Consider the following 57,671-nt stretch of genomic DNA (forward strand, 5'->3'; position numbering starts at 1 on the left):
TGAGATTTTTTAGCTGACTAAACTTTAGGAGTAGTGTTCGTTTTTGTTAGCGAGCGGCAATGCGAGGTCAACTATGAGTAATCACATCCTTGGACTGATATTGCATCCGGGTAAAGAGTGGCAACAGATCAACTCGGAGCACGAAACCGTGTCCCACCTTTATATGCACCATATTCTATGGCTTGCAGCAATACCGGTGGTGGCATCATTTATAGGTACAACGCAGTTTGGTTGGACCTTTGGCGGAGAAGAATCCTACAAAGTGTCCATTGAAAATGGCATAGCATTAGGTGTGGCATTTTATGCCTTGATGTTAGGTGCGGTATGGATTGTCGGCAGTTTAATTCACTGGTTAGCCAGAAAATACCCTGAGCGTCCACCACGCTCAGAATGTGTAGTATTTGCCGGGTACATTGCGACCCCCATGTTTTTAAGCGGTGTTGTCGCCATTTATCCTATTTTTTGGGTTTGCTTGTTAGCGCTAGGAGCCGGAGTTTGTTATACCGCCTACCTGCTGTACAAAGGTACCCCCAGATTCCTTGGGATCAGCCACGAAAAGGGCTTCATTATTTCGGGGATGACACTCGGCTGGGGCATTTTACTGCTAGAAGTATTACTTACTGTCGTCGTGATGTTGTGGAGCATGGGCTCAGAGCACAGCATCATGTGGAGCGTATTCAAGTAGCCTGCCATTTGATACCCGCCATGGATGGCCGGTCTGCTTCAGACCAATCCTAAATTCCCTTCCTGTAAATTCCTCAATGCTTAAACCGAACGTCCTTGTTCTTTATCTTATCGCTGAGTGCTAAAACGTTATGGTCGCAACAACAGGTCGATGATCCGGACGTTGCTCATCATCATGACAATATTCCTCCTCTGGGAACAGAATATTGGACGTCGCAGATTGATAACTGCCGTGAACAAAGACGAAATCGAGGATGCTATTGTAGTTGGCATCACAGTTAGATTTGATCAGTTTGCTAGGCTTAATCCAATGCCACTCGCCACTGTCCATGAAAAGATTAAAGGCCTGATTCCCTTTGGCGGTGGGTAAGTCATAATCAAAGTTATAATCCCCTAGCGCAATAACCGTATCAGCTTGTTGTTTTACCCATTGCACCAACATGCGTGCCTGTTGCTGACGTTGTTCTGCCGCACCGCGCATTAAGTGATTGCCCACAATCGTGACCGTTTTCCCGGTTGTCCTATCCTTCAAAGTTGCAATTAACGCAGGACGCTCATACTTATTGACACCAAATACCAACTCGCTCTGATCCACCAAGCTAAAACGCTGTGGATTAAAGAAAATACCCAATGCATCAGTGGTTTCAATCGCATTCTTTGATGCAACAAATTGATAATCACCCATAGTTTTCGCCAGTGGTTTGGCCCATGAGATGGTCAACTCACTCAACATATAGACATCAGCTTTTGGTGCTTGTTGAATATAACCCGCCACTGTGGGTTCGGTAGCATCAGGCTTATAGCCGCCTTCAACGTTATAGCCCATCACAGTGATTGGCGCAGCCACTGCAACACCAGTCACCACGGAAAAACACAAGGCGGCCAGCGCCAGCGTTCGAGAAAAATATGCTTGCATCATCGACAATATCCACAAAAAAGATGGAGGGCTATCTTACTTAAAATTGGCCGACAGCGTTACTGCAATTGTGGCGCTAAAGCGGCAAACCCGCGCTTTTTTGTTCAACAAAATGTGTCTGATGGCAGCGCTGATTTCCTCAATTAAATCAATAGACAACAAGTATTCCTTTAGAACCTTATTAAGCAAATTTAATTTTATTTTAAGTTTTCTTTAGGCCACAATGATGCTTATAGGCACTTTTGGCATCGTCTTGTTATATGTCGCGGGGATCATGCAGCATGGCGGCATCGTCAGTGGTGATTTCATTGGGCTGTCGTATTTCTTGTTAACCATTTCAGAGTTATTCATCAGCGCGATTGGGCTGTCGATGATTTCGCTTTATTGCGATATACAGATGATGGGCTTTGCGATGGGCGTGTTCTACTTAGTTGTTTCGTTAGCGCAGCTCGTCTCTGGGCGTTTAAGTGAAATGCTTGCTCTCCCTAAAGCCACGCTGTTACCGAGCGAAACTTTGCCGATTTATACCCACTTCTATCTCTATCTGGCAGCCGCCGCTTTTATCATGGGCGTGATGTTTTTGGTGAGTTCGCGCATTGCCAATGATTACTTTCATAAACAAGGGATTGCACTGCCCTAACCCGCTTCCCACTTGGAGTATTTTGGCCGAGAATCTCGGCCTTCTTTTTTCTATCACTGCACCTGAGTCATCGCACCAGCTGCACGTTGGCGTAGTTCTTCACCACGTTGTTCTCTTAGTTAGCCATATCAACGCCTGATGTATCTGCACCACAATCGTGAAAAGCTACACGATGAAAAAACTAATTTGCGTAATGACGTTTCATGCGTAACGCCACGTTCACTAGACCGATTAACACTGGCACTTCAACCAGTGGGCCAATTACTCCGGCGAACGCTTGTGGCGAGCTTAAACCAAAAACGGCCACAGCAACGGCAATGGCCAATTCAAAGTTGTTACCAGTGGCGGTGAAAGCAATCGACGCATTTTTGTCGTACGCAATACCTAAACGTTTACCAATAAAGAAGCTGGCAAAAAACATCACCAAAAAGTAGATCACTAAAGGCACGGCAACCCGCAACACATCAAATGGCAACTCGATGATCATTTCGCCCTTTAAGCTGAACATCAACACAATGGTAGCCAGCAGCGCGATCAGGGTAATGGGAGAAATGCGTGGCAGGTAAACATGGGTATACCATGCCTCACCTTTGATACTGACGAGTAGCTTACGGCCCACAAAACCCGCCACAAACGGCACACCAAGATAAAGCGCAACCGTTTTAGCAATATCGCCCATGGTGATATCGACGTCTAAGCTTTGCAGACCAAAATACGGCGGCAGCACAGTAATGAACAACCACGCCAACACACTGTAGGTAAGAATTTGAAACAGGCTGTTCAGCGCCACTAGCATAGCGCCATACTCTTTATTGCCATCACCAATGTCGTTCCACACCAACACCATAGCAATGCAGCGCGCCAAGCCAATCAAAATCACGCCCACCATATAACCGGGATGGTCGTGCAAAAAAATCAGCGCAAGCGCAAACATCAAAATTGGCCCGACAATCCAGTTCATCACTAGCGATAAACCGATGGCCTTTTTATCGCGGCTCACTTCACCGAGCAGCCCGTAATTTACTTTGGCAAGTGGCGGATACATCATCAGAATCAGCCCAATCGCCAGCGGGATATTGGTAGTACCCACCGATAAACTATCGGTCCATGCCGCAGCTTGCGGAAAACACACGCCAATCCCGACGCCTAATGCCATGGCTAGAAAAATCCACAGCGTTAAATAACGATCAATAAAACTCATTTTTTGGATGGCAGGCGTTTTTTCTTCCACAGCACATTGACGCATTTTTACCTCAACCTTCAGAGCCACAACCTTGTAGCCAGCCCCACACGCAATAGGGCGATGTGGCGCTATTCTATCTCAACCACTTGTTCTTATCATTGATTTTAATAGCATTAATAGTGATATGAATACATGCAGTGAAAAATGGAATGTAGCTGTAAATGCCAACATTCATAAGCTAACTATCAACATTTTGTTGTTAATTATTCCCTTTTTACTGTCTTAATAAGTTTCTAAGTCGCATATAAACTGCAGACAACGATGACAAACAAAATAAGGGAACATAATGGCGAAGCACGTCGTTATTTTGCTACACGGGGTTGGCAGCAATGGCGCCAACATGGCAGCACTCGCCCAGCAATGGCAACAGGCATTACCAGATGTTCTGTGGGTGGCACCCAATGCGCCATTTACCTCAGATTTTGGCAATGGTTACCAATGGTTTAGCTTGCAAAACATTAGCGATGCAGAGCGCCCAAGCAGAATCGCCGCAGCACGTTCTTCACTTGATCAACTGCTACAAAATCTATTTAGCCAGCACGACATTGACCCCAGCGTTGACCAGATTATCTTGGTCGGATTCTCACAAGGTTCAATGATGTCCCTCGATATGCTGGTGAGTGCGCGTACGCCGCTCGCTGGGGTTGTAGCATTCTCTGGTCGGCTCGCCTCACCAACACCGTATCAGTTTGAACGTGCGCTACCGGTACTGTTAGTCCATGGCCTAAGCGATAATGCCATCGCTTACACTGAGTCCGAAAAAGCTGCCGCTGCGCTAACAACTTTAGGGCATCAGGTACAAACGCAGTTTGAGCCTAGTCTGACACATGCAATATCGCCGCAAGGCGCTGCCACTGCACTTAAATTTATCCAACATTGTTTTGAGTAGCCGCTGCGCCTCGCTAGCCACAATGAAAAAGCCCATGGCGGATGATGTTCTGCCACGGGCTTTTTATATTGCCAACCTTACTGAATCGCGGCGCTGACTTGTTGCTTAAATTCAGCTAAACGCGCAGGTTCAACGTCCATTGAATTGAACAATACCAACGGCTCGGCATAGTGCATACCAACATACAATGCGTTGGCTTTCATCGGCGTTAGCACTTCATCCATAGTGCTTTGCACCAGCCCATCGGCTGAGTACATCTGTTCGCCGGCCCCCGCACTGGTGACTGCTAGCAGTGTTTTGCCTTTCAGCGCTTCACCACCTGGGCCAAATGCCCAGCCATAGCTCCACACCTGATTGAAATAGGCTTTTAACATTGGCGTGATATTGAACCAATGCGTGGGATACAGGTACACAATACGATCTTTACCTGCATAAGCTTGCTGCTCTGCAGCAACATCAAAGCCATTAATATCGCTGCCATATAAACTTTCAAGATTGCGCACTTCAACGTCTGGTAATGTCGCCAGATGCTGCTCTACCGCCTTGATAACCTTGGATTGTTCCGGATAAGGATGAGACACAATCACCAATGTTTTCATACATACTCCTACAACTTATATTGTATTCAATCCTCACACCTCACTGGCGTTGGATTGAACAAAAGCGTTTACGCACTATGCTGGGTAGTCGCCGTCAGCGGCCGCTTTTGTAGCGACGTCAGCGTTAAAATAAAGGTCAACGCCATTACTGTGGCGGTTAATGGCATATTGGCGCTGATGCCCATTTGGTCGATAGCAGTACCACTTAGCGACGCGCCAATAATGGCGGCAAGTTGTAATGCTGCAGAATAGAGCCCCCCAGCGCTATCAGCCGCATCGGGCAGCGCGCGAGTTATCCATGTAGACCAGATAATGGGCAACACCGCGCCAAAGAATCCCCAAGATGCGATTAATACAAACGCCAGTAAGTGCAGTTGCGGCCCGGCCAACAAGGCCAAGGCAACCAGCACCATGGCAATCGGCATACCGATAAGAATTTGTTTGAGTAGTCGCTGAACCAGCACACCGGCAAAGGTTACACCAACAAAACTTGCCACCCCAAAGCACACCCAAGACAGCGAAATCTGTTCGATATTAAAATGCAGGTAACTCTCCATATAGGGGCGCATATAGATATACAGCATTTGATTACCGGTAAAACTGAGCAACATAGCAGTAAATGCCAACATCACCCCCGGACGACGCAGTAACTTTCCCATACCATCGCTGTGATGCACGCTCGCAGCAGTAACACTTGGCACACTAAACCACTGCAATAGCAGCACCCCAACAGACAATATGCCAACGGTGGTAAAGACCGCTCGCCAGCCAAAGATATCCCCCAAGTAGCTACCTAAAGGCGCCGCAACAACCAGCGCTAACGACACGCCGGAGAAGATAATGGAAAATGCTGATGCTACCCGTTCAGCCGGTACCAACTGCATCGTCACGGGTGTCAAAATGGCCCAAAAGCCGCCGATGGCAATGCCAAGCACAACACGAGCAACGAGTAACAGCCAGAGATTACTGGCCACTGATGTCATCACACAGGACAACACTAACAGTAATGAAAAACTCAAAATGAGTTTACGACGGTCGACCCGTTTAAAGAGTGCAGGCAGCACTAAACCACTGAGCATGGCGAGCGTGGCCGTTGTCGAAATCATCTGTCCTGCGACGCCGGTTGAAACATCCAACGCCTTAGCCATCTCGGTTAACAAACTGACCGGCAGCAACTCTGCCGAGATCAAAACCGCGACGCCCAGCATCAGTGAAATAATGGCCGCCCACTTAGATTGAGGTTTTATCGAGGGTTCTGCTTTTACGTGCATTATCGAACGGCTCATAGACGTGTTACTGCTCCACGATATTTCGGATAACGGCCCATAACGGAGGCATTACCCAAGGATTTAGGGACAATATTGTAAAAGCCGAGCCATGATTTCGTTTGCCTATCCCTCGTAGTTACTTGCCTATTATTACAAACAGCAAGTACGCATCAGTATATGTTAGGCCTAGTTATTGGCCGTTATTCTAGATAGGATTGCCCAATATTTGGCTGTTAACGTCTTTTCGATAACCTGCTTGAGAATGAGCTGATTAGGGATTTTAGCAACCTAGACGACTGGTCTAATTGCTGTTAGGATCGGCGCCATGAACGGAAAAACACACGACACTCGACAGCACATTCTTGATGTGGGTTATCAACTGGTATTGCAAAAAGGCTTTACCGGGATGGGCTTGTCAGAACTACTTAAAACCGCAGACGTCCCCAAAGGCTCGTTCTATCATTACTTTGCCTCTAAAGAGCAACTCGGCGTGGTCTTAGTGGAACAATATTTTCAGCGGCATCTGAGTTTTATGCTGCAAATTTTTCAGCAAAGTAACCTCAGCCAATTTGAAAAGCTGATGCAGTATTGGCAAGCATGGGTGGAGCATAACAGTCCACAATGTGCCAATGGCAAATGTCTGGTGGTCAAGCTTGCTGGTGAAGTCTCAGACTTCTCGGAACCGATGCGCATGGCGTTGTTAACGGGCACAGAACAGGTGATCACTCACCTAACTACTGCACTTAGTGAAGGTTGCCAGCAAGGTGAATTCCATTTAAGCGATAGCCGTCAAACCGCTGAACTGCTGTATAACATGTGGTTGGGTGCCAGTTTATTGGTCAAAATCCGTCTCGATGATTCCACTTTACAACATGCACTGCAAACCACTGAGCAACTGCTCACCCAACCTCAGCGTTGATCATTTAGCTAACTGAGCCCGCTTATTGAGTAAGCGGTTTTTTACCTCAACAACTAGACGACTGGTCTAATTTAACAGGACAATATGATGACTGATAAAACCAACCAACGCATAGTACTCGCTTCGCGCCCAGTCGGTGCTCCAACTGCGGCCAACTTTCGCATAGAGCAAGTGGCAAAACCTGTTCCAGCTGAGGGCGAAGTGCTACTGCGTAATATCTACCTATCACTAGATCCCTATATGCGTGGCCGTATGAGTGATGCCGCCTCCTATGCTGATCCAGTCGCCATCGACGATGTCATGGTCGGCGGCGCCGTCTGCCAAGTTGAAGCATCTAATCATCCTGATTATGAAGTGGGAGAATGGGTGCTCACCTACCAAGCAGGCTGGCAGCAATATGCGCTCGCCGACGCTCAGGATTTCGTTAAATTGGGTAAACACCCAGAGCATCCGTCCTATGCACTAGGCATTATGGGAATGCCGGGCTTTACCGCCTATGTTGGGCTGCTCGACATTGGCGAACCTAAGCCGGGTGAAACCGTAGTGGTCGCGGCAGCCACTGGTCCAGTAGGCGCGACTGTCGGTCAAATTGCCAAAATTAAAGGATGCCGCGCGGTCGGTATCGCGGGTAGCGCAGAGAAATGCCGCCATGCGGTCGAAGTACTCGGCTTTGATGCCTGTATCGACCACCGTGCTCCCGATTTTGCAGCACAGTTAGCGGCAGCATGTAATGATGGTATTGACGTCTATTTTGAAAATGTCGGTGGCAAAGTATTTGATAGCGTCATTCCACTGCTCAATGCGCATGCGCGTATTCCGCTGTGTGGCTTGGTATCACAATATAACGCCACAGAATTACCCCAAGGCCCGGATCGTCTGGGTCTGCTGATGGTGCAACTGCTGGTTAAGCGTATTAAGGTGCAAGGCTTTATTATCTTTGATGGCAACCAACACCGCTATCCGGCCTTTGCCAAAGATATGCAGCAATGGCTGAGTGAAGGCAAAATTCACTATCGTGAGCAACTGGAGCAAGGATTAGCTAACGCGCCGCAACAATTGATCAACCTACTGGAGGGTAAAAACTTCGGCAAAGTGGTGATTCAAGTCAACCCACCGCTGTAATCACTTGCCGACGAAAAGGCCGCAGCCAATTCGGCAGCGGTCTTTGCCAACTTGAGCAACGGCAGCTTTCGCCCGCTTAGGCATTGCGGGTATTAGCCTATCTAGCGATTATTCAAGAGCGAGTTTTCGCACTCGAAACAGTACATTACGCCAGGCCTAATCCAAAAAAATCCCTCAGTACGTGATGTTACTGCGGGATTTTTTGTAAGTTCAGCGTCGCTTACAGCAAGCGCTTACGCAGCATATTGCCCAGCACACCGCCAGTAATCATCACCAGCAAAAACACCCAACCAGAGAGTGAGAAGTTTGCAATTGGGGTAAACAGCGCACCAACATTACAACCATTTGCAAAGCGTGTTCCGAATCCCATCGACAACCCGGCAACCGCCAGCAATGCGACTTCCATTGCCGATAATGGCAGCCGAGAAAAACCACTGGCAAATCGACCCGCCAGCAGCAACGACACCAAAGCACCGATAATAATACCGATGTTTTGTACGGTTACCGCATGGCTAAAAAACGGCATAGTGAACGCCTGTACCGACTTATGACTAAACGCTGCAACATCGGCGGCATCAACACCGCACAAAATCAGCAAGCGGCCAAACCACAGTCCGAATGGCGTAGAAGCTCCCCAGCCAGAACCGGTAACGCCCATCAACAACATAAACATCAGCACGATCACTGCAATCCCTGTAATGGGCGACCAGCGCGCAATAAACAGTGCATGGTAGGTTTCACGACTAAAAAAGCGCTGCTGTGTCAGCTCAATACCACTGCCTTGCTGCTGTTCAACTTCACTGTGCACCCCAATAAAGCTGCCCTGCTCGCGGCGGCTGCGCTCATAGCGAATGGCAAACCAACTCACGATGCTGGCGAATAACGCAGTCAACAGCATTGCACCGAGATACCCACCAAGTGGATCGGTACTAAATAGATCCGGTAAAAAGACCCCTTTATTTGGGAAACTCGCCGATGACACCCAAGTGTCGCGGATCCAGCTTTGAGTTGCTTGCAAAGGAAAACCTAAAAATACGCCCATCCCAAAAAACAACAGTGCTATCGCCGGACGCAACACATTACTAGAAAAGTAGGTCAACACACCTGACGCGCAGCAGCCGGCAATCGCCATACCAAAACCGAACATCAAACCACCGACCAGTAACCCGACATTAAGCGGCTTCACCCATAACTTCACCGCGCTGACATCTTGCTGGATCAGTAAGGCACAGGTCGCAAGCGCCGTGAGTACAAACAACAACATCAGATGCCGCAATAAACGAGTCGACCCGGCGCGATAAGCGCGATTTACACTACCAGCAAAGCCAAGAGAGGCTCGGCTCAGCGCGTAACCCAATCCCAAGCCAACTAACAAACGAAAGAAAATACTGCCATCGAGCCACAAAGCTCCAGCAATGACGGTTAACGCTAACAACACGGCGCCACTGATATGTTCTTTAAGATTCACCTTTACGCTCCACAACTACACGGCGCTTCTTATTGACCGCAAAATAAGCGGCATAATTTACCTAAGAATCCGGTTCTTTAAAACCGGACAGTTAGACTAAAGTTGAATAATAAAGAGCTCGTCTCAGCTACGGACGCCAAGTCTTGAGGCGTCGCGTAAGCCGTCGACACAAGGTGATGTTTGCCAGCATTAACCGCACAACAAACATCACCCAAAGATTAAAGGTATTTTACCCACGCCAATTGAGTACGCCGTTTGAACGCGGCAAAGCGTTTGGTGGGCCAGTAAAGTAAGGCTATCACGAACACCGTTAGCAACCAGATGTAGCCAATACTACTGACGCCAAATAGCTGACCATAGTTAGGGCCCCACAGACCGATGGCAACTTGATACATGATAAGCAGCAAATAGAGGTGTACCAGATAGAAAAACATCGGTGCGCCGCCAAAATGTGCCAGTACCTTCGCGATGGCTTGCCCCCATGGATGCTGAATCCGCTCCATTTGCCACAAGCCGATAAACATCACTCCCAGTGTTAACAACAGAAATGCCAATGATGGCGGATACTTAGTGAGATTCAGTAGCGACATCACACTGAGGAGCAAAGATTCACTATGCTGCCAAGGCAGGGTTTCGCCATAAATATTAGCGCCACGCAGTAACGCAAATAAGGCCAAGCACGCCACGGCTAAACCAAGCAGCCAGCGTTGCCGCACTCCAGCATTAGTGGCTTTGCTATATAGAGGCCCGGCCACATAACCGAAGAGGATAACCCCAATCCATGGCAACACCGGATAACTCACTTTGACATTGATAATACTATCGCTGAGCAGATAACCGCGATCATGCAAGATAGTCCATGCACTGTAACCCCATTCGTTCGGCGCAAACTGAATTGAGGTTAGCCCGTTATGACCAAAGACCAGCACTGCCGCCAGCATCAACAAGCCCCAGCGAGGTAATCGATGCAGCACAGCTAAGGCCAACATACTCAAGCCTATTGCCCACATCACCTGTAAATAGAGCGTGTGGTAACTACCCATCCAGCTAAAGCTAATCAGCGTAACTTCCAATAAGATTAAAAATAGGCCGCGTTGGACGAGAAAACGAGTTACTGGTCGCTGACCAGTCGTGCCGCTATGCTGATACAACCATGCTGACAAGCCGGTTAAAAACACAAACGTCGGCGCACACAAATGCGCAGCTAAGCGACTGAAATATAACGCTGGCGGCGTAGTATTGAGCTCCATAGGATCTGTCACCTGCAGATGCAGGAAAAAACGCTCGCGCACATGATCAAGCACCATAATCAGCATCACTAAGCCACGCATCATGTCGATACTGTTAATCCGCTGTTTGAGATCAGAAGCCATAACTTACTCCCAATTTAACGTTACGCGGTGCACCGGGATAAGCCCATAAGGCGTTGTAGCTACTGTCGATATATGCCTTATCAAACAGGTTATTCGCATTCAACGACAAGGTTAACTGCTCTGTCATCTGCCAACGTATGAAAGCCCCATAAACCTGATAAGCGGGTAAACGGAAACTCAAGTCCGCCGCATCACCTAAGCGGTCGTCCACAAAGCGAAAACTCATTCCCGCGCGTAAGTAAGCGCTATTGAGATAAAAGTCGCGACTCAACACCAATGCCAGAGTGTGTTTTGGCACATTCACCAAAGGACTTCCCTTAGGGATCGGTACGCCCCAATCCGCATTGAGGCTATCGCTATCGGTTTGGGTATTGAGCAGGCCGTAAGACAGTTGTGTATCAAACCAAGGCGCTTGATAACTGATATCAAGTTCAGCGCCGCGGCTACGTGCACTGCCGAGTGGTGCCGAGAAGCCAACATTCACAGGATCGGATACCAGAATATTGCTCTTGTGCGCATCAAACAGGGCTAAGGTCGCCTGAAGACTATGGGTTTGCAGTTTCGCCCCCACTTCTAACGAGTGACTTTGCTCTGAGCCAAAAGGTAACCCCTGCGCATCGGTACCGCTAAGCGGCAAAAAACCTTCTGAATAACTGCTGTAAAGACTAATGGCATCACTCAATAAATACACCAAGCCTAAGCGGGGACTAACACGCTGATCGTGCCGCGACGAATCTGTCGCGCTGGCAATTTCGAGGATCTCCTGACTGATCACATCCATACGAACGCCAAGTAATGCCTGCCAATGTTCGCTAAGATCCAGTTGATCTTGCAGATAAATCCCCACGGCGCGTTGATGTTCGCGGTTATCGTATAACAAACCGATTTCTGGCAGTGGTTGGCTGCCATACTCTGGCGCAAAAATATCGATATCGTAGCTGCCTTTGCCACCTCGATAACGATAGAGTCCGGTTTTGAGTTCATAGCGATACGCATCCGCCCCGATTAGCAGATGATGCGTTACGCCAAAAGTGCTGAGTTCGCCATTAAGCTCAAACCGCAGCGAACTATCTTCAGAGGCATAATCTCGATAGCGGCGTTGACGCGTTAACGTATGTCCATCGTCATATAAGGATTGTCGCGACACCGAGAGTTCTGTATCGGATGAGAAGCCACGTAAGGTCGAATGTCGATGATTAAAGCCGCCAGTAAGCTGCCAATCATCGTTGATAAAATGTTCGAAAGTAATTTGATGTCCGGCCGCATATATTTTTGTTGGCCCATCGCCAGGCTCACCTAAGTAGCGTGAATGCGGTACGGTATTAAGGTCGCTGTTTAACACCACAATACCGCGATCAAACAACTGTTCACGTTTAAGCCATTCAAACTCATATAACACTGAGGTGTTATTCGATAATTGCCAGCGTAACGACGGAGTCAAGCTGGTCGCACGTTTCGTCACGAAATCGCGATAGCTATCACTGTCGCTATAACTGCCGACAAACCGCGCCGCCAGTTCATCGGTCAAACCACCCGTGATATCTCCTTCCAAACGTTGGTGGTCAAAACTCCCCCACTCAGTTTTCAGATAGCCTTGCGCCACATTCTGTGGTTTCTTGGTAATGATATTGACTGCACCGCCCGGCTCTGAGCGCCCATAAAGCGCAGAACCAGGCCCTTTTAGCACTTCAATATAATCTATCGATGCCGCATCGCGCGGCCCACTAAAACCACGACCACCACTAAAGCCATTAATCAAATAGCCCGCGGGCATATTCTCATTGCCGGGAAAACCACGCAGCGAAAAACTGTCCCACATACCGCCACTATTGTTCTGACGCGCAGCCGACGCGGTAAAATCCATCGCATCTTGCAGAGAACCCACCCCAACATCCTGCAACAGTTGTTGATCTAACGTAGTGATCGCCTGTGGCAACGCCGAGGCAGGAACATCACCTCGATATGCTTGACGATATTCAATGGTAATTCGTTCGAGATCTTGCTTGTCTAATGCTGTATCTGTGTTAGCCGTTGTTGCTATTGCCACAGGTGTAAATTGCGCGCAGCCGAGTAGCAGCGCGGTCGAGAAAAAACCGTACTTCATGGAGCCTGTCCTGATGATAAGCTAAAAATAAATAGATTTAATTAACAGTGAGTTATCAACAGAAAGGCGGAGCGCGCGCGTGATGTTGACGCGCTAAAAGCAGCAAAGGAACCGGCGGCAAAGGTGCGCTGACCGTGAGCGTACGTGATGCTACGACATGCAGTGCTGGAATATGGTGAGCAGTAGCGCCAGTCAGATGCCCGGCATGACACAGTAAACAGTCACCGTGCTGATGAGCAACGATTCCCTCTTCAATGGAATGGGCAGCAACAGTCGTCTGGAACAGGGTCAGCCACAGGCCGAGTACCATCCAGAGCCAACGCTGGCGACTGTGTTTCAAATGCTGCATAGAGAGAAAATCAACGTCAGAATGCGATAAACTTCAGCACCCTACTTGGCAATTAGGGATTAGTCCAGTGAAAGTTAAATGAAAATCTTTCTTAATTGAGTTTTGCAATTTTTTGCTGAATTTTTATCAGCTGCCACCTTGAAATTGCGCAAATCTCCCCCACATTGAGTAATAGACAAGCCAGATAGCTTGTCTGATGTTGAATGAAGTGAGGATAACGACACAAAGGAGGTCATTATGAAATTACGTCCTTGGAATCCTGCCGATGAATTCGACAGTCTTTTCAATCGCTTTGGTTCACTGATGGACTGGTCTAGCCCCATGTTTTCTGGTCAGCGTAGTTGGCTGCCGGCAACAGACATCAGCGAAGACAAAGAGAATTATTTGCTAAAAGTTGAATTGCCTGAAATCAGCAAAGACGATATTACACTCAATATTGAGAACGGTTATCTGGTACTGACTGGCGAACGTAAACACGAACACACCGATGACAAGCAGCATATGTCGGAACGATTCTATGGCACCTTTGTCCGCCGTTTTGCACTGCCAGACAATGTCAAAGAAGACGCCATCGACGCTAAATTTGATAACGGTATGCTGTATTTAACCCTGCCTAAATCAGCAGAAATACATGACAATCGCCAAAAAATTGAGATTCATTAATGCGGTTGAGTTAAACGAGTTCCAACCATTGCGCCACCTGGCAACAGGTGGCTTTTTTTATCCGTAAACCCGTCAATTGTTATCAAGTAGTATCAATAACTTGCACAACTTACTTAACAAATTCACTACCTAGCTGAACGAATACGGACGAATTAAAAAGTTATTTCGCTCACATCTTTTATAAACGCTAAAATGTGATAGATTTCTCAGCATATTCAATCGCCGCGATGCCACTAATCACCATCGTCGGTCGCCAGTCAGAGTTTCTTGGCTGTCTTTCACCCAGTTTGCGTGATAGGTCGTTAACATGGCGAATATTTATCACTCGAACCAGAACTTCAGAGTACGCCTATGCCATTAAATACATTGAAGTATCACAGTGTAACTGCTGTTCAACCTCAATCAGGATTGAGAATATCACTGATGACATTAGCGGCTGCCGGGATGTTATTCGCCAGCCAGCTCGCGCATGCAGCGGGGATTCAAGTCGCACCGCCTGATGGCGAGAAATTCAGCTATGCCTGGCTCAAAGGTTACGCCAGTAATATGGCAAAAACGCCTTATCAAGATCACAAAGGGGAACTACCAGCCAGCCTGAAAAATCTTGACTGGGATGAATACCAACAGATCCATTTCCGCAAAGACAAAGCCTTATGGAAAGATACAGATGGTGATTTCCGTGCTGAACTGTTCCACTTAGGCTTATATTTCGATACCCCCATCCAGCTGTACCAGTTGCAAGATGGTGAAGTATCGCCAATCAAATACAACGCCAAAATGTTTGATTACGGCAAATCTAAGCTGAAAAACAAGAAATTGCCGCAGGACTTAGGCTTTGCGGGTTTCCGCATGCAGTTCCACACCGACTGGGAGCGAGATGTTATTGCGTTCTTAGGCGCGAGTTATTTCCGCGCGGTCGGCAAAGAGATGCAATATGGCTTATCCGCTCGCGGGCTGGCTATCGATACCGCCATGCCTAAGCCAGAAGAATTCCCAGTGTTTACCGACTTCTGGATGGAAGCACCGAAAAAAGACGATGGTACCACCACGATATACGCGCTGATGGATTCCCCTAGTGTTACCGGCGCTTATCGGTTCGATATTACGCCGGGTGAACGCTTGAAAATGCATGTTGATGCAGCCGTCTACCCACGTAAAGCCGTAGAACGTTTAGGGGTGGCACCGCTTACCAGTATGTACATGGTAGGCGAGAATGATCGCCGCACCAGTTATGACTGGCGTCCAGAAATACACGACTCAGACGGTCTCGCAATGCATACCGGCAACGGCGAATGGATTTGGCGCCCACTCGGTAACCCTGAAAATCTGCGTTTTAATGCCTACAGCGATGACAATCCCAAAGGCTTTGGGTTAATGCAGCGTGATCGCAACTTCGATCATTATCAGGATGATGGTGTGTTCTATGAAAAACGCCCTAACCTGTGGATTGAACCAACCAGTGACTGGGGTAAAGGCTCTGTGCAATTGGTGGAAATTCCGACCTTAGATGAGACCTTTGACAACATCGTCGCATTCTGGAACCCCGCTCAGCCAGTTGAAGCAGGCCAAGAATTACTGTTCAGTTACAACATGTTCTGGGGCGGCACCGTACCATTTGATACGCAGCGCGCCGAAGTAGTGAACACCTTTACTGGCCTTGGCGGTGTCATTGGTAAAAAACGCCCTTATTACAGCAAACGCTTTGTGGTGGATTTTAAAGGCGGCTTATTAGATAGCTTGGGCAAAGACGTTAAAGTGAAGCCAGTGATTACCACCTCTGCAGGCCGTGTTGAAATCACTTCTGCGCGCCCACTGGCTTCAATTGATGGTTATCGTGCCATGTTTGACTTGGTGCCAGCAGATGACAGTTCGACAGATCCAATCAACTTACGCTTGTACCTAGAAGCCAATGGCCAACCGCTGACCGAAACGTGGATTTACCAATGGAATCCGCCAGCAAAAGAAGACCGGGAACTACATAATGCCGGTCATCTAAAGTGATGGAATATTAACTCGCACAAAAACGCCGCATGATTAGCGGCGTTTTTTATGTGCAAACCACCGCAAGGCTTTCATTGCTATCGGCGATTCTTTGGATACGCCAGCCAAGATTATCGTCATCGCAACCCCCTTCGCCCCAGATGAGTTCTTAACCCAGTAACCTAACCACTACATTTCACTTACTTAGGTCTTGTTAATCTTTATCTTGTTTTAAACCTTCGCAACATTAGCAGCCAAGTATATAAGAACATTATGAATAAAAAGCAGTCGATGTGATTCAGATCAATTAAATTCCTAATGATAATCATTACCATTCATGTTAACTTTTAAATCAACGCGAAACCTCCTTCCGTTCTTAAGTGGTAACGAAAGCAATGAAAAATTTCCCTTACTCTTCTTTGGGCTTGGCAATTGCCACCGCCGTCATTGCAACACCTGCGTTAGCAGAAGCACCAAAAACTAAAGTTGATGAAGTCATCGTCGTCACCGCCAGCGGCATGGAACAAAAAGTTGTCGATGCCCCTGCTTCCATATCGGTGATCAGTAACGAAGAACTCGCCCAAAAGAATTATCACGACCTGGCTGAAGCATTAAGTGGGGTTGAAGGTGTCGATATTCGTAGCGGCACAGGTAAAACCGGTGGACTCGATATCAGTATTCGCGGTATGCCGAGTAACTACACTTTGGTGTTAGTCGATGGCGTGCGCCAATCCGCCAGCTCAGATGCCACGCCTAACGGCTTTGGCAGCATGAATACTGGCTTCATGCCACCGCTGAACGCCATTGAACATATTGAAGTGATCCGTGGCCCAATGTCGACACTGTACGGTTCAGATGCCATTGGCGGCGTGGTAAACATCATCACCAAAAAGTATGCCGAACAATGGGCTGGCAGCCTTAATATCGGCCACTCAGTGCAAGAAGATGATAAGTGGGGCGACAGTTCGACGGTTGGCTTTTATGCCGCGGGTCCACTGATTAAAGACAAGCTGAATCTGACACTACGCGGAAATATGAAGCATCGTCAGGGCACCAGTATGGAATCACTCAGTGACACCAGTGCAACGCGGACGCCCTTCCCGACCGAAAGTGACAACTACACCGTCGGTGGCCGCATCAACTATAAGCTTAGTGATAAGCATCATCTGTGGCTGGACGCTGAAGTTGCCCAGCAAAAATTTGACAACACTAACAGTCAGTTAGGCCCTGTAGGTACGTCGGGTGGTGGTTATCAAGATCAATTAAAATATCAGCAAAGCAAAATTGTTGTTGGCTATGATGCCGATCTCAGCTTTGCCACCTGGAAATCTGATCTGCTTTACGCGACCACAGAAAACAAAGGCCGCTTACTGACAGCGCGTAGCTTACCTGCTGATTTGGCTGACTTAGATGGTGCTGAACGTGAGTTAAAAAACCGCAATATCATTTTCAATAGCAAGTTGATTGCGCCACTGGGTGACAACCATCAACTGACCGCGGGTATTGAATATTGGAATGCCCAGATGAAAGACGGCATCGTGTTGGCCGCCACAGGTGATAGTTTTGAGCAAGATAGCTATTCGGCCTATGCCGAAGATCAGTGGCAGCCACTACAACCGCTGACGATTACCCTTGGCGCGCGCTACGAGAAACACGATAACTTCAATGGTCACGCCAGCCCACGTCTCTATGCCGTATACAACCTAGCAGACGATTGGACGGTGAAAGGCGGCGTAAGCACGGGCTACAACACACCATCACTAAGCCAACTGCACGATGGCGTCAGCGGTATCACAGGGAATGGCACTATCAATACGGTAGGTAATCCTGAGTTGGATCCAGAAAAATCGACCAACTATGAAGCCGGTGTCTATTACGAAAATATTGATGATTTCAATGCCAACATCACAGTGTTTTACAACAAATATGAAGACGCGATTGAGTCTTATGCGATCACTGACGATACCAACTCATATCGCAACGTAGGTGAAGCGCGGGTTGAAGGGGTTGAATTTGCCACATCCTTCCCGCTATTGGTTGATGAGTTAACCTTCAATCTCAACTACACCTACAACAACAGTAAACAGCAAGGTGGCGAAAATGATGGTGCGCCGTTTAATGCAACGGCCAAGCATATGGTGAACGCCCGCGTTCAATGGCAGATCAATGATGACCTGAGTGCTAGAGTGTCCGCGGAGTACCACGGCAAACTGCCGCGTTACACCAGCGTTTATGACAACTTAACCGCAGTCCAGCAAGAGGTCGCAGATGCGTTGGGCAGCGAGATGAAAGCATGGACCGTCATTGATTTAGGCGCATCGTACAAAGCCACCGACAGCATCACGGTTAACGCGAATATCAATAACCTGTTTGATAAAGATTTCTCTGAAGTGCAACTCTTTGGCTCGGGCCGTAACACCGAATATGCCGGTGACTACTTCAGCACTTCACGCTCAACCACTGGCTATGTAAATCCAGGTCGTAACTACTGGGTGTCGATGACATTCAGTTTTTAATAGACCACGTTGAGTATCGAAAAAGGCGGGAATACCCCGCCTTTTTTATTGCACTCACACGGCCTAATCACCATCAATCATGCGCCCAATGCCACCGAGTACAGAGCCTTCTCCTCGGTCACTACCACCAGCCGATGGTGCATGCGCGATGATACGATCGGCCATGCGCGAGAACGGCAAACTTTGCAACCACACAGTGCCATGCCCCTGTAATGTTGCAAGGAACAAACCTTCGCCGCCAAATAACATAGACTTGAGCGAACCCGCCCGCTGAATGTCGTAATCAATACCAGCAGTAAAGCCCACCAAACAGCCAGTATCCACGCGCAGCTGTTCACCGCGCAGCTCTTTACGGATCAGAGTGCCGCCAGCGTGAATAAACGCCATGCCATCGCCTTGTAAACTCTGCAGAATAAAGCCTTCACCACCAAAGAAACCAGCACCAAGTCGCTTATTAAACTTCATACTCACCCGAGTACCCAGTGCGGCCGCTAAAAAGCTGTCTTTTTGCAGGATCAACTCTCCGCCCACTTCATCTAAGTCAATCGCCAAAATGGTTCCAGGATAAGGTGCGGCAAAGGCCACACGTTGTTTACCATAGCCCTCGTTACTGAAATGGGTCATAAATAAACTTTCGCCAGTCAACATGCGTTTACCCGCACCCATCAACTTACCAAAAAAGCCAGATTCCACTTCAGAACCATCGCCCATACGCGCTTCAAACGAGATCCCCTGCTCCATATAGGTCATAGCACCCGCCTCAGCGATAACCGTTTCCCCGGGATCGAGCTCAACTTCCACCAGTTGCATGCTTTCACCGATAATTTCAAAGTCTACTTCATGGCACTTTCTATTCATGGCAATTCCTCTGCATGTTGAACACTGTTTGGTCACTCTGCTGGCTCACCAATAACAGCGTCATTAGATTTTTCCTTTGTCGACATCGACGGTTCCCCCCGCCAACTAAGACATATTATGTCTCACGCTTTATGACATATTATGTCTTTTATCGCAATAGTCTAGTTCACCGCCTTTCGCTTAACTCTTATGTTAGTCGAGCCAGCGCGCCTTGAGTTCAATTGATTTACCTTTGTTCGCCGCCAAAATCTCAGCCAAGGCAATACATTCAGCTATTGCTGTTGTCTATTGCTTTTGTTTATGCTGACGCTCTTCAATGTTGTCGCTTGTTCACACTTAATGCATAACTACTCTTTGCTGGCCGCCTTTATTCCAACCTTTTTATTAGTGTCGGCAACCCCCGGCATGTGCATGACCTTAGCCATGACGCTTGGGATGCAGGTGGGGGTTCGTCGGACTACCTGGATGATGATGGGCGAAGTAGTCGGTGTCGCTATCGTCGCTATTGCGGCTGCGCTGGGTGTCGCCGCCGTCATGGTGCAACATCCGGCTATTTTTCAGCTATTGAAATGGCTTGGTGGTGCTTATCTTATCTGGGTGGGTGTAGGCATGTGGCGCGCACCAGCAATAATAAAATCTACAGCACAACGTGTTGATGTACGCAGATGGTCGCTGATCTCCCAAGGCTTTATCACCGCAATTGCCAATCCCAAAGGCTGGGCATTTATGATTTCACTGCTACCGCCTTTTATTGATGCCTCCAAGCCAGTGGCACCGCAACTCAGCGCTTTGATCGCCATCATTATGCTGTCAGAGCTAGTCTGTATGATGGCTTATGCTACTGGCGGTAAAGGCCTGCGTACGGCACTGCTGCAAGGCAACAAAGTACGTTGGTTAAATCGTTGCTCAGGCGTATTGATGATGCTGGTAGGTGTGTGGTTAGCGGTTGATTAGATGAAAATGTCAGGGAGATAAGTCGTATGCAACAACAAATAATCTACCAAGCTATTGGCGTAGTCCGTAGTCCCTTTACCCAGCAAGCAGGCACTCCCGTTCAGCCCTCTCACGATAAAGCAACTCGCGGCTTCATTGAGCTCGATGAACAATTCTTACCAGCGCTGCAAGACTTAGCGGGGTTCTCACATATTTGGGTCTTGTGTCATATGCATCAAGCCAAGCCTCCCAAGCTGACAGTAACCCCATACCTTGATGACAAACCACATGGCTTATTCGCGACGCGCGCCCCAAGTCGCCCCAATCCTATTGGTATGTCGCTATTGCGCTTAGCCAAGATTGACGGCAATCAACTACATGTTATCGATTTAGATCTGCTGGATGGCACGCCAGTGCTGGATATCAAACCTTTTGTGCAACAGTTTGATAGCCGCGAGGAGACTCGCTGTGGTTGGTTTGACACCGCGCAAAAGCAGGTCTCACAGGCCGACGATCGCTTTGCCAATTCGACACCGCGTATCCCGTAGTTTTGAGATGGCGGCCCGCCATGAGCCAAGCTCACGGCATACCACCTGCCTTTATGAATCACCACTAGCTAATTTTCTGATTATTGGCGGTCACTGACACAGCACCCGAGGCAGAAAACAGAATCTTAGCTGCTGCACTGCCATTTGTACTCGCGTCAGGTGCAGTTGCAGTCGCCGCAGCCGAGTTTCCACCGCCGACAACATTGGCCAACGCATCAAGCGTACGCAGCTCTTTGACCATCGCCGGATCATTATTCAGCGCATCGGTAAGCTGCTGTTTATATGGGTAGTCTTCTGGTACTTGCAGATTGCCTTCTGCATCAAACGAGATTGCACTAGGACCAGCGGTTATCTTATTGTTCTGCAGTAAATCACTCATGCCCGCAGCAACATGCGAAGACAGCGACTTCACGTTTGCTAACGAAGGCAACAAGCTGACTGGCGCGCTGTAAGTATCTTGGCTACTTTGATTGTCGGTTGCGAAATACTGGTCAAGATTAACGGCTTTGTTGCCGGCACTGGTATCCATTTTATAAATTGCACTTGCATGCTGCACCGCTGGCGTTTGCGCCAATTTTTTCGCGGCGTTCGAAATAGATACTGCACTCTCTTGGCCGCTAGCATGTGTTGCGGTCGCATGCTGGTTACCAGTCGTCGTTTTTGCCGCGGCGGCATATTGACTGCTGACCGTTGCCGCCTTTGGGTTTGCCGTTGCCGCTTTAGTATTTGCAATGGTGGCAGATGGTGACTGCGCAGCACTCTGCTGTTGGCTATTGGCCTGCGCTTGTAGAAAGGGATTGGTAGAAGATACCTGCATCTTGTGTCCTTTTGCGTTACGTCTTCAAGTTGACGGGAACACAACAAGCAGCAAAGCACAGGCCAAAAGCTTCATCTTTAGAGTAAAATATTGTCAATATTCAATAACATACAATTAAATTTTGTATATTTTTGTATCACACAAGTTCGGTACCTTCGCCTTCATTTCAATCCAATAGTAATCACCTAAGCCCACCCGCGTCAGTGTGTTATCTGCCTAACCAATGGCGTAAACTAGCCCAATATTATTCTTAACGCTTGCTGGCATGATAAATATTGATCGTCGTACTGCCACCGCATTACTTGTGGCGGGGGCAATGTTTATGCAAATTTTAGATGCAACCGTCATCACCACCGCTTTGCCCGCCATTGCCGCAGATTTCCACACGCCACCCCCCCATCTGTCGTTAGGCGTATCGGCTTATCTGATCGCTATGACCGTTTTTGTGCCATTGAGCGGTTGGGCGACTGAACGCTATGGCGCCAGAACGATATTTAGCGGATCAATTGTGGTGTTTGCCCTAGCATCGGCCTTATGCGCACTCTGCCAAGATCTGACCCAGTTTACGCTGGCGCGGATCCTACAAGGTATAGGCGGTGCCATGATGGTGCCCGTCGGCCGTTTAGTTGTGCTACGAGATACACCAAAATCAGAGATGGTACATGCCATTGCCATCCTGACGTGGCCCGCGTTAGTCGCGCCACTGATTGGACCGGTAATGGGCGGCTGGATTGCAACGCATTGGAGCTGGCATTGGATTTTCCTACTCAATCTGCCGCTCAGCGCCATCGCAATTATGGCGGCACTGCGACTCATCCCTCACACAGAACGGAGCGAGCATAGCTTTGATGTGAAGGGATTTATTCTGAGTGGCTTAGGGGTAGGCTTGACCATGACCGGGATCGAATTTAGCAGCCGCGATGATATTGCGCTGTGGTTTTCGATAGCACTGCTTATCGCTGGCTTGCTGATGATCTGGCAAACCGTACTGCATCTAAAGCAAACACCGAAGCCGCTGTTTAATCTGGCACCAATTGCCATTCGCACGTTTCGCGTGTCTATTGTCGGCGGCTCGTTATTCCGCATTGCAATCTCTTCGGTACCGTTTCTGCTGCCCTTGATGTTTCAAGTGGGGTTTGGCTTTAGTGCAGTGACGTCTGGTGCTTTGTTACTGTGGTTATTTGCTGGCAACTTAGCGATGAAAACCGTGACCACGCCAATAATGAACCGTTTTGGTTTTAAAAAGGTTTTAGTCATCAATGGGCTGATGGTGGTGATTGGGTTTGTGGCAATGGCATATATCGCGGCTGACACCCCAAAATGGTTAATCGCTACACTACTGTTTGTGAGTGGCATGAACCGCTCAATGCACTTTACGGCCATGAATACTATCGGCTTTGCTGATATTCCTGCCAAACAAATGCCAGATGCCAATACCCTGCAAGCAGTGATTTTACAGATGAACTTAGGCGCCGGGATCGCCATTGGCGCCTTAAGTTTGGCGGTTGCAAGCATGCTCAATGGCGGTGTCAGTGCCCACGCAACCGCGGCAGATTTTGCGTTATCTATGTGGTTTATAGCTGGCATTGCCTTATTGGCCATCATAGATTGCGCGCGCTTACCCGCCAATGCGGGTGCCAGTGTACTCAAGCAACGTCGGCACTAGTGCGTGATGCATTTAATGACGCACTAACGTTACCGCTGTGCCATAGGCCAGCATTTCCGACATCCCCTGCATAATGGCACTGGTGGTAAAGCGTACGTTTACCACCGCATCGGCACCGAGTGCTGCTGCATTTTCGAGCATGCGTTCGATTGCAATTTGTCGCGCTTCAGTCAGCATTTCGGTATAACCGGCAATTTCACCGCCGATAATGGTTTTTAGCCCCGCCATAATATCGCGGCCAATATGTTTGCTCCGGACCACATTGCCAGTGACGACACCTAAGGTTTCACTGACCTCAAAACCTGCAATGTCTGCCGTTGTTGATAATTTCATCATCACTCCTTATGAATGCCAGCTGTTGCCTTATTCCAATATCTCTGAGACAGATTTACATATTGATACTTAACACCACATTGGGCGTAATGTCATCAGCCACTTTTAGTGTTGGGTCTAGCGTCAACAACTGCTGATAGAGCTCTGGGCGAAACTTTTTTAACCTTGCAATACGACGCAGATGATTCGGCTCCAATGACAAACAAGCTTGCAAAATTTGCTTGGTTCCTTCAAAGAGTTGGTTGTCCGCGTAACTTTTATCCAGTGCGTAATCTAAGCCATCGGGGCCATAACGATTGCTGAAGGGATCGACTTGCTCGGTTAACAACCATTGCACCTTGTCGGGCGCATTACTAAAAAACACGCTGTAGAGATTACCGCCGTGTACATCCTGTTGGTGAAGATCAAAACCCTGCTCCACCAACGCCTGCAATTTCTCAGGCGTTGCATAGGACAGTGCCGCGAGACTTTCTGGCAATACTGGCTGTAAACGGCTATTCCACGCCTCAAGTAACTCCGGGTTTCTTATAAGCTGCATTAACACTATCGATGTGTCCACTGAGTCCAGCGCTGTAGACTGCAACAATTCCGTCAACGAGTTCACCACAAACGTCCCCAACATAGCGTCTCGCAGCTGCTTTTCATGAGCGCCTCTACTCGCTCCCCAGTTACGTTGCTGGTAAATCGCGACGAATGCCGGGTCCTCAGTTTGCAACGCATCCAGTAAGGCTTCCCCTTGATACTTGGCGGATAGATCGTTGATAAGCCCATTCACTTGTGCAGGCGATAGTAAACCCTCAGTATCTAACTGTTGATCAGCTAACTGCTGACATTGTTCACGTTGTTTCACTAAGGCTGCCATACGGTCGGCTTGCGCATCTAATGCGGCCTTAATTTCTGTGTTCGCTTCAACGGGAAAGGTCGTCATTGCTGGGTAAGTTGCCTGTTGCGATAACAGATAATCAGTAACTTCATCGGCGACATTTAACCACTGCATGTTAAGTAAGCCAGAGCCAAAATATTGGCCATTTTCTGTGGTGGTTAACGCCACTTTATAACCGTTTTCAACAAGGTATTGCACGGTTGCCAAGGTGTTTTGGATATCATCTTTTCCCATGCGTCGATGCAATAACGCCCGTTCGATAGGCCCTATCAATCCATCGGTTTGCGTTGGCGTAACGCCATGCTCCGCCAGCAGTTTCAGCATGGGCACATCAAGTTCGTATGCGGCATAGTCGGCAATATTCATAAAGGGTGTTGAACTTGAAAAGTTGACCACCACCGGCTGGGAGCTCAACGCTGGTGCTGGCACATGTTCCAATAACAAGGCTAACTTATTGTAGGGAATACCATTCAGCATCAGGCTGACAAACTGCCCACTGGTCAAACTCATCTCGGCAATTTGCGCAGAAAATTGCGCATCGTCTAATGCAAGTAGTGGTTTAAGCTGATCAGAAAACTGGTAGTAATCTTTGCCAGCGTTGTCTTCTACGCGCATCATTTTGCGTTGTTGTTCGCTAAGCGAACTCAGGTAGGCATTATCTGAATCGGTGTCATCTGCACCGTCATCGGTATACCCCATAGCAAGCAATTGCTGATAGCGCCATGCGCGCATTAACTGCATCTGATAATTGGCGGCATCCTCTGCCGGTACTTGTTGCAACAGCAGCTCATAAGGCGTGCCATTATCGAGCGTATTGAGCAATGCCACCAGCAACTCGTCATTGCCAAAATCACTCGGTTGCGGAATGGAGTCTTGCCAACATTGACTGACGAGGGCTCGTCGCTCTTCAATGGTCGGAACAGCCGCCTGCGCAACATCCTTAGCGACTGAGGCATTGCTGCTAGTTGCAGCCTCGACTGATGTTTCAATCTCAGACATGGCACTTTGGGGACCGACCACGGGCGCTGAGTGCATCAGCCACCACGCAAGAAATACAACTACTATCAAAGACAAAAAGCTAATCCATAGCGTAGGCTTCACCATTCACTCCTGCACTGTTTGCTCGGCACCGGCCGTCAAACCAGTGATTCATAATTAATAACAACAAGCTTTAACATTACTATCTTACCGCTGGCTGACCGACAATGAGGTATGTGGGTAATTATTGTCATATCGACGACACAAATCTGTCACAAAACGCAGTTTTGTCATATCGCCTTCATAAACCACTGCTAGCCTGTGGCAACTCTCAAGGGGTTCGCGGTCCTTGTTAGATTTTACCGTTATCTGCGCAGAGCATATTGCTTTTTTATCAAGCGAGTGCTTTGCTGACAAAGGGATAAGCTGATCAACAACCGCGTGTACTCAGTTTTCAAGGAATTAATCTGTGTCTCCATCGTCCGAAAAGTTTTCTATTGATAAAGAGCTTTCTTGGTTGTCTTTTAATGAACGAGTGTTGCAGGAAGCAGCAGATAGCACGGTCCCGCTAGTCGAACGGGTAAGATTCTTAGGGATCTATTCCAGCAATATGGATGAGTTTTTCCGCGTCAGAGTTGCCGCCGTGCGTCGTTCTATGCTGCTCTCCAGCCTGCAGGATGGCCGCAACTCTAGCAAACACTTGATGGCCAAAATTCAAACCAAGGTGGTGTTACTGCAGGAACGATTCGACGCCATCTATAGTGAGCTAATGCGCGAGTTGGCGCGACATAATATCTTTCTGATCAACGAGACACAGTTAAGTGAATTTCACAGTCAGTGGCTAAAACGCCATTTCCAAGATCATCTTAAACGCCATATTGCACCGCTGATCATTCATAACACCACCGACTTGGTGAAGCATATCAATGACAACTCCACCTACTTAGTTGTGTGTTTGTACACGCCTGAAAGACGTCAGTATGCGTTGGTGGAAGTTCCGACCAAAAATGTTGAACGTTTTATTCAGTTACCGCCTGAAAAAACCAAACTGAAAAAGCACCTGATTTTGCTCGATAACATTATTCGTCACTGTGTAGATGAACTGTTCGCACCATTTTTTGAGTATGAACACATTGAAGCCTACTCGATGAAATTCACCCGTGATGCGGAGTTTGATCTCACCGACGAGTTGGAGCAAAGCCAACTGGAAAAATTGACTAAAGGCTTGAAGCAGCGTCTCACCGCGGAACCGGTTCGGCTGGTGTATGACCGTGAAATGCCAGAACATATGCTGGCGATGCTGACCACGCATCTCAATATTTCCAATACTGAATGTATTATTCCGGGTGGTCGCTACCATAGCTTTAAAGACTTTATTGGCTTTCCAAATCCTGGCCGCAAGCATCTGGTCAATGAAAAAATTACCGCGCTGGATTGTTCGATATTCAAACATTTCCAGAACAAATTTGATGCCATCCAATATCGCGACATTATGGTGTACTACCCCTACCATAAATTCTCTCACTTTACCGAACTGGTGCGTCAGGCTGCTTACGACCCCAAAGTACGCTTTATTAAACTGAACATTTACCGGGTAGCGAAAAAGTCCCGCATCATTCAATCACTGATTGATGCCGTGAAAAATGGCAAACAAGTGACCGCCATTATTGAGTTACGTGCTCGTTTTGATGAAATGAACAACATCGAATGGAGCCGTGAACTCGCCGAGGCTGGTGTAACCGTACACCATGGTATTCCGAGTTTAAAAGTCCACTCCAAGCTGTGTTTAATTGGCCGCGAAGAGGAAGGCGAAACCAAACTCTATGGCCATATTGGCTCAGGTAACTTTAACGAAAGTACCGCCAAAATTTATACCGACGTATCCCTCTTTACCGCCAAACAGGAAATCTGTCGCGAAATTGCCCAAGTGTTTGACTTTATTCAGCATCCATACAAACGTTTTGATTTTAAAGAGTTAATTGTATCTCCGGTGAACGTACGTACTGAGCTGGAGGGCCTGATCAACGCCGAAATCAGGGCTGCACATACGGGCCATAAAGCGGCGATCACCCTGAAACTCAACAACTTGGTTGATGAAATCCTCATTCAAAAACTCTACGAAGCCTCAGCTGCTGGTGTCAAAATCAAGCTGATGATCCGCGGCATGTGTTGTCTGCTGCCAGAAATTCCCGGCATCAGTGACAATATTCAGGTTTACAGTATCGTCGATAGGTTCCTTGAACATTCACGCATAATGTTGTTTTATGCAGGTGGAGAAAACAAACTGTTCCTCTGCTCTGCTGACTGGATGAGTCGCAATATCGACAGCCGTGTTGAAGTCAGTGCGCCAATTTATGATCCGCTGATCAAAGGCATTTTGATGGATATTCTGGCGTTACAATTCAGCGATAACACCAAGTCGCGTATCATCAATAAAGAGCAGGCGAATATCTATAAATCTCGCGGCAACAAACGCAAAGTACGCTCACAAATAGCCGTGCTGCAATATTTGCAAGCCGTTGAGAAAAAGTTCCAACAACAACTCAACGCCCCACAAGAGGACGATGTAGCAGGAGAGTGACCTTGACCGAATCGTCAAAACATTTTGTCGCTGTGGACATGGGGTCTAACAGTTTCCATCTGGTGATTGCCCGTGAGCAAGATGGCAGTATTCAAATTCTGCATAAAGAAAAACAGTTAGTGCAGCTTGCCGATGGCCTAAATGACGATAATCAACTCAACGATGAAGCGATGCAAAGAGGCTTAGCCTGCCTGCGCGACTTTAAGCAACGCTTCTCTGATATGCCGCTGCCTCGCGTGCGACTGGTTGCAACGCATACGCTACGGGTCGCGAAGAATCGTGAAAAATTTATCAAAGCTGCGTACGAGATACTGCCCTATCCGATTGAGGTCGTGTCTGGGCATGAAGAAGCACGTCTTATCTATAACGGTATCGTACATAGTCAGGTGTTAGCCGCAAAAAACCTAGTGATTGATATTGGCGGTGGTTCGACAGAAGTGGTGCTGGGTAGCCGCACTCAATCAACGCATTTGTCGAGCTTGCGCTGCGGTTGTGTTAGTTACAACCAGCGATTCTTTGCCGATGGAAAGCTCACTGCGAGCGCATTCAAACAGGCGATGACGGCTGCCGATAAGCAGTTCGCCTCGTTGTCGAAAGAATATTTTAGCGGCGAATGGGATCTGACTTTAGGCAGCTCCGGCAGCGTTAAAGCGATTTGCGAGGCGATGTTGCAGTTTCACGGCGATGAGCTGATTACACTGCCGCGCTTAAAGCAATTACGACAACAACTGATTAACTGGGGCCATATCGATAATATCGCCCTCGATAATGTGGAGAAAAAGCGCACGCATCTACTCGCCGCTGGCCTTGCCATCCTCACCAGTTTTTTCCGTCGTTTACCAATTACTGAGTTACATTTCGCCACCGGCGCCTTGCGTGAAGGGGTGTTGTATGAGCTGGCGGGTATCGAAGCGTATAGTGATATTCGCCAACGCACAGTCGACAGCATGGCACAGCTTTATCACGTGGATCGCCCGCATGCGGAGAAAGTACGTGCTACCGCGATGACGCTATTTAATGCCGTTGCTGAAAACTGGCAGTTACAACATTGGAAACGTACCCTCGAATATGCGGCAACACTGCATGAAATTGGGATTCACATCAATTCACGCGCCCACCATAAACACGGTGCCTACGTAATCGCGAATAGCGATATGCCGGGGTTTGGTGAGCAACAACAACTGATGCTATCGCTGTTGATTGGCAATCAACGTAAGAAGCTCGATTTTGAGCGTTTAGAAGAGTTAGATGCGCCGCTGCAGTTGGCAGCACAGCGGCTTATCTGCTTATTGCGTTTAGCCGTATTACTTAATTTAGGTAGGATCTCCAGCCGCTTGGCCATCGCTAATATTGTCCCTCAAGCACAGTCGTTGAAGCTGTGTTTCTCCGAACCGCGCCATCGTGTCAGCCTGTTTGTTAAAGATTTACAACGGGAACAAAAGCAGATGGACAGCCTAAGCATTGCCTTAAGTTTTAGTTTTATCTAACGTTCTGTTAATGACTCTGAGGCCAACCGTGACGCTTTATGCTAGCGCATCACAGTTGGCCTTTTTGTTTTTAGGCGCGACGTGACATTTCAAGCAAAGCTGCAAATTAGATGTTTACATGATGTTAAAGTTGTGATTATTTTGAGTTGTATCAATTCATTAGCGAACAGAGTTTCTAGAATAGCGGGTTTAATGCGCGTCTATTAGGTTGAGCAAGAAGCGTAGATACCCATACATCAATACAGGATCATGGATGGCATCATGTTTGATATCGCAATTATTGTAGGCATCACTACTCTGACAGTTTTGCATTTGTTTTTCGGTTGGAAAGCATTCTCTTCCCGCTCAATTATCAGCGTTGGCAGTCGCTCACGATGGATCACACTCAGCCTGCTCTTAGGACCTGTTGGTTATTATTTTTACTTGGGCATTATTCCCTGTGATTTAGTGGCTGACGAATAAGCCAAAGTGCAACTCGCTAGACGCACAAATAAACGACACCCCACATCAGCGCCAGATCAAAATGTATTCAAATGTTACATAATGTCACTTATGAGCAAACTTATTTGAAAACTGGCGCGCCTTGGAGTAAAAAGCTACGTTTATGTTGTTCCACAGACGGACTCTGACAAGGAATAATGACAACATGGATAGTAGCAGTAGTTATTTTTGTCGCTCATTAGCGACCATTCAATTTGGCATAGCCCGTTCTGATGGCCATTTATCAGTCAATGGCGATGACCTCACCTTTGAACCACTCAACAAACAAGTCGGCCTAGGCCCCTATCACTTGCGGCGCCAAGATATTTCTCACGTGCGTCGTGACATTAGCCGTGCTGAGCAACTGCGTGATATCGATATTGAACGACTGGAAGTAGAATTACGTAATGGCGAAATCTATCGTTTTATCATTAACGACAGTGCCAAATGGCTTGAGCTGCTGCAGCCGCAGACGGCCTCTGTTGACTAAGTGATTTCCGACAGCGTACACCTGCCAAAAATGCTGACTTTTTCACCCCTTGTTCGTTAACATGGAGTTTGCTCAGTCAATGCAGCTAACGGAGAACGCAGTGAAAACAATTGGATTACTGGGGGGAATGAGTTGGGAAAGTACACAACATTATTACCGGCTCATCAATCAAGGCGTAAAACAACAATTGGGTGGCCTGCACTCAGCGCAAATTGCCCTCTATAGCGTCGATTTTGCGCCGATTGAATCCCTACAACATCAGGGAAATTGGGCTGCGCTGGCGGACATTCTGGTGGATGCCGCCAAGAAGATAGAGGCAGCGGGAGCGGATTCTTTGCTGATCTGTACCAACACCATGCATAAGCTAGCACCACAAGTCGAGGCCGCGATAAATATTCCGTTATTGCATATTGCTGATGCGACGGGCGACGCCATCAAGCAGATGGGATTCCGTAAAGTTGCATTGCTCGGCACCACCTTCACCATGGAGCAACCTTTTTATAAACAACGTCTGATCGAAAAATATGCGCTTGATGTGATTGTGCCTAACGAGCAGCAGCGCGCCTTAGTTCATCAAGTGATCTACAACGAACTCTGCGTGGGTCATATAAACCCTAAATCTAAACAGCAATATCTGCAGATTATCGATCAGTTGGTCGAGGCTGGCACCGAAGCGGTGATTTTAGGCTGCACTGAAATAGGATTATTGGTACAACAAGATGACCATGCCATTCCACTGCTAGATACCACAGCGATTCATGCCGCTAGCGCAGTGAATTTTGCATTGAGCTAACGTTATCACTACTGGTTGCCATAAAGGAGTTTCGCCATGTTTGGCATTCACGATCTTGCGCTCTTTATTCTCTCTGGATTCATGCTGAACCTAACGCCAGGCCCAGATTCGCTGCTCATTATGGGAAAAACAGGGGCTCAGGGCTGGCGCGCAGGCAGTATGGCAACCTTTGGTGTCTGCAATGGCATGCTGGTGCACATTGTGGCGGCTGCGCTTGGGCTATCCGCCATTTTGGCCAGTTCCGCGTTTGCCTTTACCGTCATCAAAGTTTTAGGTGGCGCCTATCTTATTTACTTAGGCGTTAAAGCATTGCTGGCGAAGACAACCGCCGCACAAGGTGAACAGGCTGTCGACACCAGTAAAACCCAAGAAAGTTATCGTCAGTTGTTCCTACAGGGATTCCTGTCCAACGCTCTCAACCCTAAAGTGGCGTTATTTTTTCTCGCCTTTGTACCACAATTTATCGACCACGACGCGCCCAATAAAGCGCTGGCATTTTTGATTCTCGGTGCGGTGTTCTATATCAACAGCATGATTTACTGCCATATTTTAATTGCGTTAACCGCAATGGCACGGCAGAAGCTGAAAAATAATGGCAAAATAACTGCATTTCTCAACAAAGTGTTAGGCACCTTATTTATTTCGCTTGGGATAAAACTAGCACTGGCGAGCCGCAGTTAGTCATAATTGCGACTAATTTGGCTGACAACAAGAATCTCCTATGGTTTGTCGGCCGCAACTTTTTGATTTTGAGGATGTAATGAAGATTCGTTATTGGCTAACTGCCCTCTTCGCGTTACTTCAATTTAGCGCGGTTGCCGCCTCCGGCCCCATCGTTCAAACCCAATCTGGCCGAATCGAAGGCTTCAAACAAGATAATGTCGACACCTTTCTGGGGATCCCCTACGCCAGACCACCATTAGGCGAACTCCGTTGGCAGCGGCCGCTATCGGCTAAGCCTTGGCGCGGCGTAAAAAAGACCGTCGAATTTGGCCCATCTTGCATGCAGGTGCCCACCGAAGGCTTTATTCGCGAATTTAGCGAAGATTGCCTCACCATGAATATCTGGCGCCCCAACAATACTCGCGGTCCACTGCCAGTGATGGTGTGGATCCACGGTGGCGGCTTTGTGATGGACAGTGCTGCGACTGATGTTTACCACGGCCAAGAGTTTGCTAAAGCTGGCGTCATCTTTGTGAGTTTTGACTATCGCATGGGACGTTTGGGTTTCTTTGCCCATTCTGCGTTAGAAGGCAACTTGTTCAAAGGCAACTACGGCCTGATGGATCAGATAAAAGCGCTGCGCTGGTTACAAGACAACATCATTCAGTTTGGTGGCGATCCTCGTAATGTCACCGTGTTTGGCGAATCTGCTGGCGGCATGTCAGTCAATATTTTACTGACCAGCCGCTTTGGGCGAGATCTGTTTAACCGCGCTATCATTCAATCCGGCGGAGGGCGCGATGTCATGTTGGGATTACAAGACTGGCAAACCGCAAAACAGCAAGGGGAAAACTTTGCGCAATCTGTCGGCATTAGCGGTACCGATGCAACCGCATTAGCTAAACTGCGGGCGCTGCCTGCAGATAAATTAGTGGGTAATTTAGGCTTGTTTAATCTACCGGAAAACGCCGCCAGCTACAGCGGTCCGATGATTGATGGGCAAGTGATAGAAAACCCACTCACGACCGCTTATGGCAAAGGGGCTTTTGCGCGTGTACCACTCATGGTAGGTGCAACGGATGCCGACATAGGGTTCGTTTATCGTAACGTTGAAACCCGTACCGATGCACTTTCTATCTTCAATGATAAGGCTGGCGCAGCTGATAAAGCGTACCCCGACTACCCACCCAAAGCACTTGCGGCCTATATCGCCACTCAACAAGCCATGATTGAACCGGCCCGCTATGTCGCGCAAGCATTTGCACAACATGATGTGCCCGTTTGGCAGTTCCGTTTCGGTTACGTTGCCAGCGCGAATCAAGGCAAATGGCCTGGGGCGCTGCACGCCAGTGATATTCCGTTTGTGTTTAACACCATTGATGCTGCCTATGGCGATAAAGTAACGACTGAAGATCAAAAAGTGGCCGACACTATGCTGCAATATTGGGTAAATTTTGCCAAATCCGGTAATCCAAATGGCAAAGGCTTACCAGAATGGTCCAATTACGACGCCAAACAAGACAAAATTCTGTGGGTTGCACCAGCTGGTGCTGCAGAGATTGGTAGTATCGTCGATCCTCAACAAGCTCAGTTAGATCTGGTTGAAGGGCTTGCCGAGTAGCGTTCGTCGGCTGGCAGTAATGCAAAAACAACGGCAGCCTAGGCTGCCGTTGTTCTATTCCACATCATCAGTTACTGCACTGAAGCGTTACTCATTATTCAATTCGCCGCAGTGGTCGCTACGGAATTCCATGCTTTGGTGCCCCACAGCGGCACAGTGGACAATGAATGTTTGTGACTGCCATTGGTTTCTTTGGTGGAGTACGACAGATAAATCAGTGTTTGATGATCTGCATCATAAATCCGTCTAACTTTCAGACTCTTAAAGAGAATGCTCAGTGATTCTTTAAACACCACCTCGCCAGACTTGCTCTTATCAATATTGGCAATCTCTGCCGCCGTGATTTCGCCTGTTTGACGACAAGCAATGCCCATATCGGAAGGATCAGCCAAATCCAGATTGGCCTCAATGCGGCTGATATGACAGGTTACGCCCGCAATTTTAGGATCTGTTACCGCATCCACCACCACGTCTTTTGTGGTAAACCAACCTAAACTGACTTTTCCGACATCATCCCCACAGCCACTTAACGATAATGCCAACAAGGCTGATACCACCGAAGTGCTCAGCCACCTCACCTTATGATTCATCTCATTTCCGTACATTTGGTTAGTGCAATCTGCACAGTGTAGGGAACATCACCACATCGACCAAGCAAAACGCAGCTATCAGCTCATTTGTTTGTAGGGTAAAGCGTCCAGCAACTGTTGCATATACCGCTGATTTTGCTGAATTTCTGTAAGGCAAAACTCACTGATTGCTTGCTCAAACGCAGGTTCGGCGATCAAATGCAGTGAATAGGTTTTTACCGGTTCAAACCCGCGTAATACCTTGTGCTCCCCCTGAGCGCCAGCGTTAAAACAGCTGAGCTGATGTTCAATGCAATAGTCGATACCGCGGTAATAACAGGTTTCAAAATGCAAACCATCGTATTCTGCAAGACACCCCCAATAACGGCCATAAAGCGTGTCGCCCGTAGCGGTATGGAAATACAAGGCGCAAGCCACCGCCTCTTCGTCAGCATCGCCATCAGCACATACAAGCAGAAGCTTGACGCTATCAGACATTCGCTCACTGAGAGATTGGAAAAATGCTTGATTTAAATAGCCACCATGACCAGAACGTTTCAGATAAGTCATGCGATAACACAAGAAAAAACGTTGCCATACGGCAGTCGAAATCTCGTTACCACTGCGCCAACGGTAATCCCATGCGGCGACTTGCCGACGCTCTTTGCGAATATTCTTCCGTTTTGATGACGTCAGTTCCGCCAGAAAATCATCAAACGTTTGATAGTCGCGATTATGCCAATGATACTGACAGCCTTCACGACTTAATAAGCGGGCTTGATGTGTGCTTGATTCAGCAGCAGCTAATGGCGCCACACGTTGATGGGCTTGCTGCCACGCGGCAAACTCACTTGCCGTTAAAAATAAACCATGCCAGCTAGAATGCTCCGCCAATTCGTTTTGCAACACCTGCTCAACAAGCGATAAGACAGTGTTCTGGTCAATCCCCACTTTGATACCCAAACGCGCACCGGTTGCGGGGGTAAACGGAACCGCCGTCACTAATTTCGGGTAATAGGCAAGCTGATACTTCTCATAAGCATCCACCCATGCCCAATCAAATACGTATTCTCCATAGGAGTGGAATTTGCGATAGAGCGGCAGCAGTGCGACGAGCTCATCATGCTGGTACAACGCCAGATGCATCGGTAACCAGCCAGTATCGGCGCTGACACAACCACTTTGCTCTAGCGCCAACAAAAAACTGTGGCAATTAAATGGCGTGTCGGGTTGCATTACCTCATCCCACTGCGCCGCGGGAATTTGGCTGATGTCATCCACTAACCGCCATTTCCAGACACCATTTCGCACCGCGACTCCTTATTTCTAACGCCACTACTGAATTTTAAGCTACTCGTTTCAGCATCGGGAGTCCAGCAACCTGCGACCAGCAAACTTTTCATTTGGCTTCAAAAACGCATATTAAACTGCAGGCCAACATAACGGCCATGATCACCATCTGGGTGTACTGCGGGTGCCAGCAGGTATCTGTCAGTGCCATAACTGCCTAGCCAAGCGCCGAGTGCAAAACAACTGGCATCCAGTAACGCTTGCCCTGCGGTATTATCGCCGGTCGAAAATTCACGGAATTCTTCCAACGTGCTGATGCTTGTCGGTAACCAGAAACCACTCGCAACGCGGTTTTGCTGTGGCCAGTAGTAGCTGCTGATGGCGGTCACCATACCCGAGGTCAATAAGCCGCCGGAAAAGTGCCCCAGCTCGCTATTGACGCTGTTATTACCATTGGCTAGAGCCGGAAAGGAGCACAGCAGTAACGCTGCAAGGCCACACAGTTGCTGGTTCATGATGCAATCCTCGATATGATTGAGATGACTGCTGCGGCGCGGATAAACTGCGTTGTCTTAATGGCGAATCGATGCAACAGTCGCCGACAATAATTTAGGCGCTACATTCTTAACATAGGATTAAGCTCCAAATTAGCCAAGCTCAAACAGTACGATTCTCTGACTTTTCCGCTTTGGTTTGGAAAAACACTAAGCGAACAAGCTACCAACCTAGTTGCTTTAGCTAATATACCAACATAGATTTGCCTCATTTGTAGTAAAGCCTCACCCAAACAGTTCCATCATATTTTTCTAACACATTAAAAATTCGAATATTTTTCCTTTCATTTGGTAGGGTTTTAGCTGTAGTATTTGGCAACATTAGGAACGAATTCACATTGGGTGATCTCATGGAAAGAACAGTGTTCTCAGCCGTTAAAGTGGCCGCGATATACGCCATTTTTGCTACTTTGTGGATACTGTTCTCCGATATGGCAGTGGAAATGCTGGTCGAAAGTAGCCAGTTACGCACCCTAGCGCAGACCTATAAAGGACTGGCCTTTGTCATTATCACCGCCATCATGTTGTTAGTGCTGGTATTGCGTAGCAATCGCGCCTTAGAAAAAGCCAGTGATATGGATAATCTTACTGGCTTACACAGCATCAGTATGTTTATCCGCACCCTCAATATGACCATTCAGCAGATTAAGCCTAACGAGCACCTGGTTCTGGGTTATCTCGATATCGATGACTTTAAAAATATTAACGAAACCCTTGGCTACGAACGCGCCGATCTTTTCCTGCAAGATCTTGCGCATGATTTTACCGAAGCGGTGCTTCCGGGGTCTTTTGTGTCACGCTTACATGCAGACCAATTTGCCAGTTTTGTGAAATATGATGAGAAATTCGATATAGATGAACATGTGCTGTCGTTGCAGCGATTGTTTAATCATCGTGCCAAGCAACATGGTCTTGATGCCACCTGCTGTATTGGCGTGGCACTTTATCCGATGGATGGCTCCAACGCTAAAGAGTTAATGGTCTCTGCCACTGGCGCACTCAATGTCGCCAAGCAAAAGAAAGATGCCATTCAATTTCACGATAAAAGCATGACCGAAAAAGCGATGCTGCGTCGTCAAATGGTGTTGGAGTTACGTAAAGCCATTGCTGATAGTCAACTAACTGTGGTGTACCAACCCAAGTATGATTTGCACAGTTTAGCGGTGAGTGGCATTGAAGTGTTGGTTCGTTGGAAACATGCCACCAAAGGGTTTATTTCACCCGATGTGTTTATTCCATTAGCGGAAGATCATGGACTTACCAGTGCTATCTCCAAGCTAGTCGTGGCTAAAGCCGCAGAGGAGCTTGGGCAAGCCGGTATTTTGGGACAGCCACTTCAACATGTGTCGCTCAATGTATCGGCGGCAGAGTTTAACAATGCCGATGAAATGACGGCATTGACCAACTTTATTCACCAGCATCAACAGTTGTCGCCCTTTATTCGCATTGAGATCACTGAAACCGCGACGCTCACGGATATGCGCAAAAGTATGGAAATCATTGCAAACCTGCAAGCGAGTGGCATCACCTTTTCTATCGATGATTTTGGCACGGGATATACCTCGTTAGCCATGCTCAAAGATTTAACCGTTGATGAAATTAAGATTGATCGCAGTTTCGTCGCAGAGCTCGAACATGATGCACGTTCTCGCACCATCATTAACGCCATCATCGCGATGGCCAAAAGCTTCGATATTCATGTGGTTGCCGAAGGCGTTGAAACAGCAAATCAGCTCAATATTTTGCAACAGCTCGGTTGCCATCAAGCTCAGGGTTATTACCTGGGACGCCCGATGCCGATAAGTGAGCTCGTTGAACATATTGCTCAGGATAAGCGTGCTGCAGACTAACGCGAGTTTATCGAAACCACTTACTTAGTAGCGGGTATTTTCCCGTTTGAGTGCGCATATAGGCCCATTTATAAACCATCATGCCTATTCTGCCGCCAAAGCTTCATAAACTGTCATGCCATATTCATCTTAACCCACGCAAATTCATACCGTTATTTTTCCCCCAGCCATCCTCAGAAAAAGGCATTGCCGCTTGCATTATGAAAAACAACTGCATAAATTGATGATTAATTAACCGTTTAGGTGGTAATTTCTGCAGCAATCTGCTGTTGGTGCTACGGATGAATCTCTGTCGTGCAAGGACATGCATTTCGCCTTAACGCTGCCGCTAATGTTTGCGTTCAGCGTGCTGCTCCTTCCGTCCATCATCAGCTCCATTTTAGAAATTATGGATAGTCATCTACAGCATCAGTTAAGTGGTATAACCGCCGGGTAACTGGCATGGATAATGGCGGATTATGGATTCTGGTATGCCGTCAATCAACTTAGTGAAAGGAAACACAATGATGAATAAGAGACTCGCGACCTTGCTGTCAATCGTAGGTTTAGTTTGCGTATCGTGCGCATCGGTAGATCAAAACACAACGGCTGACACCAGCACTATGGACACAGAAAACCATATGCTGACACAGGATATCTTGCTTTCAATCGAACGAAACCTTAGACAGGACTTCACGGAAAATCCGTACGACTATTATTACTCGTTTAATATAACGCTTCTGGATGACGGCAGAATTCAGTCGATGACGTTAAAAGACGCTTATCCAAATAAAGAACGGCTTAATATGGCGAAGATTTGGGCCAAAAAAGTGAATCTACCACCGGAGAAAACGGGCAGTCGTATCAAAGCAAAAGGCACATTAGTGGTGGCGATGTATGAGACCAATATGAAGCCCCGCAAAGCCGTAGTCTATGCGATGCAAAACACCAAGAAAATCAGCATTAATAGTGATGGTGCTTTCAGTCAATCTGTGGGTATCGTCGACTATTAACCGCGATTATGGAGCGCTGCTTATATGTAGCGCTCCTCAAGCGCCAGTCATGACTCAAAGCTGCAAATGCCCACTACTGAGACGCCCCTAGATAGCACTTTTTGTTTTCGGTACAGGCGTGATAAAACACAAGATTCGTTCAAATCACTATTGGCGATTACAAGGTTACTCCGTAAACTATAAGCTAACATATTGAATCCACATTAACTTCCTACGGCAGATAAAGTATGGTGTTTCGCAGTTTCTTCATCGTTATGATGTTGCTGCTTGGTTCTCAAACTGCATGTGCATCAGACAAAGCCCTGCACGACTCACCTATTAGCGCTATTGGCTATTTTCAGGAAGAAGGCCTCTCTCCGCTGGCGTTACCTCAAGTGACACAGCGCTTTAACCAAGGCCAATTTACCCATGCAAAGCGACAATTTCTTACCTTTGGCATCAATCACCATGCGACTTGGGTAAGACTTTCGCTATACAACCCCAGCCAACAGCACATACGCAAACGCCTAGTTGCTGCCCAAACATGGGTAGAATCTGTTGATGTATATCTCGTGCAGCAACAGTTGCTACAGCAATGGCACACAGGTGATGCTCAGCCTGCAGATAAACACCTAGTTCCCACCGTTGGCTATGCCTTTGATATGGATATTCCGCCCGGCAACAGTGAAATTTTTATTCGTGGGCAATCGCTCGACCCGCTTACCATGCCGATCGAACTGATGGATGTTGATCAGTCACGCAGTGAATGGATGAAAATACATGTCGCTATTGGCGTGGTTTACGGCATATTACTCGTGTTGGTGGGCTTTAATATACTGCTATATGCAACCCTCAAGCATAGCGTGGCACTCTATTACGCCCTCTACATTGGCTGCTTTATTATCATGAACTTCGGCTATGAGGGATTTGGTTTTTCCTGGCTTTATCCAAATTCGCCGCAGTTTCAAAACTACAGCACCCTGTTTTTTATGGTGCTACATGGCGCCAGTGGTCTGGTATTCGTCTCCCACTATCTACAAATTTCTGCCAAGAAATCTCCACTGCGGCGATTGCTGCAAATTTACATTATTGCGGGCATTCTCGGTGGCGCCATTAGCGTAGCGCTGCAACTGCACATATTGATGGCTTGGATAGCCTTCAGCTTTATCTCACTCACGACCCTCATCATGATAGCGGTAGCATTGTTAAACTTTACTCGCTCAATTGATGCGCGTTACCTACTGCTCGCCGTCAGCTGCAGTATGTTCGGCCTTCTGGCTAGCGCACTTTCAGTATGGGGTATCATCCCTTACAGCTTTTATGGTTTTCATGGCGCCGAGTTTGGCGTCGTTTGTGAAGCGGTTATTCTGGCAGTAGTGGTGGCTTTCCGGCTAAGAAATATAGAGCAGGAACGCATCACCGCACAATATATGGCGACTCATGACCCACTTACCCGACTTAACAATCGGCGTGCATTTGAAATTAATGCGACAAGCTATCTGCAGCAAACAGAGAACCTCAATAAGTCGGTAAGTTTTATTATGATGGATATCGATTATTTCAAAGCCATCAACGACAGCTATGGCCACCATGTTGGCGATCAAGCGCTATACCACATTGCGAATCTATTAAGTCGGTTACACCGCAAAGGCGATATTGTGGCGCGCTGGGGCGGTGAAGAGATGGCGATGTTATTGCCTAATACCGAATTAGCGCAGGCTTATTCGTACGCTGAGCAATTGCGTCAAGCACTGCAAGACTCACCACTCCTGAGCGAAGAGCTGCACATCAATATCACGGCGAGCTTTGGTGTTTCCAGTTGTATCAACCACGGCCAGCACGACACCCTTAGCGACTTATATAAAACGGCCGATAAGTGGCTCTACTATGCCAAAAATCAAGGCCGCAATCGGGTTGAGCCTGCGCACGATTAATTACGGCGGCTTAGCAAGATGGTTAACCACTGGTTTGCGCGCTCAATCCCCCGTCAGAGAGGTTGAACACTAAGCTTAACCCTACGTATTAGCTATCCATGCCAGTGAGCAACATCGAACCAACGTCGCTCAACACCCGACTATCCCTGAATATCTTCAACGCTGAGTTGTTCTGGCTGCTCAATAAGAATATGCGTTTGGTAGTAGTATTTGCTGCTTGGTTTACCATCATGGCTAAACACGATTTTCTCACGTTTTGCGACGCCGGATACCTTGATGCGCTTGTGCAAAAAATACTGCTCAACTGCGGGCGTATTCTTAAACCCCATCTGTATTAATAGTGGTTCGGGCAGCACAATCGTGATGTCACGTTGGTCGCGATAATCTTCTTCGGTATTAAGATAGAAAAACGGGTGACTGTGTCCTATCGCTTTAACAAAGAAAGTGTAGTTACCGGGAACCCCTTGCGGCGCAGCGGCTGCTGCCGCGGCGATAACATCCATAGTGTTGGTATAAGAAGAGTCCGACGTAGTCGCACAACCACCGAGCATTACGGATAAAACGAATAATATTTTTTTCATTTAAACGGCAAAACCTTGTTGGCATCCATTCACAAATAAAGCTGCTGTAATCTGCATCACAACATACTTCCTGTCATTTTAAGCCGCTCACTCTACCCAGCTATTACATACAACACAATGAAAAATATGTAAATTTCGATATCAAATAGTGATTACCAAATAGCCTAATGTATTAGCATTCAGCAGCGCCGCTTAAGGCAATATTGTGAGCCAGCTCAACTCTCTGCTAGGATGTCAGCACAAATAATAACAATCACTTCACATTCATTTCGCTTATGGCAATTGCAACTCCTATCGCAGTAACCTTTGTCGCCTATTTATTGGCCATGATGGCCATCGGATTTTGGGCATATCGCGCAACAGATTCCATTGATGATTATATTTTAGGTGGTCGCCAAATGGGCCCGGCGGTGACCGCGCTCAGTGTTGGCGCATCTGACATGTCGGGCTGGCTGCTATTAGGATTGCCGGGAGCGGTCTATTTGGGTGGCATGGGAGAAGCGTGGATCGGTATCGGCTTAGTGTTAGGCGCATGGATAAATTGGCTATTTGTTGCCAAGCGCTTACGCATTTATACCGAGCTTGCCGATAACGCCCTTACTCTGCCCGATTTCTTCCAAAAACGTTTTAACGATACTAGCGGTATTCTCAAATTAGTTTCAGCCCTCACCACTCTGTTATTTTTTACTTTCTATACCTCGTCCGGCATGGTTGGCGGCGCCATTTTATTTGAGAAAGTCTTTGGCTTAGATTACCAAATTGCGTTAGTAGCGGGCTCCATCATCATTGTTGCTTATACCTTTGTGGGTGGCTTCTTTGCTGTCAGCTGGACCGATTTTTTCCAGGGCTGCCTGATGTTGCTGGCACTGCTTATTGTGCCTATGAGTATCTTCACCCATCCAGAAAGTCATAAAAGCCTCGATACACTGGATCCGGCGGTGTTATCGCTATTTAGCGACAAGCTTACACTAATTGGCCTCTGTTCTGCGGTGGCGTGGGGACTGGGCTACTTTGGTCAGCCGCATATTCTCAGCCGCTTTATGGCAATCCGCTCCAGCGACGAGATAAAAATCTCCCGTAGGATTGCGATGAGCTGGATGACGATCTCACTGCTTGGTGCGCTCGCTACCGGAATTGCCGGCATGCTTTATTTTGCCGATACACCGCTAGATAACCCAGAAACGGTATTTATCCATCTGACGCAAATCGCCTTTAACCCTTGGATTGGCGGCATTCTTATTGCGGCGATTCTATCGGCGATCATGAGTACCATCGACTCGCAGCTGTTAGTCTGTTCAAGTGTGGTCACAGAAGACTTTTACCGTCGTTGGCTGCGTAAAGATGCCAGCAATGCAGAGTTAATGCTGGTTGGTCGTATTGCGGTATTGGTTGTCGCGATCATCGCGGGCATTATTGCTCTCGACCCACAGAACAGTGTCTTAGGGCTCGTGAGTTACGCATGGGCAGGCTTTGGCGCGGCATTTGGGCCAGTGGTGTTACTCAGTCTATTTTGGGGAAGCTACAGCCGTTATGGCGCGATTGCCAGCATTGTGGTGGGCGCGGCAACTGTCGTGTTGTGGAAATTAGGTACTGGCGAAATCTTCAAACTCTATGAAATTGTGCCAGGATTTCTGTTTTCCTGCATAGCGGGCATCGTCGTCAGTAAAATTTTTCCGGCACAGGGAAATACCCTCAAACGCTATGCTTTGTTTAAAACATTGCTGTAACCCTATTGTTTACGCAGGCGGACAAATGTTCGCTTGCTTCACAATTCTGTTAATCTCCTCCAAAGTCTTAGCCACCTGCCACTTTAGTCCTATTCCTTTTCTCGAAATCGACTAACATTATTGAGATCAACATGTTGAGGAAGTGGACTAGCAATAGCCCTGCTCGAGTTGTGATCGGTGCCTTGGCCAATGCTCGTGCAACAACGCACCATCGACACTGGTCGGACTTGCTGCCAGTTTAACTCCTCCATAACATGGCGAGCTATTAAAAATGGGGAGCTGTTGGTCTTTGCCAACAAGCACTTGCGATAAAGCTAATTCAGAGACTCAATTACATGCATAATTTTAACAAGACTCTTATTGCAGTAGCAGTAACCTGTGGCAGCTTTCAAGCCGCTGCGGCAGGCTTTCAGCTAAATAGTCAGTCAGCAACTGGTATCGGGCGTGCCTTTGCTGGTGATGCTGTCATTGCCGACAACGCATCGGTAATGGCGCGTAATCCAAGTGCGATGGCAATGTTCGACTCCAGCGCACTTTCTGTTGGGATGACCGTTGGTGATATTCAGATCGATGTAAAAGATGTGAATTTTGCCGGTGGCGCTGTTGATTTGGGCGGCATTGATGATGCTGGCAGCGTGAAAGTCATTCCGAACATCTACTATATTCAGCCACTCAACGATAAGTGGGCCTTTGGTGTTGCCGCCTTCTCTAACTTTGGTACTGGTACTGAAACCAACTCACTCGCAGAAGGCGCCGCTGTTGCTCCCTATGATCTGATTGGTAAAACGGAAGTGACCACCGTCGACTTCAACGTCAGTCTTTCTTACCGTATTAACCAACAGTGGAGCGTCGGTATTGGATTAGACACAGTATATGGCAAAGGCAAGCTGACCCGTTATGCAGGTGCGACACCATTACTGGATGTTGACGCTGATGGTGTTGGTTTCGGCGGTATTGTTGGCGTTACCTTTGAAATGGACGATAACAACCGATTTGCGCTGAGTTATCGTAAGAGTCCTAAGGTCACAGTAAAAGGTGATATTTCTGTGCTGACCAGCCAAGAGATCACTGGCCTTAGCACTCAGCAAGTGGGCATCGACTTTGATAAGTTAGATGTACCTTTGGCGGATATCGCCCAATTTGCCGGTTTCCATCAGTTAACACCAACCTTTGCTGTGCACTATACGGCTCAGTTCACCCGTTGGGGTTCATTCGATCAAATCACCGCTAAAGATGGCACTGCGACCATTGCTACTGGTGATTTTGCGGGCATGCAAATCGCCACCGGTGTAGAATCAGCACTAAAAGAATACCAATGGCAGGATTCTTGGTTAGGTAGTATCGGGATGACCTACAGCGTGAATCCTGATCTTAAACTGCGCGCAGGTTATATGTATGACCGAGGTGTTGTTGACCAGTTAAGTTCACTGTCTATCCCTGACTCAAACCGTCACTGGTACACTGTAGGTCTGGGCTATCAGTGGAGTAAAAACGCCAGCATCGACCTCGGTGTTGCCTTAGTAAAAGGCACCGAAGTAGAGCTAGTTGAGCAAAGCCGTTTGGTGGGGCCAGTTAACGCTAAGACCAAATCATCTGCCACATACTACTCTGTGCAGTATAGCTACCGCTTCTAACCCATTTAATGAGATAAAAAGGCCAGCAATTTGCTGGCTTTTTTTACATTATTTGCGTGTCGATAACATTCCTGTTGTGATTTAGGCCTAGGCTTAAGCGTCTAGGACAGTGAATGACTAGTTCAGTCATCACTTAACTACATAATTTTTTTCTAATAGAAGATTGCCAAGTTGCAATATATCCATTAGAATTTTCTCATAAATGTAGTACTGCATGGAATTAGTTGATATGCGAACAGTTTTCATTTCTGCTATCGCCGTTTGTAGCTTAATTGCTGCGTTGCCAAGTGAGGCAGCTGAGGTAAATACCTACCAAGTCACTAGCGCTGAAGCCCCCTCTTATCTCGTACTAGATGGCACGATTGAAGCAGTAAAATCTGCCACAGTGTCAGCACAGACCTCAGGCCGAATTGTTAAACTTAACTATGATGTTAATGACTTTGTGCCTGCTGGTGCTTCTTTACTTGAAATCACCAGTAAAGAACAAGGCGCTGAACTCGCGGCGGCTGAAGCCAGCTATGCGCGCGCTAAGGCACTTGACGTTGAGGCGCAGCAGACGCTCACGCGCTATCAGGCATTATTTCCGCAGGGCGCCATTTCTAAAGGCGCGATGGATCAGGCAATTGCCAACGCTAAGTCATCGCAACAAGCTGCAACTGCCGCATTAGCCCAGGTCACCAAGGCGCGGGAAAACCTCAAATACACGATTGTCGCGGCGCCTTATGCTGGCGTCATGACCGCCCGCCATGTTGAAGAAGGCGAAACGGTAACCCTAGGTCAGCCGTTGTTGTCAGGGTATGCCACCGACAAAATGCGCGTGGTGGTGCAAGTCCCACAACAATATCGCCAAGCGTTAGTTGACGCTGGTGCAGTTGATGTCACACTCGCCGACGGACGTCAATTTACCATTGATAAGCCACAAATTTTCGGCTTTACCGATACGCAAAGCCACGCTTACAAAGTGCGCTTACCACTACCCGAAAATACGCCAGCCTTACTTCCTGGCAGCTGGGTAAAAGCCCGCTTTGCCGTCAGTCAACGACCACTGGTGCAAATTCCAACGAGCGCCCTGTACAGCGTTAACGAACTTACAGGTGTGTATCTCAAAGTGAACGATAGCTTCGTGCTGCAGCAGGTGCGCATTGGTGAGAACATCAATGGCAAAGTGGAAGTGCTCGCTGGCTTGCAAAACGGTGATGTCATCGCCAACAACGCCTATCAAGTGTTGATGCAACATTCAGCTAAGTAAGTAGGATGCAAGATGACTGAAGCACACAACAACATGGGCATTTCCGGTAAAATTGCGGCGAAATTCCAAAACAGCGCTATCACCCCCTTGTTAGCATTGCTTGGCTTACTGCTTGGCATTTTCGCCATTATGATCACGCCCAAAGAGGAAGAACCGCAAATTGATGTAACGTTTGCGGATGTCTACATTCCCTTCCCCGGCGCGAAACCCTCAGAGGTTGAACAACTTGTAACCTTGCCCGCGGAAGAAGTCATTTCACAGATTAAAGGCATCGACACCCTCTACTCATTTTCACAGCCCAACGGCGCGTTGATCATTGTGATATTCGAGGTGGGCGTGCCGCGCAATGAAGCGATTGTTAAACTCTACAATCAGATCTATTCCAATCTTGATAGACTGCCAAGCGCTGCCGGTGTCGGGCAACCATCGATTAAACCTATGGGTATCGATGATGTACCAATTGTCAGCCTGACGCTGTGGTCTGAAGATCCCGCTATTTCTGCGCAGCAACTTACCCATGTTGCCAATGGCTTAGAAACCGAATTAAAGCGGATCCCCGGCACACGCGAAGTTACCACGGTTGCGCCACACGAGCTGGTGCTCAATGTGCGCATTGATCCACAGCGGATGAATCATTACGGCGTCAGCTACGACAAAATTCGCAATGCGCTCAGTGCCAACAATGCCGTGTCTATGCCAGTATCCTTAGTGCAAAACAATCAAGAAATTAAGGTTCAAGCGGGACAGTTTTTACAGTCGATTGATGATGTAAAAAATTTAGTGGTGGCCGTCAATAACGACGATGTTGGCCAGCCAGCACCGGTATATTTGTCGGATATCGCCGATATTACGCTCAAAGCGGATATTCCTACCGCTAGCGCATGGCATTACCACACCAGTAAAGAACAGCTCAATCCAGGCGACGCCGCACATGGTGCACAAACGCCTGCGGCAGGGGTGTTCCCTGCGGTGACCATATCACTCGGCAAAAAGCCCGGTGAAAATGCAGTGGATGTTGCCGATGCTGTGCTTGCCAAAGTCGCCCAAGTACGTAATGTGATTATTCCTGAAAAGGTCAACATTACGGTATCGCGTAACTATGGGGTTACCGCGGCAGATAAGTCCAATACGCTTATTTTCAAACTGATTTTCGCCACCACTGCGGTAGTGATTCTGGTACTGCTCACCATGGGGCTACGTGAAGCCATTGTGGTCGGTGTGGCAATTGGTATTACGCTGGCCATTACCCTATTCGCTTCATGGGCCTATGGTTTTACCCTTAACCGGGTGAGCTTGTTCGCTTTGATCTTCTCCATCGGTATTCTGGTCGATGATGCCATTGTGGTAGTGGAAAACATTCACCGCCATATGGCGATGGGCAAACGTTCCTTCAGTGAGCTTATCCCAGTTGCAGTAGATGAAGTGGGTGGCCCCACAATTTTGGCGACATTCACTGTTATTGCTGCCTTGCTGCCAATGGCGTTTGTCAGCGGCTTGATGGGCCCCTATATGAGCCCAATCCCGATTAATGCCAGCATGGGCATGGTGATTTCGCTGGCAGTGGCGTTTGTTGTCACTCCGTGGCTAAGCCGCAAACTGCTGAAGTCTCACCAGGCCAAGAAATCTGACGACGAAACGGCCAATACTGACTCAGCCTCACCGATGCTGCTAAGACTGTTTAATCGTTTGATTAAGCCATTTTTGGAAAGTCGTAAGGCTCGCATCGGGCTGGCGGCGGGCGTGGCATTGCTTATCGCAATGGCGGTCGCACTGCCGATTGGGCAGCTAGTGGTGCTGAAAATGTTGCCATTTGACAACAAATCCGAGTTTCAGGTGATTGTTGATATGCCTGAAGGCACCCCCGTTGAACAGACGGAAAAAGTGTTGAAACACTTGTCAAACTATCTTGCTACCGTGCCGGAAGTGCGCAATATGCAGCTCTATGCCGGGACTCATGCCCCAATCAACTTTAACGGGTTGGTGCGTCACTACTTTATGCGCAGCACGCAAGAAGCTGGTGACATACAAGTGAATTTAGTCGATAAGCATCACCGAGATCGCGATAGCCACAACATCTCGCTGGCAGTACGCGGTCCACTGCAGCAAATTGCGGACCAGTATCAGGCCAATGTCAAAGTGGTCGAAGTACCGCCCGGCCCGCCCGTCTGGTCACCGATAGTGGCAGAAGTTTATGGCCCCAGTGAGTCGATTCGTGAACAGGCGGCTAACGACCTGATGCAGCTATTCCATCAAACTCAGGATGTGGTGGATATCGACATCTATTTGCCCGCCGCCCAGCAAAAATGGCAAGTGAATATTGATCGTAGCAAGGCCAGTCTGTTGGGCGTGCCGTATGCCAATATTGTCGATTTAATTGCCACCTCAGTGGGGGGGAATGATGTCAATGTACTGCATAAACCGATGCAGAAATATCCCGTCCCCATCCGCCTTGAGCTGGATGATGCGAACAAGTTAGATCTGACACAGTTGATGACGATGAAACTCGATAGTCAGTTTGGCGGCACAGTGCCATTATCGGAACTGGTTCGCGTGCAAAAAGGTAGCATCGACAAGCCGATTATTCATAAGAACATGATCCCGATGATTATGGTCGTTGCCGATATGGCAGGCCCACTCGACAGCCCGTTATATGGCATGTTTGAGATGGCGGCCGACATAGATGCCCCCAAAGGCCTCGGCTTTGAACAAAACTACATCCATCAGCCCGATGGCTTAGATGCCGTCAGCGTATTGTGGGATGGTGAGTGGAAGATTACCTATGAAACCTTCCGCGACATGGGCATCGCCTATGGTGTCGGCATGATTGCTATCTATCTGCTGGTAGTGGCGCATTTCCGTTCTTACTTGGTGCCATTGATCATTATGGCGCCGATTCCGCTGACCATTATCGGTGTAATGCCGGGCCATGCGCTCCTTGGCGCGCAGTTTACTGCTACATCGATGATCGGCATGATCGCGCTTGCCGGAATTATCGTGCGAAATTCAATATTGTTGGTGGATTTTATTAACCAAGAAACGGCCGCGGGAATGCCGTTTGAACAAGCGGTTATTCACTCAGGGGCGGTCAGGGCAAAACCTATCATGCTTACCGCTTTAGCGGCGATGATTGGAGCGCTGTTTATTCTCGACGACCCAATATTTAACGGGCTTGCCATTAGTCTTATCTTCGGGATTTTTATCTCGACGCTGCTAACCTTAGTGGTAATTCCGGTGTTGTATTACGCCTTTATGCGCAAACGCATGGAAGGCACAACGTCACCACAAGTGACTACAGGAGCCTAATCATGTCTAAACCTATGTCTGTTGAACGTGGCACCATGGCCTTCGCCGGTTTCATGGTATTAGTGTCAGTGCTACTCACCGCCACCGTGCACCATAATTTTTTTTGGTTGACGGTCTTTGTCGGCGCCAATTTATTACAAAGTTCATTCACTCGCTTCTGCCCCGCTAGCATGTTACTGCATAAATTGGGGATGAAAACCGAAGCTGAATTAACCGAACAAGCATTGGGGCAGAAATGATGCGCACCACGTTGTATCGCACCCTGTATGCTATCGGTTTGGCCTCACTGCTGCTTGGCTGGCAGCTACCCGCCTTAGCCAAGAGTGATATTACCCCTGCCGCTGCAGTGAAATTGGTCAACCACGGCGCCATGTTAATTGATGTGCGCACAGTGGCTGAATTCAATGACGGTCATATCATCGGGGCACAAAATATGGAGTATCAAACCATAGTGCAGCAACTGGCTACATTGGATGTAGCGAAAGCACACCCAATCGTCTTGTATTGTCGCAGTGGCCGCCGAGCCAGTATTGCGCAGCAAGCTCTGCAGCAAGCAGGCTACAGCGCCGTAGCTAATGCAGGCGGCTATGGCGAGCTCAAAGCCCCTTTTGCAGCCAAAACAAAATAGCAACTCTGACGTTAACGGCGGATTGTGTTAGTATGCCGCCGTTAATTCTTGGAGTCTTTATGTCATCAGCTCAATCTCATCCGAACGATCCGCTACACGGTGTCACTCTTGAAGCTATATTGCGCCATCTGGAGCAGCAATATGGGTTTGATGGTCTGGCAGACAGAATTAAAGTGAATTGCTTTAGCAATGACCCAAGTATCAAATCTTGTTTGAAATTTTTCCGTAAAACCCCTTGGGCGCGGGAAAAGTTAGAACGCCTCTATATCAAGTCCATAGGCGAAAAGATGCCAGACCATCTCAAAACTGTGGCTGCACGTAAAACACCGCCGATGATGCCAAAAGCCGATAAGCCCGCCGCCACAGGCAGTGGTGAAAATAGTGCGATTTGGGGTGGCAACAATAAGAAATAGCCCGCATAACGCGTTGAAAATTGTCACAGGTTAACAGCGATAAGTCGGCAAAGGATGAATACAAACGTGCATCATTGCATACCGAGTTAATGCCGTTGCCGTAGCCGCCGACGTTGCTCCAGAAACAATATGAAAAACCGCTGTTCACCTATTTAAGCAACCATCAGACACTCAGCCGTCATGCCGCTTCGACAATGAACGTCACATTGTTTGGCAGTTTATCTACTAGAGGCAGATGTTCCTTCGCAATATGGGCAATCGGCATAATATCGTCGTATGAAGCGGATTGTTCTTCACCGGCAAATAACACCGCAAACCATCCCCCGGCTAAGCTAATATCACCATTTTTCCAGCCATATTGCTTTTCACTGGCATCATACTGCCCTTCTGTTGCCGTACAGCAATAATCAAATGTAGAACGATAACCTGACGTTTCAAACGGCAAGCGTGTTTTAAAATCTAATGCGGCGACGGTGTCATTTAGTGTGGCGGGGATCACCACTTCTCCAGCTCTCAAAACAATAGCCATTGGCATAGCCTAAACCTTCATCATGGTGTTACCAGGCCAGTAACAATAGAAAAAACTGATGATGAGGGCAATTCAAATCGTCCTTAAAGATTGCACAATAGTCCAATTCTGAGCCAAGTATTGTGTACCTACTATGATTGAAGCCAATATCAGAGCGCTCCTCGTACGCGTAACGCCGTAACACAGAAAACTCACACGGTGACTGATATCTGCTTCGCAAATCATAGGTATTAGTTTACTATGCGCCACCCTCAAATTTCCCATGACTGCGAACCGACCACTATGTCTGCCAATGCGCTATACACAGATCTTTCGGGGTACTATGACCTCATGTGTGTCGACATCGACTACCAAGCCCAGAGCCACTGCGTCCGCAGACTGCACCAAATGTTTGGCAATGGTGGCAATCGTCATCTCGATATGGCCTGTGGTACGGGGCCTCACGTTCGCCATTTCATTGATTTCGGCTATCAAAGCCAAGGCCTAGACATCAACCAACCGATGTTGGATCTTGCGGCAAAGCGCTGCCCTGAAGCCGTATTCAGCCTGCAGGACATGAGTGAGTTTAAGGTGGATACACCGCTCGACTTGATCACCTGTTTTCTCTACTCGATTCACTACAATGCCGATCTCGACAAACTTAAACAGTGTATTGCCAACGTGTATCGGGCGCTCGCTAGCGGCGGAGTATTTTGTTTTAACCTTGTCGCCAAAGATAAGATAAATAACGCGCTATTTGTGCAGCACGGTGCCACACAAGAGGAAGATAACTTCACGTTCCGCTCCAGTTGGTATTATGCAGGGCATGGTGAGCATCAGGCGCTTAAACTCAGTATTGAAAAGCACAACAAGACGCAGACCCAGATTTGGCATGACGAGCACCGTATGGTTGCCGTCACGTTTGCCAATATTGAAACTTTGCTAGCACCTTACTTTGAAGTGATGTTGTTTGAACACGACTACGACAAAATTCTGCCATTAGCCGAAGACGCTGGTAACGCGCTCATCGTCTGTATTAAACGCTAATCGCGTTATTACAACCGCGCTCAGCCATAAAAAAGGCCGCTTAAAGCGGCCTTTCGTTAATCTTGATGTTGCTCAAAGTAGGAATCTGGGATCAAATGCCCTAATTCATGCGACTTAGTTTTCAGATAGTTTTCGTTGTACGGATTTTTACCTACTTGCAATGGCACGCGCTCAACCACTTCTACCCCAACCTGCTGCATCGCTTTTACTTTACGCGGGTTATTAGTCATCAAGCGCACTTTATGAACACCGATTTTTTCCAGCATCGGCGCAATCATGTCATATTTGCGCATATCTGCCGGAAACCCTAACTGCTCATTTGCTTCAACCGTATTGGCACCCTTATCTTGCAACGCATAGGCGCGCACCTTATTCAATAAACCAATGCCACGACCTTCTTGGCGCAAATAGAGAATAAAACCACGACCTTCAGCGGCGATGTTTTGCATGGCCGTTTGTAGTTGAAAACCACAATCGCAACGCAAACTAAAGAGTGCATCGCCGGTGAGACATTCTGAATGAATGCGCCCCAGCATCGGCTCATCGGCCTGCAATTCACCAAAGGTTAACGCTACATGCTCTTTGCCTGATTCTGTATCTTCAAAACCATGCATGGAAAAGACACCCCAAGGTGTGGGAAGTTTGGCTGTAGCAACGTATTTAATCGACATGAACTAACCTTAACGACATCTCGTGTTACCAAGCCGATGACGATTGGCGGCACCACAAGATAAAAGCTGTTGAAACTTTCAGGCCTAGTGATTTTGCAGCTCGCAGGCGGCCACTAAGCAAACCTATCCCGCTTGCTAGACGGGCAAATACAGACTTTCGGTCTATTAGGCTGAGGAGTATACCAATAACCCATCATGGATGAATCAGCTTTTTTTCGCAAAATTTCGATTATTTTGAACGATTAATGCCATACGTCGCACGTTTGGCGCATAAAAGCTATATAAATCATATGTCATTGACGTGCAGGTAGTGGATCACTTGATTGGCTGAGCCACGAAAGGTTAGCGATGGGTCGGCCTGAGTTTGCTCAAACTTGCCATCCACCAGTACATCGATCAAGGGTAAAAGCGCTTGCTGCTCGCCGCTGAGCTCATCGAGCGTATAACCGGTCCATAACCAAATATCCTTACCGGGTGCCTCAGCTTTAATGCGTTCAAGGAGCTGCTTAACTGCGGCAAGATTACCGGGAAAGAAGGGATCGCCCCCCGATAGCGACAAACCACGGCGCTTGATACGGGTATCGGTTAAATCGGCGATAATCTGATCTTCCATCTGCTTATCAAAAAGATGACCAGAGCGAGGATCCCACGTTGACTGGTTATAACAACCACGACATTGATGACTACATCCCGCCACAAACAATGTTGCGCGAGTGCCCGGTCCATTAATCACATCCACCGGATAATACTGATGATAATTCATGCTGTGCTCCGAGAAATAAGGGGCACATAACGTGCCCCAACATCTGAATCAGAGGTGCTTCACGCGGCGTTTGACCTCTTCCTGTTTACCTTGGTTAAACGGACGCGCATCCGGACTACCAAGATAACCACAGACCCGACGAGTCACGGACACCCGACTTGGCTCATGATTGCCACACTTAGGGCACACAAACCCTTTAGAGGTACACTCAAATTCACCGGTAAAACCACAGTCGTAACATTCATCAATCGGCGTGTTAGTACCGTAGTACGGCACATGCTTGAAGCTGTAATCCCACACATCTTCCAACGCTTCAACGTTGCGCTGCATGTTCGGATATTCGCCGTAACAGATAAAACCACCGCTGGAGAGATCGGGATACGGTTTCTCAAAATCGATTTTATCGTACGGATTAACATTCTTTTCTACATCCAGATGGAAGCTGTTGGTGTAGTAGCCTTTGTCGGTCACGCCATCCACTAAACCGAACTGTTTCACATCCAGTTTGGCAAAGCGACTGCACAAGTTTTCACTTGGCGTGGCGTACAAGCTAAAGCCATAACCTGTTTCCGCTTTCCATGCTTCAGTTGCCGCTTTCAAACGCGCCACAATGGCGACGGCTTTTTCACGCAAGGCCGCATCATCAAATACATGCTTACCATTGCCGTAAAGCGCGTTAATGGTTTCATGTAAACCGATATAACCCAAAGAGATAGAAGCACGGCCATTTTTGAAGATCTGGGCGATATTATCGTCAGCTTTCAAACGCACGCCACAAGCACCTTCCATATACAGGATTGGCGCTACGCGGGCTTTCACGTTTTCTAAGCGAGCGATACGCGAATCCAGCGCTTTACGGGCAATCACTAAACGTTCATCCAACAGACGATAAAACGCTTGCTCATCACCTTTGGCTTCAAGGGCGATACGCGGCAAGTTGACGCTGACCACACCGAGGTTGTTACGGCCTTCGTGGATCTGCTCGCCATTTTCTTCATAAACGCCAAGGAAGCTACGGCATCCCATTGGCGTTTTAAATGAACCGGTGACACGCACAACTTGTTCGTAGTTGAGGATGTCTGGGTACATTCTGATGGTAGAACATTCCAACGCCAGCTGTTTGATGTCGTAGTTTTGGTCGCCCTGCTTGTGGTTTACGCCATCTTTGATAGCAAATACCAGTTTAGGGAACACCGCAGTCTTGTGGTTTTTACCCAAACCTTCCATACGAATTTTCAGAATCGACTGCTGGATTAGACGTGACTGCCAGCTAGTGCCCAAACCGAAACCAAAGGTCACAAACGGGGTTTGACCGTTGGCGGTGTGCAGGGTATTTACTTCATATTCCAACGATTGAAACGCATCGTGACATTCTTTTTCTGTGCGTTCAGCGGCATATGCCTCGGCATCAGCAATGCCCCACTTTTGCGCGACTTCAAGGTGCTTTTCATAACTCTTAGTCACAAACGGCGCCAACACTTCATCGATACGGTTAATAGTGGTACCACCGTAAATATGGCTCGCTACCTGTGCAATAATCTGCGCCGTCACAGCTGTCGCGGTAGAGATAGATTTAGGCGTATCAATTTCGGCATTGCCCATTTTAAAGCCATGGGTCAACATGCCGCCTAAATCAATCAGCATACAGTTGAACATTGGGAAAAATGGCGAGTAATCAAGATCGTGATAGTGGATCTCACCCGCTTCATGCGCTGCTACCACATCTTTAGGCAAAATATGGTGTTTGGCGTAGTGTTTAGCCACAATGCCCGCCAGCAGGTCACGTTGTGTCGGAATAACTTTGGCGTCTTTGTTAGCGTTTTCGTTCAGCAAAGAGGCATTACTTTGCTCAACCAAACCGCGAATTTCGAGGCTTAACTTGCTGCTGCTTTCACGACAGATGTCGCGATCATGACGGTATTCGATGTAAGCACGGGCAACTTTTTTGTAGGGACCATCCATCAGCAGGTTTTCAACTTGGTCCTGCAATTCCTGAATGCCAACTTCGGCTTTGTCTTTTACAGCTTGGGTCACAACAGCGGCAACAGTCGCGGCATAATCTGCGTCTTCTACACCACAGTGCGTCGAGGCGGCCAGCACTGCGTCCCTGAGTCTTGTTTCATCAAACGGTGTACGGCACCCGTCCCTTTTGATAACAACTGGCATGGTTCTTATTCTCCTTATTCTCGTTATAAATCACCATATATAGTGAAATTGAATCACCTCAACACTATATGTGGGCAATTAGGCTACAAACGACACAAGGATACATTGATCTCGATCATGATTAGACGAGTCAGAAATACGACTGTTCAATAGTTGATGGAACGGTGTAAAAATCCGTTTTTTGCGCTTGACTCGCGGGTTGTAGAGCGATAGTTGACGATGGTGATCAGCCTTGGCTACTACCATCGTCTAAGATGTTATTCATCGTCGCCGATAGCGGCTTCAATAAGATGGCGAACCTGACAAACTGCGTCATAGCCGGCTTTAATGGCCTCTTCCGCCCGGTGAAATTCCATCATGCCAATATCGGTAACTTTCGGAAGAATGCATATATCAGGTGGATCGCCCACCAATCTTGCCCGCTTGTGACGCTGTTCCAGAATATCCATCGATTGCGACATCACCGCCAGCATGCCGGGTTGCTGTTTGTTACCCGACGAAAACTTGTGGGTTAATCCGCCGATATAGTCTTTACCTTTAGCAAAGAAGTCCATAAAGGTGGATTCAGACTGCTGTCGCTCTTCCGCTTTATCCTGTTTGCTACATTCACTCTTCACATTCACAGGCAATATCTGCAGCTTTTCACGGCGATGGCCAGCGAGATCGACCGCAATCACCACATCGACACCCATCGCTCTGGCAACAGAGACAGGTATAGGATTCACCACGGCACCATCAACAAGCCAACGTTTGCCCTGCTTCACCGGCGACATAATCCCCGGCATAGAGCAGGACGCCCGCACAGCGTTACGCAAGTTGCCACTGCGAAACCACACCTCCTGACCACTGTTCAAATCGGCGGATACCGCAATAAAGGGCTTTTTAAGCTCCTCAATTTTCCACTCGCCGAGGTGCTGTTCCATCGCATCAAACACTTTATCACCGCTAATGAGCCCACCACGGCGCCAACTGATATCCATCAGCGCTAACACCTGCCAACTGGTAAAGCCGCAAACCCACTCTTCCAATTCGTCTAGGCGGTCATTAGCATACGCAGCGCCCACCAAGGCACCAATAGAACATCCGGCAATTTTCTGCGGGTGAATTCCCATATCTGCCAGCGCCTTCAATACGCCAATATGTGCCCATCCTTTTGCGGCGCCACTGCCCAAGGCAATCCCCACTGAGGGCATAGATGTCTTATTCATGTATGGCAATTCCTGAATCACGCAGTAAATTTGACCTATAATGGCCATTCTATATGGCACGTTAGCATAAACTCAACGTGCTGAATTAACCTACATTCTTGCCATGACACTTTGATAAAGGTTGTGAGTGATGAAAGTTGGGCGAATCCGGCATAAGCGCTGCCCAAACAGGGAAAAAGCGCCTATAATATGCGGCCGCTAAAAATAGGAGTTCACTTTTGCAATTTTCAGACTTTTCTCTTGACCGACGCTTACTGCAATCTTTGGAGCATCAGGGCATCAATACGCCGACTCCAATTCAGGAAGCTGCCATTCCTGTAGCATTGGCGGGAAAGGATCTGATGGCCTCGTCAAAAACGGGCTCGGGTAAAACGTTTGCCTTTTTGCTGCCAGCATTGCAACGGGTGATCTCCACTAAGGCCTTGAGTAAACAAGACCCGCGCGTACTGATTTTGTTGCCGACCCGAGAACTCGCGAATCAGGTATATGCTGAACTGCGATCTCTGGTGGCCAACACCCAATATCGAGCCGTTAGTATTTTGGGCGGTGAGAACTTTAATGACCAAGCGAAAGCGCTCGCTCGCAGTCCTCATTTTATTGTCGCCACCCCAGGCCGATTGGCAGATCATCTTGAGCAACGCCACCTTTATCTCAACGGCTTAGAGTTGCTGATTTTAGATGAAGCCGATCGCATGCTTGACCTAGGCTTTGCCCCACAACTGCGTGCAATCAACAGCGCTG

The 57,671-nt window shown here is 47.9% G+C and carries 51 protein-coding genes (1 of these 51 only partly in view); 30 read left to right on the forward strand and 21 right to left on the reverse strand.

Going from position 1 to position 57,671, the window contains the following annotated elements; translation table 11 throughout:
* The first annotated feature begins 73 nt into the window (after positions 1 to 73).
* Positions 74 to 685 (forward strand): Yip1 family protein, encoded by a 612-nt coding sequence (locus HR45_RS05420; protein WP_037440547.1) that lies wholly within the window; start codon positions 74 to 76, stop codon positions 683 to 685.
* 120 nt (positions 686 to 805) lie between these two features.
* On the opposite strand, the gene HR45_RS05425 is transcribed toward HR45_RS05420, so the two are convergent.
* Positions 806 to 1,603 (reverse strand): endonuclease/exonuclease/phosphatase family protein, encoded by a 798-nt coding sequence (locus HR45_RS05425; RefSeq protein ID WP_037440549.1) that lies wholly within the window; start codon positions 1,601 to 1,603, stop codon positions 806 to 808.
* A gap of 223 nt (positions 1,604 to 1,826) precedes the next feature.
* On the opposite strand from HR45_RS05425, the gene HR45_RS05430 reads away from it, so the two are divergent.
* Positions 1,827 to 2,240: an MFS transporter gene (locus tag HR45_RS05430; protein ID WP_156104020.1), complete on the forward strand. Its 414-nt coding sequence runs from the start codon at positions 1,827 to 1,829 to the stop codon at positions 2,238 to 2,240.
* A gap of 181 nt (positions 2,241 to 2,421) precedes the next feature.
* On the opposite strand, the gene arsB is transcribed toward HR45_RS05430, so the two are convergent.
* Entirely contained in the window at positions 2,422 to 3,486 is a 1,065-nt protein-coding gene (gene arsB, locus HR45_RS05435; RefSeq protein WP_037440553.1) for an ACR3 family arsenite efflux transporter, read from the reverse strand.
* A 283-nt stretch (positions 3,487 to 3,769) separates the two neighbouring features.
* Between arsB and HR45_RS05440 the strand changes: the two genes are divergently transcribed.
* On the forward strand, positions 3,770 to 4,372 hold the full coding sequence (locus tag HR45_RS05440) for an alpha/beta hydrolase (protein WP_037440555.1): 603 nt from the start codon (positions 3,770 to 3,772) through the stop codon (positions 4,370 to 4,372).
* A gap of 77 nt (positions 4,373 to 4,449) precedes the next feature.
* Here the strand turns inward: HR45_RS05440 and HR45_RS05445 are convergent, their stop codons facing one another.
* On the reverse strand, positions 4,450 to 4,971 hold the full coding sequence (locus HR45_RS05445; RefSeq protein WP_037440557.1) for an NAD(P)H-dependent oxidoreductase: 522 nt from the start codon (positions 4,969 to 4,971) through the stop codon (positions 4,450 to 4,452).
* A gap of 68 nt (positions 4,972 to 5,039) precedes the next feature.
* Entirely contained in the window at positions 5,040 to 6,257 is a 1,218-nt protein-coding gene (locus HR45_RS05450) for an MFS transporter (RefSeq protein ID WP_037440560.1), read from the reverse strand.
* 307 nt (positions 6,258 to 6,564) lie between these two features.
* Between HR45_RS05450 and HR45_RS05455 the strand changes: the two genes are divergently transcribed.
* Both HR45_RS05455 and HR45_RS05460 read left to right on the forward strand, forming a co-directional pair.
* Positions 6,565 to 7,158, forward strand: coding sequence for a TetR/AcrR family transcriptional regulator (locus HR45_RS05455; protein ID WP_037440562.1), 594 nt, complete (start codon positions 6,565 to 6,567; stop codon positions 7,156 to 7,158).
* An 87-nt stretch (positions 7,159 to 7,245) separates the two neighbouring features.
* Complete coding sequence (locus tag HR45_RS05460) at positions 7,246 to 8,280, forward strand: NADP-dependent oxidoreductase (RefSeq protein WP_037440566.1); 1,035 nt, start codon at positions 7,246 to 7,248, stop codon at positions 8,278 to 8,280.
* A gap of 220 nt (positions 8,281 to 8,500) precedes the next feature.
* Here HR45_RS05460 and HR45_RS05465 read toward each other — a convergent pair whose 3' ends face one another.
* From HR45_RS05465 to HR45_RS05480, 4 genes are all read right to left on the reverse strand, one after another.
* Positions 8,501 to 9,748, reverse strand: a complete 1,248-nt coding sequence (locus tag HR45_RS05465) for a YeeE/YedE family protein (protein ID WP_037440569.1) — start codon at positions 9,746 to 9,748, stop codon at positions 8,501 to 8,503.
* Between the two features lie 218 nt (positions 9,749 to 9,966).
* Complete coding sequence (locus tag HR45_RS05470) at positions 9,967 to 11,121, reverse strand: acetyltransferase domain-containing protein (RefSeq protein WP_037440572.1); 1,155 nt, start codon at positions 11,119 to 11,121, stop codon at positions 9,967 to 9,969.
* Complete coding sequence (locus tag HR45_RS05475) at positions 11,111 to 13,225, reverse strand: TonB-dependent siderophore receptor (RefSeq protein WP_037440574.1); 2,115 nt, start codon at positions 13,223 to 13,225, stop codon at positions 11,111 to 11,113. The genes HR45_RS05470 and HR45_RS05475 overlap by 11 nt, the downstream gene beginning before the upstream one ends.
* A 55-nt stretch (positions 13,226 to 13,280) precedes the next feature.
* On the reverse strand, positions 13,281 to 13,574 hold the full coding sequence (locus tag HR45_RS05480) for a hypothetical protein (RefSeq protein ID WP_037440576.1): 294 nt from the start codon (positions 13,572 to 13,574) through the stop codon (positions 13,281 to 13,283).
* A gap of 237 nt (positions 13,575 to 13,811) precedes the next feature.
* On the opposite strand from HR45_RS05480, the gene HR45_RS05485 reads away from it, so the two are divergent.
* The 3 genes from HR45_RS05485 to HR45_RS05495 all read left to right on the forward strand — a co-directional run bounded on the left by HR45_RS05485 (position 13,812) and on the right by HR45_RS05495 (position 18,733).
* Positions 13,812 to 14,237 carry an Hsp20/alpha crystallin family protein gene (locus tag HR45_RS05485; RefSeq protein ID WP_037440578.1) on the forward strand — a complete coding sequence of 142 codons (426 nt, stop codon included), beginning with the start codon at positions 13,812 to 13,814 and terminating at the stop codon, positions 14,235 to 14,237.
* A gap of 423 nt (positions 14,238 to 14,660) precedes the next feature.
* Complete coding sequence (locus tag HR45_RS05490; protein WP_241461064.1) at positions 14,661 to 16,238, forward strand: OpgD/OpgG family glucan biosynthesis protein; 1,578 nt, start codon at positions 14,661 to 14,663, stop codon at positions 16,236 to 16,238.
* Positions 16,239 to 16,612: 374 nt separating this feature from the next.
* Positions 16,613 to 18,733 carry a TonB-dependent receptor gene (locus tag HR45_RS05495; protein ID WP_037440583.1) on the forward strand — a complete coding sequence of 707 codons (2,121 nt, stop codon included), beginning with the start codon at positions 16,613 to 16,615 and terminating at the stop codon, positions 18,731 to 18,733.
* A 63-nt stretch (positions 18,734 to 18,796) separates the two neighbouring features.
* On the opposite strand, the gene HR45_RS05500 is transcribed toward HR45_RS05495, so the two are convergent.
* Positions 18,797 to 19,591 (reverse strand): TIGR00266 family protein, encoded by a 795-nt coding sequence (locus tag HR45_RS05500; protein ID WP_037440585.1) that lies wholly within the window; start codon positions 19,589 to 19,591, stop codon positions 18,797 to 18,799.
* Between the two features lie 339 nt (positions 19,592 to 19,930).
* Between HR45_RS05500 and HR45_RS05505 the strand changes: the two genes are divergently transcribed.
* Positions 19,931 to 20,545 (forward strand): LysE family translocator, encoded by a 615-nt coding sequence (locus HR45_RS05505; RefSeq protein WP_037441360.1) that lies wholly within the window; start codon positions 19,931 to 19,933, stop codon positions 20,543 to 20,545.
* Positions 20,546 to 20,571: 26 nt separating this feature from the next.
* The gene (gene tsaA / locus HR45_RS05510; protein WP_037440587.1) at positions 20,572 to 21,072 is read left to right on the forward strand and encodes a tRNA (N6-threonylcarbamoyladenosine(37)-N6)-methyltransferase TrmO; all 501 of its coding nucleotides are present in this window, start codon (positions 20,572 to 20,574) and stop codon (positions 21,070 to 21,072) included.
* Between the two features lie 64 nt (positions 21,073 to 21,136).
* Here the strand turns inward: tsaA and HR45_RS05515 are convergent, their stop codons facing one another.
* Positions 21,137 to 21,889, reverse strand: coding sequence for a hypothetical protein (locus tag HR45_RS05515; protein WP_037440589.1), 753 nt, complete (start codon positions 21,887 to 21,889; stop codon positions 21,137 to 21,139).
* Positions 21,890 to 22,154: 265 nt separating this feature from the next.
* Here HR45_RS05515 and HR45_RS05520 point away from each other — a divergent pair, with 265 nt between their 5' ends.
* The gene (locus HR45_RS05520) at positions 22,155 to 23,555 is read left to right on the forward strand and encodes an MFS transporter (protein WP_037440591.1); all 1,401 of its coding nucleotides are present in this window, start codon (positions 22,155 to 22,157) and stop codon (positions 23,553 to 23,555) included.
* 12 nt (positions 23,556 to 23,567) lie between these two features.
* On the opposite strand, the gene HR45_RS05525 is transcribed toward HR45_RS05520, so the two are convergent.
* Together HR45_RS05525 and HR45_RS05530 are read right to left on the reverse strand one after the other, a co-directional pair.
* Positions 23,568 to 23,888, reverse strand: a complete 321-nt coding sequence (locus tag HR45_RS05525) for a YbjQ family protein (protein WP_037440593.1) — start codon at positions 23,886 to 23,888, stop codon at positions 23,568 to 23,570.
* A 55-nt stretch (positions 23,889 to 23,943) separates the two neighbouring features.
* On the reverse strand, positions 23,944 to 25,845 hold the full coding sequence (locus HR45_RS05530) for a hypothetical protein (RefSeq protein ID WP_156104021.1): 1,902 nt from the start codon (positions 25,843 to 25,845) through the stop codon (positions 23,944 to 23,946).
* A gap of 373 nt (positions 25,846 to 26,218) precedes the next feature.
* Here HR45_RS05530 and ppk1 point away from each other — a divergent pair, with 373 nt between their 5' ends.
* The 7 genes from ppk1 (at position 26,219) to HR45_RS05565 (ending at position 33,864) form a co-directional block, all read left to right on the forward strand.
* Positions 26,219 to 28,330 carry a polyphosphate kinase 1 gene (gene ppk1, locus HR45_RS05535; protein ID WP_037440597.1) on the forward strand — a complete coding sequence of 704 codons (2,112 nt, stop codon included), beginning with the start codon at positions 26,219 to 26,221 and terminating at the stop codon, positions 28,328 to 28,330.
* A 2-nt stretch (positions 28,331 to 28,332) separates the two neighbouring features.
* Positions 28,333 to 29,817, forward strand: a complete 1,485-nt coding sequence (ppx, locus tag HR45_RS05540) for an exopolyphosphatase (RefSeq protein WP_277619568.1) — start codon at positions 28,333 to 28,335, stop codon at positions 29,815 to 29,817.
* A 261-nt stretch (positions 29,818 to 30,078) separates the two neighbouring features.
* On the forward strand, positions 30,079 to 30,279 hold the full coding sequence (locus HR45_RS05545) for a hypothetical protein (RefSeq protein ID WP_156104022.1): 201 nt from the start codon (positions 30,079 to 30,081) through the stop codon (positions 30,277 to 30,279).
* Positions 30,280 to 30,463: 184 nt separating this feature from the next.
* Positions 30,464 to 30,787, forward strand: coding sequence for a hypothetical protein (locus tag HR45_RS05550; RefSeq protein ID WP_052074538.1), 324 nt, complete (start codon positions 30,464 to 30,466; stop codon positions 30,785 to 30,787).
* Between the two features lie 100 nt (positions 30,788 to 30,887).
* Positions 30,888 to 31,580, forward strand: a complete 693-nt coding sequence (locus HR45_RS05555; RefSeq protein ID WP_037441363.1) for an aspartate/glutamate racemase family protein — start codon at positions 30,888 to 30,890, stop codon at positions 31,578 to 31,580.
* A gap of 36 nt (positions 31,581 to 31,616) precedes the next feature.
* A complete protein-coding gene (locus HR45_RS05560; RefSeq protein WP_037440602.1) occupies positions 31,617 to 32,261 on the forward strand; it encodes a LysE family translocator in 645 nt (214 codons plus the stop codon).
* Between the two features lie 79 nt (positions 32,262 to 32,340).
* Complete coding sequence (locus HR45_RS05565) at positions 32,341 to 33,864, forward strand: carboxylesterase/lipase family protein (protein ID WP_037441366.1); 1,524 nt, start codon at positions 32,341 to 32,343, stop codon at positions 33,862 to 33,864.
* Positions 33,865 to 33,962: 98 nt separating this feature from the next.
* Here HR45_RS05565 and HR45_RS05570 read toward each other — a convergent pair whose 3' ends face one another.
* From HR45_RS05570 to HR45_RS05580, 3 genes are all read right to left on the reverse strand, one after another.
* On the reverse strand, positions 33,963 to 34,454 hold the full coding sequence (locus HR45_RS05570; RefSeq protein WP_162180643.1) for a CreA family protein: 492 nt from the start codon (positions 34,452 to 34,454) through the stop codon (positions 33,963 to 33,965).
* Positions 34,455 to 34,532: 78 nt separating this feature from the next.
* Positions 34,533 to 35,744 carry a GNAT family N-acetyltransferase gene (locus tag HR45_RS05575; RefSeq protein WP_052074540.1) on the reverse strand — a complete coding sequence of 404 codons (1,212 nt, stop codon included), beginning with the start codon at positions 35,742 to 35,744 and terminating at the stop codon, positions 34,533 to 34,535.
* 98 nt (positions 35,745 to 35,842) lie between these two features.
* Positions 35,843 to 36,238 carry a hypothetical protein gene (locus HR45_RS05580; protein ID WP_037440605.1) on the reverse strand — a complete coding sequence of 132 codons (396 nt, stop codon included), beginning with the start codon at positions 36,236 to 36,238 and terminating at the stop codon, positions 35,843 to 35,845.
* Positions 36,239 to 36,627: 389 nt separating this feature from the next.
* On the opposite strand from HR45_RS05580, the gene HR45_RS05585 reads away from it, so the two are divergent.
* From HR45_RS05585 to HR45_RS05600, 3 genes are all read left to right on the forward strand, one after another.
* Positions 36,628 to 38,127 (forward strand): putative bifunctional diguanylate cyclase/phosphodiesterase, encoded by a 1,500-nt coding sequence (locus tag HR45_RS05585; protein ID WP_037440607.1) that lies wholly within the window; start codon positions 36,628 to 36,630, stop codon positions 38,125 to 38,127.
* Between the two features lie 503 nt (positions 38,128 to 38,630).
* A complete protein-coding gene (locus HR45_RS05595; protein ID WP_037440611.1) occupies positions 38,631 to 39,119 on the forward strand; it encodes a hypothetical protein in 489 nt (162 codons plus the stop codon).
* A gap of 227 nt (positions 39,120 to 39,346) precedes the next feature.
* On the forward strand, positions 39,347 to 41,032 hold the full coding sequence (locus HR45_RS05600; RefSeq protein WP_037440613.1) for a sensor domain-containing diguanylate cyclase: 1,686 nt from the start codon (positions 39,347 to 39,349) through the stop codon (positions 41,030 to 41,032).
* Positions 41,033 to 41,172: 140 nt separating this feature from the next.
* Here HR45_RS05600 and HR45_RS05605 read toward each other — a convergent pair whose 3' ends face one another.
* Positions 41,173 to 41,613 (reverse strand): hypothetical protein, encoded by a 441-nt coding sequence (locus HR45_RS05605; protein WP_037440615.1) that lies wholly within the window; start codon positions 41,611 to 41,613, stop codon positions 41,173 to 41,175.
* Positions 41,614 to 41,888: 275 nt separating this feature from the next.
* On the opposite strand from HR45_RS05605, the gene putP reads away from it, so the two are divergent.
* The 7 genes from putP (at position 41,889) to HR45_RS05640 (ending at position 50,567) form a co-directional block, all read left to right on the forward strand.
* Positions 41,889 to 43,340 carry a sodium/proline symporter PutP gene (putP, locus tag HR45_RS05610; RefSeq protein WP_037440617.1) on the forward strand — a complete coding sequence of 484 codons (1,452 nt, stop codon included), beginning with the start codon at positions 41,889 to 41,891 and terminating at the stop codon, positions 43,338 to 43,340.
* A gap of 335 nt (positions 43,341 to 43,675) precedes the next feature.
* Positions 43,676 to 44,974 carry an OmpP1/FadL family transporter gene (locus tag HR45_RS05615; protein ID WP_037440619.1) on the forward strand — a complete coding sequence of 433 codons (1,299 nt, stop codon included), beginning with the start codon at positions 43,676 to 43,678 and terminating at the stop codon, positions 44,972 to 44,974.
* A gap of 229 nt (positions 44,975 to 45,203) precedes the next feature.
* Complete coding sequence (locus HR45_RS05620) at positions 45,204 to 46,223, forward strand: efflux RND transporter periplasmic adaptor subunit (RefSeq protein ID WP_052074542.1); 1,020 nt, start codon at positions 45,204 to 45,206, stop codon at positions 46,221 to 46,223.
* A gap of 12 nt (positions 46,224 to 46,235) precedes the next feature.
* Positions 46,236 to 49,526 carry an efflux RND transporter permease subunit gene (locus HR45_RS05625; RefSeq protein ID WP_052074543.1) on the forward strand — a complete coding sequence of 1,097 codons (3,291 nt, stop codon included), beginning with the start codon at positions 46,236 to 46,238 and terminating at the stop codon, positions 49,524 to 49,526.
* Between the two features lie 14 nt (positions 49,527 to 49,540).
* Entirely contained in the window at positions 49,541 to 49,765 is a 225-nt protein-coding gene (locus tag HR45_RS05630; protein ID WP_037441378.1) for a YgaP family membrane protein, read from the forward strand.
* Positions 49,762 to 50,154, forward strand: coding sequence for a rhodanese-like domain-containing protein (locus tag HR45_RS05635; protein ID WP_037440620.1), 393 nt, complete (start codon positions 49,762 to 49,764; stop codon positions 50,152 to 50,154). Before HR45_RS05630 ends, HR45_RS05635 begins: the two co-directional genes overlap by 4 nt.
* 59 nt (positions 50,155 to 50,213) lie before the next feature.
* Positions 50,214 to 50,567, forward strand: coding sequence for a VF530 family protein (locus HR45_RS05640; protein WP_037440621.1), 354 nt, complete (start codon positions 50,214 to 50,216; stop codon positions 50,565 to 50,567).
* A gap of 178 nt (positions 50,568 to 50,745) precedes the next feature.
* Here the strand turns inward: HR45_RS05640 and HR45_RS05645 are convergent, their stop codons facing one another.
* Positions 50,746 to 51,096, reverse strand: a complete 351-nt coding sequence (locus HR45_RS05645; RefSeq protein WP_037441379.1) for a cyclophilin-like fold protein — start codon at positions 51,094 to 51,096, stop codon at positions 50,746 to 50,748.
* Between the two features lie 282 nt (positions 51,097 to 51,378).
* Here HR45_RS05645 and HR45_RS05650 point away from each other — a divergent pair, with 282 nt between their 5' ends.
* Positions 51,379 to 52,122, forward strand: a complete 744-nt coding sequence (locus tag HR45_RS05650; protein WP_037441380.1) for a class I SAM-dependent DNA methyltransferase — start codon at positions 51,379 to 51,381, stop codon at positions 52,120 to 52,122.
* A 56-nt stretch (positions 52,123 to 52,178) separates the two neighbouring features.
* Here HR45_RS05650 and ribA read toward each other — a convergent pair whose 3' ends face one another.
* The 4 genes from ribA to rssA all read right to left on the reverse strand — a co-directional run bounded on the left by ribA (position 52,179) and on the right by rssA (position 56,930).
* Complete coding sequence (gene ribA / locus HR45_RS05655) at positions 52,179 to 52,793, reverse strand: GTP cyclohydrolase II (RefSeq protein WP_037440622.1); 615 nt, start codon at positions 52,791 to 52,793, stop codon at positions 52,179 to 52,181.
* A 286-nt stretch (positions 52,794 to 53,079) separates the two neighbouring features.
* The gene (gene nrdG / locus HR45_RS05660; RefSeq protein WP_037440624.1) at positions 53,080 to 53,556 is read right to left on the reverse strand and encodes an anaerobic ribonucleoside-triphosphate reductase-activating protein; all 477 of its coding nucleotides are present in this window, start codon (positions 53,554 to 53,556) and stop codon (positions 53,080 to 53,082) included.
* 48 nt (positions 53,557 to 53,604) lie between these two features.
* Complete coding sequence (gene nrdD, locus HR45_RS05665; protein WP_037440626.1) at positions 53,605 to 55,722, reverse strand: anaerobic ribonucleoside-triphosphate reductase; 2,118 nt, start codon at positions 55,720 to 55,722, stop codon at positions 53,605 to 53,607.
* A gap of 257 nt (positions 55,723 to 55,979) precedes the next feature.
* The gene (rssA, locus tag HR45_RS05670) at positions 55,980 to 56,930 is read right to left on the reverse strand and encodes a patatin-like phospholipase RssA (protein WP_037440628.1); all 951 of its coding nucleotides are present in this window, start codon (positions 56,928 to 56,930) and stop codon (positions 55,980 to 55,982) included.
* A gap of 218 nt (positions 56,931 to 57,148) precedes the next feature.
* Between rssA and HR45_RS05675 the strand changes: the two genes are divergently transcribed.
* Positions 57,149 to 57,671, forward strand: partial view of a DEAD/DEAH box helicase gene (locus HR45_RS05675; protein ID WP_037440632.1) — the beginning only. Its footprint extends 815 nt past the window's final position; 523 of the gene's 1,338 nt are visible here — the first part of the coding sequence; the start codon lies at positions 57,149 to 57,151; its stop codon lies off the right edge, out of view.

Source organism: Shewanella mangrovi (assembly GCF_000753795.1).
GTDB lineage: Bacteria > Pseudomonadota > Gammaproteobacteria > Enterobacterales > Shewanellaceae > Shewanella > Shewanella mangrovi.

Excerpts from the sequence above, each read along its gene's own strand:
- HR45_RS05420 (WP_037440547.1), top strand. The coding sequence starts at position 74 with ATGAGTAATCACATCCTTGGACTGATATTGCATCCGGGTAAAGAGTGG.
- HR45_RS05425 (WP_037440549.1), bottom strand. The coding sequence starts at position 1,603 with ATGATGCAAGCATATTTTTCTCGAACGCTGGCGCTGGCCGCCTTGTGT.
- HR45_RS05430 (WP_156104020.1), top strand. The coding sequence starts at position 1,827 with ATGCTTATAGGCACTTTTGGCATCGTCTTGTTATATGTCGCGGGGATC.
- arsB (WP_037440553.1), bottom strand. The coding sequence starts at position 3,486 with ATGCGTCAATGTGCTGTGGAAGAAAAAACGCCTGCCATCCAAAAAATG.
- HR45_RS05440 (WP_037440555.1), top strand. The coding sequence starts at position 3,770 with ATGGCGAAGCACGTCGTTATTTTGCTACACGGGGTTGGCAGCAATGGC.
- HR45_RS05445 (WP_037440557.1), bottom strand. The coding sequence starts at position 4,971 with ATGAAAACATTGGTGATTGTGTCTCATCCTTATCCGGAACAATCCAAG.
- HR45_RS05450 (WP_037440560.1), bottom strand. The coding sequence starts at position 6,257 with ATGAGCCGTTCGATAATGCACGTAAAAGCAGAACCCTCGATAAAACCT.
- HR45_RS05455 (WP_037440562.1), top strand. The coding sequence starts at position 6,565 with ATGAACGGAAAAACACACGACACTCGACAGCACATTCTTGATGTGGGT.
- HR45_RS05460 (WP_037440566.1), top strand. The coding sequence starts at position 7,246 with ATGACTGATAAAACCAACCAACGCATAGTACTCGCTTCGCGCCCAGTC.
- HR45_RS05470 (WP_037440572.1), bottom strand. The coding sequence starts at position 11,121 with ATGGCTTCTGATCTCAAACAGCGGATTAACAGTATCGACATGATGCGT.
- HR45_RS05475 (WP_037440574.1), bottom strand. The coding sequence starts at position 13,225 with ATGAAGTACGGTTTTTTCTCGACCGCGCTGCTACTCGGCTGCGCGCAA.
- HR45_RS05480 (WP_037440576.1), bottom strand. The coding sequence starts at position 13,574 with ATGCAGCATTTGAAACACAGTCGCCAGCGTTGGCTCTGGATGGTACTC.
- HR45_RS05485 (WP_037440578.1), top strand. The coding sequence starts at position 13,812 with ATGAAATTACGTCCTTGGAATCCTGCCGATGAATTCGACAGTCTTTTC.
- HR45_RS05490 (WP_241461064.1), top strand. The coding sequence starts at position 14,661 with ATGACATTAGCGGCTGCCGGGATGTTATTCGCCAGCCAGCTCGCGCAT.
- HR45_RS05495 (WP_037440583.1), top strand. The coding sequence starts at position 16,613 with ATGAAAAATTTCCCTTACTCTTCTTTGGGCTTGGCAATTGCCACCGCC.
- HR45_RS05500 (WP_037440585.1), bottom strand. The coding sequence starts at position 19,591 with ATGAATAGAAAGTGCCATGAAGTAGACTTTGAAATTATCGGTGAAAGC.
- HR45_RS05505 (WP_037441360.1), top strand. The coding sequence starts at position 19,931 with ATGCATAACTACTCTTTGCTGGCCGCCTTTATTCCAACCTTTTTATTA.
- tsaA (WP_037440587.1), top strand. The coding sequence starts at position 20,572 with ATGCAACAACAAATAATCTACCAAGCTATTGGCGTAGTCCGTAGTCCC.
- HR45_RS05515 (WP_037440589.1), bottom strand. The coding sequence starts at position 21,889 with ATGCAGGTATCTTCTACCAATCCCTTTCTACAAGCGCAGGCCAATAGC.
- HR45_RS05520 (WP_037440591.1), top strand. The coding sequence starts at position 22,155 with ATGATAAATATTGATCGTCGTACTGCCACCGCATTACTTGTGGCGGGG.
- HR45_RS05525 (WP_037440593.1), bottom strand. The coding sequence starts at position 23,888 with ATGAAATTATCAACAACGGCAGACATTGCAGGTTTTGAGGTCAGTGAA.
- HR45_RS05545 (WP_156104022.1), top strand. The coding sequence starts at position 30,079 with ATGTTTGATATCGCAATTATTGTAGGCATCACTACTCTGACAGTTTTG.
- HR45_RS05550 (WP_052074538.1), top strand. The coding sequence starts at position 30,464 with ATGGATAGTAGCAGTAGTTATTTTTGTCGCTCATTAGCGACCATTCAA.
- HR45_RS05560 (WP_037440602.1), top strand. The coding sequence starts at position 31,617 with ATGTTTGGCATTCACGATCTTGCGCTCTTTATTCTCTCTGGATTCATG.
- HR45_RS05565 (WP_037441366.1), top strand. The coding sequence starts at position 32,341 with ATGAAGATTCGTTATTGGCTAACTGCCCTCTTCGCGTTACTTCAATTT.
- HR45_RS05570 (WP_162180643.1), bottom strand. The coding sequence starts at position 34,454 with ATGAATCATAAGGTGAGGTGGCTGAGCACTTCGGTGGTATCAGCCTTG.
- HR45_RS05580 (WP_037440605.1), bottom strand. The coding sequence starts at position 36,238 with ATGAACCAGCAACTGTGTGGCCTTGCAGCGTTACTGCTGTGCTCCTTT.
- HR45_RS05585 (WP_037440607.1), top strand. The coding sequence starts at position 36,628 with ATGGAAAGAACAGTGTTCTCAGCCGTTAAAGTGGCCGCGATATACGCC.
- HR45_RS05595 (WP_037440611.1), top strand. The coding sequence starts at position 38,631 with ATGATGAATAAGAGACTCGCGACCTTGCTGTCAATCGTAGGTTTAGTT.
- HR45_RS05600 (WP_037440613.1), top strand. The coding sequence starts at position 39,347 with ATGGTGTTTCGCAGTTTCTTCATCGTTATGATGTTGCTGCTTGGTTCT.
- HR45_RS05605 (WP_037440615.1), bottom strand. The coding sequence starts at position 41,613 with ATGAAAAAAATATTATTCGTTTTATCCGTAATGCTCGGTGGTTGTGCG.
- putP (WP_037440617.1), top strand. The coding sequence starts at position 41,889 with ATGGCAATTGCAACTCCTATCGCAGTAACCTTTGTCGCCTATTTATTG.
- HR45_RS05615 (WP_037440619.1), top strand. The coding sequence starts at position 43,676 with ATGCATAATTTTAACAAGACTCTTATTGCAGTAGCAGTAACCTGTGGC.
- HR45_RS05620 (WP_052074542.1), top strand. The coding sequence starts at position 45,204 with ATGCGAACAGTTTTCATTTCTGCTATCGCCGTTTGTAGCTTAATTGCT.
- HR45_RS05625 (WP_052074543.1), top strand. The coding sequence starts at position 46,236 with ATGACTGAAGCACACAACAACATGGGCATTTCCGGTAAAATTGCGGCG.
- HR45_RS05630 (WP_037441378.1), top strand. The coding sequence starts at position 49,541 with ATGTCTGTTGAACGTGGCACCATGGCCTTCGCCGGTTTCATGGTATTA.
- HR45_RS05635 (WP_037440620.1), top strand. The coding sequence starts at position 49,762 with ATGATGCGCACCACGTTGTATCGCACCCTGTATGCTATCGGTTTGGCC.
- HR45_RS05640 (WP_037440621.1), top strand. The coding sequence starts at position 50,214 with ATGTCATCAGCTCAATCTCATCCGAACGATCCGCTACACGGTGTCACT.
- HR45_RS05645 (WP_037441379.1), bottom strand. The coding sequence starts at position 51,096 with ATGGCTATTGTTTTGAGAGCTGGAGAAGTGGTGATCCCCGCCACACTA.
- HR45_RS05650 (WP_037441380.1), top strand. The coding sequence starts at position 51,379 with ATGTCTGCCAATGCGCTATACACAGATCTTTCGGGGTACTATGACCTC.
- ribA (WP_037440622.1), bottom strand. The coding sequence starts at position 52,793 with ATGTCGATTAAATACGTTGCTACAGCCAAACTTCCCACACCTTGGGGT.
- nrdG (WP_037440624.1), bottom strand. The coding sequence starts at position 53,556 with ATGAATTATCATCAGTATTATCCGGTGGATGTGATTAATGGACCGGGC.
- nrdD (WP_037440626.1), bottom strand. The coding sequence starts at position 55,722 with ATGCCAGTTGTTATCAAAAGGGACGGGTGCCGTACACCGTTTGATGAA.
- rssA (WP_037440628.1), bottom strand. The coding sequence starts at position 56,930 with ATGAATAAGACATCTATGCCCTCAGTGGGGATTGCCTTGGGCAGTGGC.